We start from the raw sequence: 57,671 nt of genomic DNA on the forward strand, positions 1-57,671 counted from the left end.
GAAGAGGATGTCAACACCTTGTGACGCAAGCCACTCGGCTAGCTCCACCTGCCGTTCGGAAGGCTGCAGCTTATACTCATCGCCCCAATGGATAGAGACGACCGTCAGATCCGCTTCGGCTTTTAATTCCCGAATCTCCGCTTCCATTCGGTTTTTATCAATCAATGAAACCAAGTAGCCCTTCCCTTTTGGAATTGCCGCTCCGTTCAGACCGTATGCATAAGCTAAAACGCCGATACGCACACCTTTCACGTCAATTATCCGCTTCGTCCTACGATCTTCCGCTGACTCAAATGCACCGATATAAGGCATTCCGTATTCGTTCATATGCCCTATCGCCTTCAATAAGCCGCTTTCCTTTTGATCAAGCGCATGGTTATTAGCTATGGACAGCAGATCGACCCCATTCGCTTTTAAGTCCCTGATGATATGTTTCGGACTGTTGAACTCCGGATACCCGGACAATCCCAGCTCTACTCCCCCCGGCAATGATTCCTGGTTCGCGAGCAGGAGGTCGATGCTGGTCATTTGGTCTTTCACCGCACTGAACGGGATGTCGTAGCTATTATAAGTATAAAGCGGATAATGCAAGAGGATGTCCCCTACCATTCCGATTGTAAGTTCAGTTGTTTTTCCGTGAAGTTCCATCTCATACGGGTTGCTTTGAAGCACCGTAAAGTTGTCTGGACGGATGACTTCTTCTTCTTCAGTTTGAATGCACCCTGTCAATAAAAAGTTACAGATTATGGTTGCTATGGCGAAACGTTTCAAACTTCCATCCCCAGTTATAAAGTAGTAGTCTCTTTCTCACTATACTTCAACATTGAAAAATATGGAAGACGGAAAAAGCCTATGCTTCGCTAGCACGAATCATAGGTCTCCGTATTATTGTTCCCATTTACTATCCGTCGGCTCTTCTCTGCACCCAGTTGAATTCTTGAACTGCGCCATTTGCTTTTCCGCCTCTTGTTCAGGCTCTAAGTCAGGGAATTGCTTGGCATTCGGCATTCCTGTGAACGCTTTGCCTTTTTCATCATTTGGCTTTGTTTGAAAACGGTTATCCTTCATAATGAACAGCTCCTCCACGTTGATGTCTTACCTTTACGTTACCCTTAATCAGTTCTTTTAATCGGATAGCATCCAAAAAGAGCGGCCGTCAATTAATAAGCCGGCGATAATGAAAGAAACTCGCCCAGCTCAATTCTTACATTTATATTGGATATAACGTACACTTGTTTATCGTATAATTTGGAGACGTATGTCACGCTTATCTTTCATTCCAGACAACTACTAGAGCTAAAGGGGGGATATCACTTCATGAAAAAAGGGGTTCTGCTAAGCTTGCTCATCCTTCTATCGGCATGTTCGACGGCGTCAGAGGCGGCATCTCTGCCTGTAGACAAATTTCTGATCATTGCGCACCGCGGGGCTTCCGCCTACGCTCCGGAGCATTCCTTTCTGTCCTACGGATTGGCAGTGCAGATGAAGGCGGATTATATTGAATTGGATGTGCATATGACGAAAGACGGTGAACTCGTATCGATGCATGACCCTTTCGTTCATTTGCCGAATGGCATAAAACAGATCGCAGAAGTTGACTTTCATGAGTTGAAGAAAGTACACCGCGAGTCCAAATTCGACGGGAAGCTTGCGGTTTCATTGCCTGAAGGGATCGATCCGCTGCGCATCGTCACTACGGAAGAGATCTTTTCGTACTTCCAAGACGATGTTAATTACTATATCGAACTGAAATCGCCCGCCTCCTACCCAGGAATCGAGGACGCTTTGCTCGGACAGCTGAGGGCATTCGGGCTGCTGCCGCTAGCAGACACGGAACTGCCGAAAGTGATCCTGCAATCATTCGATGCCAGATCTCTAAAAAGCATCCATGAGCAGGAGCCGGCCATTCCGCTAATTCAACTGTATTCGATAAAAAATGAAACGACGCTGACGAAAATTCGGTTGGAGAAAGTCGCGGAGTATGCGTCTGGCATAGGTGTGGATAAGTCGGTTGTAACAGAGGAGTTGGTTGAGCTTGCACATGATGAGGATTTACATGTCCATCCGTTCACGGTCAATGAAGAGAAAGAAATCCGGCGCATGATTGAAATTGGTGCAGATGGCATCTTTACGGATGTGCCGGATGTGGCGGTCGAGATCGTTGAGGAGATGCGTGGTGAGTGAGGTTTTTCCAGCTGAATAAAGCGGGTCCAAAGTGCCGGAATGAGCACACCTCAACCCAACTCGAGCATAACTAGCCCACGCATAAGAAACCACCCTATTTCAGAGAAGAATAGGGTGGTTTCTGTCTATCAATAGACGAGTGTAGCCGTTGCTTCTTTAAAACGGTTGACAGCTTGCTCGATCGGCGCTTCGTAGCCCGCATCCTTCAATGCTTCACCGATCTTTTCGATTGCAGAAATCAACATTTGTTCTGTCGTGTTGCCCATATGGCCGAGGCGGAATGCTTTGCCGCCCAAATGTGCCAATGCGCCCGCGACGATAAGTCCTTCTTTCGCCAAAGCGGAACGGAATTCAGCGTCATCCAGGCCTTCCGGATACTGGAAGCAGCTCAATGTCGATGCCGCAACCGCTTCATCCGCCAACGGCTTCATGCCGTATTCCCGGAGTGCATCGCGGACGCCTCGTCCAAATGCCGTATGCCTTGCATATCGTTTTTCCAAACCTTCCTCCAGAACAAGTTTCATGCCTTCATCATATGCATAAATCAAGTTAACCGGAGGCGTCGCGAAGTATTTCGATGGATCATGCATGATTGGAATCCAGTTTTCGATATCGCAATAGTACGCCGGAATGTGCCCGAGCTGCTTGCGTGCTTCCAATGCAGTTTGATTGAACGCGACGATCGCAAGCCCAGGTGGAACGCCGATCGCCTTTTGAGAGCCCGTCAGCACGACGTCGATCTTAAAGCCCGCGCCGCCATATTCCTTGCTCATATCCTCTTCCATCGCAGCAGTTGCGCAAACTCCGTCCAATATGACGAGTGCGCCGTGTTTTTTCACGATCGGAACGAGTGCTTCCAAGTCGGCCGCAACACCTGTGGACGTATCGGCGTGCGTGATCGTCACCGCCTTGTATGTACGCTCCGATAATTTGCGCTCCACGTCTTCCGGTGCAACCTGTTGTCCCCATTCGGATTGAAGGACATCGATCTCGATTCCGAATGCCTTCCCTAGCTGGATGAAGCGGTCCCCGAAATACCCGTGGCTGATGATCAATAGACGCTCACCGGCACCGACCGTATTGACAAGAGCCATTTCCATGCCGATCGTCCCCGACCCCGCAATGACAAATACTTCTCCGTCGGTTTGGAACATCTCGCGCGTCCTCTCGATCGAACGCTTGTAAATCTCGACAAAGCGCGGATCTGTATGCCCTCTTGTCTCACTTGCCATGGCATCGTAAATCGAATCGACGACAGGCGTCGGTCCAGGAATTAATAACATCTCTTCATTTCGCAAAACGACATCCCCTTTACAGTAGATTTCTTCTTCTATTATAACCCATTCTCCGTCAGGGGTAAAAAATCCTCTTTATTCTAACTTGAAAAAGCAAAGACCCGTTTCCCTATTATGGGAAGACGGGCCATTTCTTTCAATCCTTATGCTTGCCGATACAGCGTTCGCATTCATAGAGCAGGGATTCAACTTTCTCTACAATTTCACAACCGCATTCCCGGCAGATCTTTTTCGACTTTTGCATTTCATTCGTCTTTTGCATAATGAACCTCCTCCTTTTCCTATGCTAGTTTTCTATAACCCGGCAGTGTCAGGAATTCCTCGAACTCATCGTGAAGCGTCAATTCGACGAACAGCTCAGCCGCCTCTTTGAATTTGCCGAAACGGTATTCCTTTTCGCCGAAGGTTTCATTCAATTTCTTCATCTCCTCGGCAAATACATTCATGAATAAATCAACGTCGATTTTCCTGCCATCCTCCAACTTGCCTTCCGGATGGCGGATCCATTGCCATACTTGCGAGCGGGAGATTTCCGCGGTAGCCGCATCTTCCATCAAATGATTGATCGGCGCGGCTCCATTCCCTTTCAACCACGAAGCGATGTACTGGACACCGACGCTGCAATTCATCCGAAGCCCTTCCTCCGTAATCGTCCCGGTCGGCACTTCCAGCAACTCAGCCGCCGTCACTTGCACGTCTTCCCGTTTCCTGTGAACTTGGTTTGGCGTTTCCATATGTGCATCGAATTCAGCCATCGCGACCGCGACAAGCCCCGGATGAGCAACCCATGTTCCGTCGTGTCCGTCCGTCACTTCCCGGCGTTTATCTTCGGCGACTTTCCGGAACGCTTCCTCATTCGCTTCCGGATTGTCGCGGATCGGAATCTGAGCCGCCATCCCGCCCATCGCAAACGCGTTCCGCTTGTGGCATGTCTGTATGCATAGCTGTGTGTAAGCCCGCATGAAAGGCGATGTCATCGTTACTTGCCCTCGGTCCGGCAAGATGACATCCGGTTGGCTGCGGAGGCGTTTGATAAAGCTGAATATATAATCCCAGCGGCCGCAGTTCAGTCCCGTAATATGGTCGCGCAGTTCATACAGAATTTCATCCATCTCGAATGCCGCAGGAAGTGTTTCAATTAACACCGTCGCACGTATCGTACCAGTCGGAATGCCCAGACTTTCCTGCGCGAAGACAAACACTTCATTCCACAATCGTGCTTCAAGATGGCTTTCGAGCTTCGGCAAATAGAAATATGGACCGGACCCCTTCTCCAGTAACTCCTTCGCATTATGGAAGAAATATAGCCCGAAATCGAAGAACCCCCCTGCCATCGGCTCACCGTCAATCAAGATATGCTTTTCTTCCAGATGAAGGCCTCGTGCCCTCACCATTAAAACGGCTGTCTCTTCATTCAAAGAATACTTCTTTCCATTGGAGGCCTGCTCGAATGAAATTGTCCCTCTAATGGCATCTTTGAGATTCAACTGACCGTCTATCATATTCGACCACGTCGGCGAAGTCGCATCTTCAAAATCAGCCATGAATGCTTTCGCTCCGGAATTAAGTGCATTAATAATCATCTTCCGATCGACAGGACCCGTTATTTCAACACGCCGATCCTGCAAATCATGAGGGATCTGCGCCACTGTCCAATCCCCTTCACGAATATGCTTCGTTTCCTCGAGGAAATCCAGCTTCTCGCCGGCATCGAATCGGCGCTGCCGCGTCTCCCTTGCTGCCAGCAATTCCTTTCGCCGGCCATTGAATTTTTCGTGCAGACCATAAAGGAATTCGAGCGCTTCCGGCGTTAGGATTTCCTCTGTGCCCGCCGTCATATCGCCGGTTACGTCTATATTGAAACGCGTCTTTTGAGTTGTCAGTTGAATCATCCTTTCGTTTATTCGTGAAATCGGCAGTTTCTTAGACGAATTGCGCCTCTTCCGTCGATCCTTTCATGGCCGTTGTAGAGGATGTACCTCCTGAAATGACCTGGGCGACTTCATCGAAATAGCCGGTTCCGACTTCGCGTTGGTGGCGAGTCGCTGTATACCCTTTCGATTCATTCGCAAATTCCGCTTCCTGCAGCTTCGAATAAGCCGCCATCCCGTCCGTCTTATAGCCATGCGCCAATTCAAACATGCTGTGGTTCAATGAATGGAAGCCCGCCAATGTGACGAATTGGAATTTATAGCCCATCTTGCCAAGCTCCCGCTGGAATTTACCGATCGTCTCGTCATCCAAGTTCGATTTCCAGTTGAACGAAGGCGAACAGTTATAGGCGAGCATTTTGCCCGGGAACTTTTCGTGGATCGCGTCCGCAAACCGTTTCGCTTCTTCAAGGTCCGGCGTAGACGTTTCACACCAGATAAGGTCGGCGTATGGCGCGTAGGCGAGACCTCGGGCTATCGCCTGCTCGATGCCTGCTTTTGTCTGGTAAAACCCTTCCGGCGTGCGCTCTCCGGTAATGAATGCATGGTCGCGTGGGTCGACGTCACTCGTGATCAGATCCGCCGCATCGGCATCCGTCCTTGCGATGATGATCGTCGGGACACCCGATACGTCAGCCGCGAGCCTTGCCGAAATCAAATTACGCACTGCATTCTGCGTTGGAAGAAGCACTTTCCCGCCAAGGTGGCCGCATTTCTTTTCTGAGGCAAGCTGATCTTCGAAATGGACGCCCGCCGCTCCTGCTTCAATCATCGCTTTCATCAATTCGAACACATTCAGCGGACCTCCGAATCCTGCTTCCGCGTCAGCGACAATTGGAGCGAACCAATCGAACTCGTCGAGCCTGCCCTCTGCACAATCAATCTGATCCGCACGCTGCAATGCCTGATTGATGCGTTTGACGACATTCGGCACGCTGTTCACTGGATACAGGCTTTGATCCGGATACATCTGGCCCGCCATATTCGCATCCGCAGCCACTTGCCAGCCGCTCAGATAGATTGCCTGAAGCCCTGCCTTCACTTGCTGGACGGCTTGATTCCCCGTGAGTGCGCCGAGCGCAGCGATAAAATCCTCTTCATGAAGCGATTTCCAGAGCCGCTCCGCCCCTCGTTTCGCCAATGTATGTTCAATTTGAACGGATCCCCGTAATTTGATGACATCCTCCGCACTGTATCCACGCTCGATTCCTGCCCATCGTTCATCCTGCCAGCTTTTCTCCATCTGCTCGACTTGTTCCTTCATTTCATTCCACACCTTTCATTTGATAGAGTAATTGATACTTTTCTACTGTTCCACAACAGGATAAGTTGTTATACATTACTATATAACAGAAGATTAAAACTGTCTGTGCTTTCTGACAAAACGACTGTTTTATAGGATGAATGGGGAAATAGCTCGATGAAATCGAAAAGGGGAAGATGTATCAATGGAGAAAAAGAGGTCGCGTGAAGAATTCTTTCAGCAATTTGCCAATCTAGATTGGATTCCCGTCAAACTTAACGGCGAGCCTGCTGCACTCGTCGTCAACCTTCCGCATGAGTATGAATTGGTTAAAATAAGCCCTCTCCGGTTACTCACAGGAAAGCTCGGCGATGAATGGTACCCGGTACCGATTGAACAGATCACCCATATCGAGAGCTTTCAAAAGAAGACGTTCTTCTATACGGAAGACGGGCAATTCAGCGTTTCGAGCACATTGAAGGAGCTGGAGAAGCGGCTGCCGGAGGTTTTTTTGCGCATTCACCGGTCGTATATCGTGAATACAGCCAAAATTTCGAGGATCTCGCGCGATTTCTCGTCGAATCTAGTCGTGACATTGGTGGATGGCACCGAACTGCCGGTGAGCCAGTCGTATGTGAATGATGTGAAGTGTGTGCTGGGGTTTTGAAGGGTTGGGGTTAGAAAATGCTTGGTCTTCTATTAATGGACTTGAGAATTGAACGTGGAAATGAGTTGGAGATTCATCGACAAAAAAAGACTGCAGATAGGATCTAACGTGAATCCATCTGCAGTCTCTATTCATCAAGCATGCTGTTTTTCATATGCGGCAATTTGCTCTTCATATTGGAACGTCAACGCGATTTCGTCCCATCCATTCAAGAGCATCTGCTTGTAATACGGGTCGATGTCAAAACCATATGTTTTCCCATCTTCACCTGTAACCGTCTGCTGTTCCAGGTTGATTTCCAATGTATAGGGGGCGGCGGACTCGCCTTTGGATAAAAGCTCTTCGACTTCCTCGACACGGAGCCGGATCGGCAGGATGCCGTTCTTGAAACAGTTATTATGGAAAATATCCGCAAACGATGGGGCGATAACGACTTCGAATCCGTAGTCCAGGATTGCCCACGGCGCATGCTCCCTTGAGGAACCGCAGCCGAAGTTGTCATGGGCGACAAGGACCTTGGAATCTTTGAACCTGGCATCATTCAGGACGAATTCTTTGTTTTCAGTGCCGTCCGAATGGAAACGCCAATGGTGGAAAAGGTATTTTCCGAAGCCGGTCCGTTCGATCCGCTTCAGGAATTCCTTCGATATGATCTGGTCCGTGTCAACATTTTTTCGATTCAAAGGCGTCATGACGCTGCGCACTTCATTGATCGGTTTCATGGAATCATCCTTTCTTCATCCAGCTACGGGCGCTAGCTACTCGGGTCATAAGTCGTTGCCGCAGGACGCGGCGTACTTAGACCGCGAACCTTTGCTGTGCAAGCGCCCTCCGCTTTTGTCTGTTAGACATGCGCCAATTTCATTTTACGTACATCTGTGAAATGTCCGGAAATCGCTGCGGCTGCCGCCATTGCTGGACTCATCAGATGGGTGCGGGAACCCGCCCCCTGCCTGCCCTCAAAGTTCCGGTTCGATGTCGATGCGCATCTTTCGCCAGCGGGCACGACATCATCGTTCATCGCGAGGCACATGCTGCAACCCGACTCGCGCCATTCAAATCCGGCTTCGAGGAATACATGATCTAAGCCTTCCTCTTCCGCCTGCCGTTTCACCGTGCGTGAACCTGGAACAACGATCGCTGTCACATTCGGATGCACTTTCTGCCCTGCAATCACTTCAGCAGCGGCCCGCAGATCGCTCAAGCGGGCGTTCGTACAGGAACCGATGAAGACGTGCTGGATTTCAATTTCAGTGAGCGGCGTCCCTTCTTCAAGCCCCATATAGGCGAGCGCTTTTTTCAACGCTTCCTTATCGGATTCATCCGCAAAGTCTTCCGAGGACGGCACATTTGCACTAATGCCGGAACCCATCGAAGGATTCGTTCCCCATGTGATGAAGGGCTCGATTTCATTTGCATCAATTTCGAGAACTGTGTCGTATACCGCTCCTTCATCTGTTGCCAAGGAGAGCCATTTTTCCGCAGCCTCTTCAAACGCTTCGCCTTCAGGGACATGACGGCGTCCTCTCAAGTACTCGATCGTCGTCTCATCAGGGCTGATCAAACCAGCTTTCGCCCCCGCTTCAATGGACATATTGCATATCGTCATCCGTTCTTCCATCGTCATGGAGCGGATTGCTTCGCCTGTATACTCAGCGATATGCCCCGTTCCGACGTCGATGCCGAATTTAGCGATGATGGCTAGGATGACGTCTTTCGCTGTAACGCCGAAGCCGAGCTTTCCATTGATCCGAATTTCCATCGTTTTCGGTTTTGATTGCCAAAGCGTCTGTGTCGACAGGACATGCTCAACTTCGCTCGTGCCGATACCGAACGCGATGGCGCCAAATGCACCATGCGTAGATGTATGGCTATCCCCGCAGACAATCGTTTTGCCGGGCTGTGTCAAACCGAGTTCAGGACCGATAATATGGACGATTCCCTGATCCGGATGCTCCATATCGGCAAGCTCAATGCCGAATTCCTCACAGTTTTTCTCCAATGTCGTAATCTGCTTTTTAGCGATCGGGTCGTTGATGATCGGCAAATTCCGAGTCGGGACGTTATGATCCATCGTCGCGAAGCAGAGGTCGGGGCGCCGCACTTTCCGCCCCGCCAGCCGCAAGCCTTCAAACGCTTGAGGTGAAGTCACTTCATGCAATAAATGAAGGTCGATATATAAGAGGTCCGGCTTCCCCTGTTCTTCGTACACAATATGCTGCTCCCAGATCTTTTCAATAATCGTTTTGGCCATTTGAGCTTCTCCTTCCTAAATCAATTACGCCTCGGCGTAATTGCGTCCAGATTTTTATCGAGCTTGCTCGATAAGCTCCCTTGAAAAATCTGTGACATCCGCCGGAGGCTTAATTTAATTCAGCCGGTTTTTGCTGAATTAAATTAAACATATGAAAACATGATGCTATTCGAGACGAACTGCAAATCCAGCTCACCGATCACTTTATCCGTCCATTCCATTGTCGAAAGGGCGCGATCCGATCCACCCGCAAGATCCGCAGTAAAATGGCCATCCTCAAATACGGTATCAACCGCTTTTTCAATTGCTGCCGCTTCCGTCTCCATTCCAAATGAATAGCGGAGCATCATCGCTGCCGATAAAATGGCTGCAGCCGGATTCGCGATGCCCATGCCAGCAACATCGGGCGCTGAGCCATGTACCGGTTCGTAAAGTCCGAATCCATCGGAACGAACGCTCGCGGATGGCATGAGGCCGAGTGAACCGGTGATAACGGATGCTTCGTCGCTTAAAATGTCGCCAAACATGTTTTCAGTGACGACAACATCAAAGGATTTCGGGTTCGTAATCAATTTCATCGCCGCAGAGTCGACGAGCTGATGCTCGACTTCGACATCCGGATAGCCTTTGCGCTTCTCCTCGACAACTTCCCGCCACAGCTTGCTCGACTCCAATACGTTCGCCTTATCGACGGATGTCACTTTTCCCCGTCTCATCCGTGCAAGCTCAAACGCTTTTTCAACGATGCGTTCGATTTCTTCACGCGTATAGACGAGTGTATCGACTGCTGATGTTTCGGTCTTGCGGCTCGGCTGCCCGAAGTAGATGCCGCCCGTCAGTTCACGGACGATCATCATATCGACTTCCCGGACAATTTCCTCCTTGAGAGGAGAAGCTTGAAGCAAGGAAGGGACTGCCTTGACCGGACGCAGGTTCGCGAATAAATCAAAGTGCTTCCTGATGGCGAGCAACCCTTTTTCAGGTCGCAGTTCTGATGGGTTCCGATCCCATTTTGGACCGCCGACAGCCCCTAAGAGCACTGCATCACTTGATTCACAGAGTTCAACTGTTTCTTTCGGGAGCGGGTTATTGAATGAATCGATTGCCGCCCCTCCGATTGAACCGTAATTGAAATGGAATGTGTGGTTGAATCGTCTTGCAACCACTTCAAGTACTCGCACAGCCGCTGACGTCACTTCCGGTCCAATTCCATCGCCCTGTAATACAGCTACTCTTTTTTCCATTGAACTTCTCCTCCTTGTTGTCTTCCTAATTTGCGTAATCTTCAGAACAGGAAACGTATAAATAATCCGGATTTCTGCTTCAGGCGGACGCTTTCCAATCGAACAACGAAGAGTTCGATTTGCCGTATTTCTGCGGTTTTTGCAGAAATTAGGGCAGCTACTTCCACATCCTGCTCCCTTAGGGTCGCAAAAGCCGTTCTTCGTGACGGCTTTCGTTGCGGGGTCTTCTGCTGACGCTTTTCCCACTGGAGTCGCCGCCTTCCGCTCCAATCCTAATAAAATCCATCTACCATATTACATATATATACGAAAAACGCATAAATTCGTTTATTCACGCATAACTCAAGAGATTCGCGCATAAATCATTAAATCTACGCATAATTTGCTACACTCACGCATAAACCGCTAAATTCACGCATAAATCAATTTAACTTCCCTGTTACTGACTAACTGTTTCCATCACTTTGACTTGTTCCTTCACTAACTTTCTATTGATAGCGTTCAAGTAGGCTTTGGCGGATGCTTCGAGGACGTCTTGTGAAATGTCGCGGCCAGTGAACGTTTCTCCGTTGAAGCGCAAGTTGACGACTGCTTCTCCTAGTGCATCGCGTCCTTTTCCGATTGATGTGACGCGGTAATCCAGGATATTGACCTGCCCTTTGACGAGGAGTTCGAGTGCATTGAAGATCGCTTCGACTGAACCTGCGCCTGTTGTGGCAACAACAACGTTCTCCCCTGAAGGGACATTCGCTGCGATTGTTGCCGTTGGAACATTGGACGTGCCGTATTGTACTTGCACATTCGTCAATTCATAAATCTCAGCATCTGCATACTCGATCTGTTTGCCTGTGAAGAGGACGAATAGATCGTCTTCCGTAATTTCCTTCTTGCGGTCTGCGAGCTTCTTGAACTCGACAAACGCTTCATTTAATTGCGCATCGCTTAGCTCGAAGCCCATCGTAACGGCACGGTCCTTGAATGCATGTCGGCCGGAATGCTTGCCGAGCGCCAGCGGAGCTGTCTTATCACCGATCAGTTCAGGTGTGATGATTTCATATGTCTCCCGATTTTTCAGCATGCCGTCCTGATGGATGCCCGATTCATGCGCGAATGCATTCTTCCCGACGACCGCCTTGTTCGGTTGGATGACGACGCCCGTCAACTGGCTGACCAATTGACTTGTTCGCTTAATTTCCTGTAAATTGATGCCCGTTTCAAAACCGTAGATGTCTTTTCGAACATGTAGGGCGACTGCGATTTCTTCGAGCGCTGCATTTCCAGCCCGTTCACCGATCCCGTTAATCGTGCCTTCGACTTGATCGGCACCATTTTCAATCGCTGCGATGGAGTTGGCGACTGCCATTCCTAAGTCGTTATGGCAATGCGCAGATAACTTCACACGCTCGATGCCCGTCACGTTCTCCTTCAAGAATTTGAATAAAGCGCCGTATTCCTGAGGCGTTGCATAGCCGACCGTGTCAGGGATATTAATTGTCGTCGCACCAGCTTTAATCACTTGGTTGATGATGCGGACGAGGAATGCAGGGTCGGAACGGAATGCGTCTTCTGCTGACCATTGAACGAGAGGAAAGAATTTTTTGGCGTATTTTACCGCTTCAACTGCAATGTCCACGACTTGGTCAGGCGTCTTCATCAATTTATGTTCCATATGAATCGGTGAAGTGGCCAAAAATACGTGGAGATGTGGCTGCTGTCCGCCTTTCAGCGCTTCCCATGATGTATCGATATCCCTTTTCATTGCACGTGCAAGTCCTGTGACAGTCGAGTTCTTCACTGTATTTGCAATTCGCTGCACTGCTTCGAAATCACCAGGTGAGGAAGCAGGGAACCCTGCTTCGATCACCGTAGCGCCAAAACGTTCCAGTTGGCGGGCAATTTCCATCTTTTCAGCCGTGTTCAGATTGATGCCGGCCGATTGTTCACCATCACGAAGTGTCGTGTCAAAGATGTCAATTTTTCGCACTACCCACCACTTCCTTCTGTTTTGTTTTCTTACCTTCATTTACAAACGGCATCATTGCACGAAGCTTTTCGCCAACGACTTCGATTTCGTGCTTAGCTTCCGATTCCTTGTACGCATTGTAGTCCGGGCGGTTGTTTTCGTTTTCTGCAATCCAGCCTTCCGCGAACTTGCCTTCTTGGATTTCCGTTAGGATGTCTTTCATGCGTGCTTTCGTATCCGCATCCACGACACGCGGTCCTGATACGTAATCGCCCCATTCAGCTGTGTCGGAAATTGAATAGCGCATTCCGGACATACCGCCTTCGTACATGAGGTCGACGATCAGTTTTAATTCATGCATCGTTTCGAAATAAGCGAGTTCTGGCTGATAACCAGCTTCCACCAATGTTTCGAAGCCAGCTTTGACGAGGGAAGTCAATCCGCCGCAAAGTACTGCCTGCTCACCGAATAGATCCGTTTCTGTCTCTTCCTTGAATGTAGTTTCAAGTACGCCTGCACGAGCGCCGCCGATTCCTTTTGCGTAAGCAAGAGCAACATCTTTCGCTTGGCCGGAAACGTCTTGGTATACCGCGAATAGTGCCGGTACCCCTGCGCCAGCTTCATACGTTCTGCGTACGAGGTGACCTGGTCCTTTTGGTGCAACGAGGAATACGTCTACGTCCGCTGGAGGTACAATTTGACCGAAGTGTACGTTGAATCCATGTGCGAATACGAGTGATTTGCCCGCTTTCAATGCCGGTTGGATTTCTTCGTCATACACTTTCTTTTGTCTTTCATCCGGAAGAAGGATCATGATGACGTCCGCTTCTTGAGCCGCTTCGCTTACAGATTTCACATCAAGGCCATCTTCTTTCGCTTGGTCGAAAGATTTCCCTGGGCGTACGCCGACGACTACATTGAATCCCGAGTCTTTCAAGTTTTGTGCGTGTGCGTGGCCTTGTGAGCCGTAACCTACGACCGCGATTGTTTTTCCTTGTAGAAGTCCTTCATTGATATCCTGGTTGTAATACATTTTAGCCATTGTTAGTTCCTCCTCGAATTTTAGGTTTTATTATTTATATTTATATTGTCGATTTCCGCTGCAGGCGGACGCTTTCCGCGGGCACGGCTTCAGCCAATCGAACAACGTAGAGTTCGATTTGCCGTATTTCTGCGCATTTTGCAGAAATTAAGGCAGCCTGCTCGCAACGCTATGCTTTTGCTCGCAAAAGCCGTTCTTCGTGACGGCTTTCACTGGAGTCGCCGCCTTTCGCTACAATCAACAAGCTTTACAAGATTGAAATCATTTATTTTAAAATGGATAACTGTGGTGAATTGACCTTTTGGATTTCACGGGTGAATGCCGTTGCTCCGGTTCTTGACAATTCTTTGATGCCATAAGGTTTCACGAGATCGATGAATGCCTCGATCTTCTCGGGGGCGCCGGTTACTTGGTACGTGACGACGTTTTTCCCGGAGTCGATGACCGTTGCACGGAACGGCTCGATGATGCTGTTTATTTCACTGCGCGCATGCGGCGGAGAGACGACTTTCACGAGCGCCAGTTCCCGCATGACGATTGCTTTGTCAGTGATGTCATTCACTTTGATGACGTCAATCTGCTTTTGGAGCTGCTTAAGCAGCTGTTCAATTTTCCGTTCATCCTCAACATTGACGATGAAAGTCATTTTCGACATGCCCGTCTGTTCGGAATGCCCGACTGTGATGCTCTCGATGTTGAATTGCCTTTTCATGAGCAATCCAGTCACCCGGTTCAATACGCCGCTTTGATTGATGACCGTCACTGTAATGACTCTTTTCATTTGCTCTTCACCCCGATCATTTCCTGTAGTCCTTTGCCTGGGGCAACCATTGGATAGACGTTTTCCAGCATTTTCACCCGGCAATCAATGAGTACGGGTTCATCCGACAGAAGAGCTTCCCGGAAAATTTGTTCAGCGTCTTCTTTTTTCGTGATGCGATACCCTTTCAAGTCATACGCTTCCGCAAGCTTGACGAAATCCGGCTGAACGGGAATCAATGACTGTGAGTAGCGTTCATCGTAGAACGTCTCCTGCCATTGGCGCACCATTCCAAGAGCTCCGTTGTTCAAGATGACGACTTTTACCGGAATCCTTAACTCTTGTAAAAGGGACAGCTCCTGGGCCGTCATTTGGAAACCGCCATCGCCGACGATCGCGACTACCCTTTCATCCGGCTTCGCGATTTGCGCCCCGATTGCAGCGGGGAACCCGAAGCCCATCGTTCCGAGCCCTCCCGACGTGACCCAGAAATCGGGATTGTTCAATGAATAATATTGGGCCGCCCACATCTGATGCTGTCCGACGTCCGTTGTGACGATTGCATCCCCCTCGGTAATGCGGTGAATCATCTGGATTGCTTCCTGCGGCAGGAATTCGTGCTCGTCGACGTTGTACCATAACGGCGCTTCTTCCTGCATACATCTCAAGTATGCGAGCCAATCTTCGGTGTCCGGTGCATTGAATTCCTGATTGAGCAATGCTTGCAATGCTTCCTTCGAGTCAGCCACGATCGGGATTTCTGTCGGAACGTTCTTCCCGATTTCCGCAGGGTCGATGTCAATATGAATGATTTTTGCATGCGGTGCGAAAGTTTGCAGATTTCCCGTCAGCCTGTCGTCAAATCGTGCACCAACGTTGATTAATAAGTCGCACTCGCTAATTGCCATGTTCGCCGTGTATGTCCCGTGCATGCCTGCCATTCCTAGGAACAGTTCATGGTTGCCGGCGATGCTTCCTAGTCCGAGCAATGTGTTCGTGACCGGAATCCGTTTTGTTTCTACCATTGTTTTCAGTTCATCCATCGCTTGCCCGTGCAATACGCCCGCGCCGGCCAGGATGAGCGGCTTCCGTGCAAAGCGGATCGCTTCCGCCGCCTTCTGTATTTGCAAGTAATTCGGAGTGGTTGTCGGCTGGTAGCCCGGCAGATTCACCTCAGCAGTGCGTTCCTCCTCCGTGACGAAGATTTCCGTAGCCACGTTTTTCGGAATATCAACGACAACCGGACCGCGTCTACCTGTTGAAGCGATATGGAATGCTTCTTTGATGATCCTCGGAAGATCCGCAACGTCTCGCACCTGATAGTTATGCTTTGTGATCGGCTGCGTAATTCCGATGATATCCGCCTCTTGGAATGCATCCGTCCCGATGACGGTGCTTGCCACCTGCCCCGTGAAAACGACGAGCGGCAATGAATCCATCATTGCGTCTGTAATCCCCGTTACCAGATTCGTCGCGCCCGGACCAGATGTCGCAATGACAACGCCCGGCTTGCCGGATACTCGCGCATAGCCTTCCGCTGCATGGATGGCTCCCTGTTCATGACGGGCAAGCACATGGGGAATCGGATCCTTGTATAATGCGTCATAAATTGGTAGGACAGCACCTCCAGGGTAACCGAAAATGACTTCGACACCTTGGTCTTTCAACCCTTGAATCAAGACCGCAGAACCATCCATCGGTTGATTATTCTGTTTTTCGTCTTGAGATTTCGGTGTCATTTCCATAACTGCCTGCTTCGTTTGAACTTCCGCACTCATATACGAACTCCTCCTTACTTTTCTATTGGTTAATTTTTATTAAAAAAGAAAAGCCTTTTCTCCCCACACAAAGAAACCTCGTTCTTCGTATAAGGGATGAAAAAGCTTTTCATGGTACCACCCTTGTTCGCGACATCTGCCGCCTCGTGAACGGACGTTATAGAACGACCATTCGCTGATAACGAGCCCGTCGTCTTGCACGAGCCCGGGATTGCCTACTCGGTTTCCCTTTCAGCAGTCCACTCCGGGGTGATATCGCGAATAGTTGCATTGCCGGCTTCCAGCACGACCGGCTCTCTGTGAATGCAAGGGTCTATTCCCTTTTGCCCCATCATCGAATTGTTATATTTTCATTACTCCGCCTGTACTAGCAGACGTGACAAGTTTTGAATATCTGGCTAAATAGCCTTTCTTGATTTTCGGTTCGAATGGCTGCAGCTTCGATCTACGCGCCGCCAATATTTCGTCTGACACTTGAAGCTCGATCGTCCTGTTTGTCAAATCAATGTCGATAATATCTCCATCTTCGACTAATGCAATCGGACCGCCTTCAGCTGCTTCCGGTGAAATGTGGCCGATCGAAATGCCTCGGGATGCTCCGGAGAACCGGCCATCAGTAATGAGCGCCACTTTTGTTCCTAGGCCTCTACCTTGAATGGCTGAGGTTGGCGCAAGCATTTCCGGCATTCCCGGACCGCCTTTTGGTCCTTCGTAGCGGATGACGACAACATGGCCTTCACGGACCGTGCCGTTATCGATGTTCTCCTGCGCAGCTTCCTGGGATTCGAAGACGATCGCTTCACCGGTGAACTGCTTGATGGAGGGATCGACCGCCCCGACTTTGATGACTCCTCCATCCGGGGCGATGTTGCCGAACAGGACGGACAAGCCGCCTACCGGGCTGTACGGATTATCTTTCGTCCGGATCACTTGGTCGTTTGTTATTTGATAGTCCTGGACATCTTCCCTCATCGTTTTCCCTGTGATGGTGATGCGATCCGGGTGGATGGCTCCAGGTATTTTTGTAAGTTCATTGATGATGGCACTGACGCCGCCTGCTTTGAAGATGTCATCCATCGAGATATCGGACGCCGGCATGATTTTCGCTAAATACGGAACCCGTTCGGCAACTGTGTTAATATCCTGGACGCTATATTCGATTTCCGCTTCGTGTGCAATCGCCAATGTATGTAGAACCGTATTGGTCGATCCGCCCATCGCCATATCGAGTGCAAATGCATCATCGATAGCTTCCTTCGTAATGATGTCACGCGGTTTGACATCCTCTTTCACCATTCGGATCAAGTTCTTAGCCGCTTCCTTGATCAGCCTGTGGCGTTCATCGGATGTTGCGACGATTGTTCCATTGCCCGGCAACGCCATTCCTAGCATTTCCATCAGACAGTTCATAGAGTTCGCTGTGAACATTCCTGAGCAAGAGCCGCATGTCGGACATGCATTGTTCTCGATGTCGAGGAGCTCTTCCGCCGTCATCTTGCCAGATTTGTAAGCACCGACCCCTTCGAATACAGATGTAAGGGATAGCGGTGAACCTGATGATGAGACACCCGCTTCCATCGGTCCGCCAGATACGAAGACGGAAGGGACATTCGTCCGGACCGCCGCCATGAGCATGCCTGGCGTGATCTTGTCACAGTTCGGAATGTAGAACACTCCGTCGAACCAGTGTGCATTGATGACCGTTTCAGCAGAGTCCGCAATCAGTTCGCGGCTAGGAAGCGAGTAACGCATTCCAATATGCCCCATCGCGATTCCATCATCAACACCAATCGTATTGAACTCGAATGGAACCCCGCCTGCTTCCCAAATTGCCTCTTTTACAATTTCAGCAAATTTATTTAAATGTTTGTGACCTGGAATAATATCAATATATGAATTACATACACCGATGAAAGGTTTCTCCAAATCTTTCGTTTTCACACCCGTTGCGTAAAGGAGACTCCTATGAGGCGCACGGTCAATCCCTTTTTTAATCATGTCACTTCTCATTGCTATCTCTCCTAATCAAATCTTCCAAGAACATTCCAACTAAATGAATTGCGTGAAATGAATCACATATCCAAATAGATTGTTGCTATCATATATCGTATTTTTACCTACGTCAACCGTCTTTTTATAATTATTGTTCAATTAAGAATTATAGTTTATATTGTATCCGCTTACATTCGCGATATATTGCATATCGTGAGAAATATGACAACTTGAAAATATTTTTATTTCATTGTTGTTGGTCGTGAGTAATGAGTGGAAGTTTGGCAAGTGGAAGGAATTGGTTCAGCAAGGCGGAGACTTTCAGTAAGATTTTGGAGGGAAATTTGAAAACGCTTTTGCTCGTTGGCAAAAGCGTTGATGGAGTCCTTGTTTAAATAAATGAGCCCTTGTGAGGTTAATTGAACCCTTGATCAAATAAATGAGCCCTTGTGAGATTAATTGAGCCCTTAATCAATTAAAAGAGGCCTTCCCCTCTATTCATTGAATTTGTCGATCCGCCAGCCTGATTTCTTCACGTATTTGTAGCTTACGATGATCGTCTCGGCAGTTCGGGTGTCGCCGATGGGGATGGTGAGTTCGAAAGTTTTCCTGCCTCTTTTCGATTTCAACTCTCTTGCTGTCGCAATCTCCCATTGGAGCAGCGAGCCCGGTGCCTCTTCAAGGACAGGCGAGGCTAACTTCCCTTTATGCTTCAGGATGCCATTCTCTTTCATGAATCGCTTCGCTTTTTTCTTCGTCACGAATTTGTGCAGTTCGGCTTTCATTTTCTTCTTGGAGTCCAAGTTGGCCGCCAAATAGCGGTATTCCAATCCTTTATGGGCGAATGTCTTGTACTCGCCTTCCTTATACATTCCGCCGGCCTGGATGATTCCGGCCGTTCCGGTCCATGCTGTTGCAAGTTCTACGGCTCCCTTAGGCGCAAGGTCGACATGGCCATTGCGTTTCCCGCTGCAAGCCGCTGTCGTGAGCAATAGTAAAATGACCGCAATTATAATCATTGTCCTCTTTATCAACGTGCAACCCCCTGACTAGCTGATACTTAAACGTATGAACTAGTAGGTGGCCGCATACACCAGGATGCTGATTTCTAGTAGAGGAATCCAGTCGAAAGTCCAATAATAATTCTTGTGAAATTCATCTTTCCATAAAATCTTTCGACAAATTTCGCATTTTTTCCTTCTGTGGATAACCTTGTCCACTTCATCCACCAGGCAACCATTGACTTATGCGGCTTACAAACAAGTTAACCACAACTTATCCACGTTCGGCTGTGGATATTGGAACGATTGTTCTCACAATTGAACTTTGGTAAAGTAAGAACAGCCAAACTTCAAGATATGCAACCGGAAACGAATTGATGACAAGGAGGAGAGACAAATTGTTAAGTATACCGGATGATTTTCTAATGGATTCGTATAAAAAAGCGGTCGCCCTGAACCTTTGCCCCCAATTCATCAAGCTTTTGGAGAATGAAATCAGAAGACGTTCCATGCATTCACCGAAGTACGGAAAAAAATCCGCTTATCATGAAAATGAGAGCCCATCCATTCATTGACGGACAAGCTCTCATTCCCTTCTATTTTACTTTCACGTCCAGGTAGATCCAACTCAATTGGACCGATTTACTTCCAAGTTAAAGCCAATCCATTTCCTTCGTCAAGTTGACCGTGAACCTCTTCATCGACTCTACACTTTCCAATTTAGGGAATCAATTCCCATGAATATCGCGAAAAAAACAGGTATGGTACAATTCACATATGAAAAAATTAATTGTGTTTTTACTAATTGTCGGAGTCCTATTTATATCTTCTTCACAGACATATGAAGAGCAATCATTGATTTCCACTCTCGAGAAATGGCTTCCCAACCAGCCAATGTACTTCTTGCTTGAGAAGATTGAAGTGCCTTATTGGGGCAGGACTATATCAATAGAGGAAAGGGGGTACTATTACTTTGTAGAGTTCCTGCTAAGAAAAAGCGCACATTTCCTTATTTTCGGTTGTCTAGCAGTAGTCATATACTTCCTGTTTTCAAATAAAATCAGATCAATCTACAGATTCTCCTTTTCCCTCTTACTTACAGGAGTTGTTGCAGCATTAGATGAATACCACCAATCCTTGACGGGTGGAAGGACTTCAACTATATACGATATTGCTCTCGACATTTCCGGGGCGTTCATCTTTCTGCTACTTGTGCAAGTAACTCTTCTCGTGAAAACCAAATTTTCCAGAAGTAAGCCCCACCGCATTTAAAGTAAGCCAGCCCCTGTCTTCAACAATCATGAAGACAGGGGCTTTGGTTTACAAAGTGGTATTTTCCTGTGACCTTAATGTATGTTTCAGTACTTTTCCCGAGGCATTCCTCGGAAGTTCATCCAGGAATTCGATTTCCACGGGTATTTTATATTTCGCGAGATTGCTTGAGCAATGGCTGATTACGTCGGCTTCGGTAAGGATCGCCCCTTCTTTCGCGACTACATATGCTTTCGGCACTTCTCCTAATACTTCGTGTGGAACGCCGACGACTGCCGCTTCAAACAGGCCCGGAATTTGATAAAGCACTTCTTCCACTTCAACCGGATAGACGTTTTCCCCTCCGCGGATGATCATGTCTTTCTTCCGGTCGACGATATAGAGCAGACCGTCTTCATCCATTCGGCCAAGGTCGCCTGTATAGAGCCAGCCGTTTTTGATTGCCCGTCTTGTCTCCTCTTCATCCTTCAAATAGCCTTTCATCACTTGCGGGCCGCGCATGACGATTTCACCGACTTGCCCGGTCGGCAGCGGTTCCCCGAATTCATCGACGACCCGGACTTCGGTCTGCGGCAACGCTTCTCCGACCGAACCGATTTTATCGAGGGCAAGATGATCTTTCAGTGTGGAGGCGGCCGGCGAGTTTTCCGTCTGTCCGTACAGATTTTGCACTTTCACATTTGGGAATGCCTCTTTCAGCTTCTTCAATATTTCATAGGGCATCGGCGCGGCTCCGTAACCGAACAAGCGAAGGGATGACAGCTCCAGTTTTTTTATTTCCGGCAGGTTCAAGATAATGGTGTACATGGCCGGTACGCCGAAAAACATTGTCGGTGCTGTTTTTTGCAATAAATCCAGCGTGCCCTTTGGAGAAAACGCCTCCTCGATGATGACCGTCCCGCCTTTATATGTGACAGGAATCATGAAAACATGGCAGGCGGCGCAATGGAATAACGGGGTGGAAATGAGCATCCTGTCTGCATCTGTGATTGACATCGCCTCCGACCAGATTTCCGCGGTCGATAGGAGATTCTGATGGGTCAGCATGACCCCTTTCGGCTTGCCTGTCGTTCCGGATGTATACATGACGACCGCCGTGTCTTCCCCTTTGAACTCCACAGGCTGGAATACATCCGCTCCACTTGCAGACAAGTCCTCCATATTTTCTTGAATCAACAATTTTTCTTTGAATGGATGCTTCGACTGTTGGACGATGTCTTCCAGTCTTTCATCATAAATTAATGCTTTCGCGTCCGAATGGTTGAAGATGTACTCCACTTCAGGCGGCGCCAATTTCGTATTGACCGGCATGACGGTCAAACCGCCCAATTGAATGCCGAAATAATAGACGAGGAAGAGATCAGAGTTCAACGAATAAAGGGCGATGATATCTCCTTTTTCATACCCTTCAGCTTGGAAATGCCCCGCCACCTTCATTGCTTTTTGATAAAACTCGCCATAGGTCCATTCCCTACCGTTGTATGAAGTGAATACTTTGTCCGGCCGATGTTTTGCATACTCTCCGAGCACTTCTATCATGAACATGGATACTCTCCCCTTCGCCTTGCGTTCTCAATCTATATTCTAGCAACCGATATTTCAGATTACAAGTTAAAATAATAAATATTCAGATAAATGAGCGTGTGTCTACTTCAATTATTTTCCGCGTAAACTGTTATAAGCATCATTATTTGATCTGAAAGACTGATGGGAGAGAAGAATGTTGGATGATAGGAAAAAAACGTATAGGAAACTGTTACTATGGACGGGAAGTTTAGTTTGCCTCCTATTGGTCAGCGTCATTTTCTACGTGCTGTTTTTTTTGAGTGAACTTACGGAAACGGCGAAAGAAATACATGAGCCGATGGTGCGCGTCTTCTCTGAAAAAAGGGATGACCCGATCACGTTTAAAGAGAAAGATCCCTTTTCCGTTCTTATTTTAGGTGTTGATGAACGGGAGGGTGATAAAGGTCGTTCCGATACGATGATTGTCCTGACAGTCAATTCGGAGCTTGAATCGACGAAAATGGTGAGCATTCCGCGGGATACGTACAGCAAGATTGTCGGAATGGAATTTGACGATAAATTAAATCATGCCTATGCCTATGGCGGGATCGAAATGTCGCTCGCCTCAGTGGAACATTTTCTCGACATACCGATAGACTATATCATTCAAGTGAATATGGAAAGCTTCCAGGGGATCATTGATGCTATCGGTGGTGTTTCCATTACAAATACCCTTGATTTTACTGTGGATGAACATTCATTTCCGAAAGGTGAACTGACGTTGAATGGAAAAGAAGCACTCGCATTTGTCCGGATGCGTATGGATGACCCGCGCGGAGATTTCGGTAGGCAAGATCGGCAGAAGCAAGTCATTCAAGGGATTTTGCAAAAGGGCGCAAAGCTTTCAAGCTTGATGAAATACAAAAGCATTTTTGAAGCGATCGGCAATAATGTTCGGACAAATATGACATTCAACGAAATGGTGGAAGTGCAAAAAAATTACCGGAACGCCGCAAAGTCCGTTGAACAAATCAGCTTTGAAAAAGGAGAAGGGACACGGATGGACGGGGTCTGGTATTATATGATGGATTCTGAAGAGCTAGAGGAAGTGAAGGCGGAATTGAAAGCACATTTGGGAATGGAATAGTTTACAATCCGCTTTCTCCTGTTAAATGATTCTCAAACAGGGAATATTCACAGTAGCACACTGTGAATAGGAGTTGGAAAACGAATGCAAATACCGGTGGATAAAGGTCTTGATCATACTTTTGATTTATTGACGGAAGGTTATCATTTCATGAAGAATCGGTTTGACGAACTTGGAACCGATATTTTTGAGACGCGGTTGATGGGTAAAAAGATGATATGTATGAAAGGCGCAGAGGCAGTAAAGCTTTTCTATGATACTTCCCGTTTCCAACGGTCAGGAGCTGTTCCGAAGCGTATTCAAAAGTCTCTTTTTGGAGAAGGCGGTGTGCAGACGCTTGATGGGACTGCTCACGAAGTCCGGAAGCTGATGTTTTTATCACTGATGACAGAGGCTGGGATCAGAAGAGTTCACCAATTGACATTGGAACAATGGAGGTTACAGGCAAAGAAATGGAGGAGCGGCCAGGAGGTCATTTTATTCGATCAGGCTGAGGAAGTTTTATGCCGGGTTGCGTGTTTATGGGCAGGTGTGCCGCTGAAAGAATCGGAAGTGTCACAACGGGCGTATGATTTAGGAGCGCTAATCGATGCATTTGGAGGAGTCGGGCCGAGATATCGCGAAGGACGTAAAGCTAGGGAACGGACTGAGGAATGGATCCGCGCCTTAATTGAGAAATACCGTTCGGGTGCTGTCGAAGGTGTCAATCATGCACTCGAGACTATCGCAACGCACCGCGATGAAAATGGACAGTTATTGGATGCACAAATTGCTGCAGTCGAATTGATCAGCGTCATTCGGCCAATTGTAGCAGTAGCCCGGTTCATTGTTTTCGGAGCACTCGCCCTTCATGACTTTCCACAACATCGCTTAGCATTGCGTGCCGATGATGAATTTTTGGAGGCGTTCTCTCAGGAAGTCCGCCGTTACTACCCGTTCACGCCATTCCTCGGCGCGATGGTCCGGCATGATTTTGAATGGAGAGGTTATCAATTCAGCAAAGGTGATACGGTTCTCGTTGACATATATGGCACGAATCACGATCCGAAGAGTTGGAATGGTCCAGAACAGTTCAATCCTAAACGTTTTCTGGAAGAGACAATTACGCCCTATAATTTTGTGCCACAAGGCGGCGGAGTTCCTGCGCGGGGACACCGCTGTCCAGGGGAAGATGTAACCGTCGCGATTATAAAGGCAAGTCTTTCCTTCCTTGTGAATGAACTTGACTATACAGTCGTCCAGGACCAGGATTTGTCGATTAACATGACACGCATGCCCACCTTGCCGACAAGTCGGATGGTCATCAAAATCACCTAATAATGTGGAGTTGTCAGAGTCCAATAAGTTGAAGTTATAATTAGTAGGTGACCGCCTGATAGTACGAAAAATATAAAAAGATGAAGGAGAATGTAATACTTTCCTTCATCTTTTGCTATCCACCAGTCTAAACGCCTCGTAAAAACTCCTATGATATCATTTTCCAGTAATTCCACGGGATATCATTTTTCTGAAATTTTTCTTCTTTAGTCACCCTTCAACTTCTCTATTCGATCTTCCGGTAGTGAAAATGGATTTGCTAAAAATATTGAAAATCCGCCTAACATATATAAAAAGACAGCGATCCCTACATTCGGATGCACTGATTGAAACCGTAAAACCGCCATGACCAGGATGCCAATAAGAACAATCCCCGCAAGCGCCGTAGGCCACATGACAAGCTGCTTTAGTTTACGCGGATTTACAAAGACTTCTCCAATTCTCTCCTTCAATAGATGTCCTAATAAGAAGAGTAGTACAGTGCCAATAAGAAGTGGCCAGAATACGACTGTTCCATAGCTTATTCTTACAAAAGGCAGTGTAGTATAAATCGAGAATCCGATAAGCATCCAATACGCTTGGATAGAATAGTAACGCTTTGTTTCGTATTTGTATCGATTCCACATCGTAAGGACACGGAAAACAAGTAAAGCCTCTACTCCAAGTGTAATTGCGAGCCAAAAGAAAAAACTGCCTTCCGGGAAGGAACTTGCTCCCACTAGTAAAAACAGATGCAAGGCAATCGTAAATCCGAGACGTTTCTCTGCTATCGGTTTGGTTACATTGTTTTGTGACATGATCCGTCAATCTCCTCTTTTTCACGATACTTACTCAAGCCTCTGCTATAACTTCCCGGTTGACTTTATATTGGATGTAAATACAATAGGCCGGCGTAGAAGAAGGATGGCTTCACCGCCGGTAATAGGTTCCTTCACATCAACCGTTCCTAGTCAGGAGTGTTTTGTAAATACTTTTCTTCAAGAGCTTGGATTGCTTCGCTGTATTGCATTTCATTCATATTCTCTAGATCAGCTTTTAGTTCATCGTATTGGGTTTGCACCCATCTATGATATTCTGTATTTTTCTCTACGAGATAATCATAGCTTTCAGACGACATGATTTTTTTCGTCTGATACAGATATTGTAAAGTGAAGCCCACTTGTTGTCGCTCATCTACAATTTTCGTGAATTGCTGACTATCAAAAACAAATATATCCAGATCCTTTTTTAATCGTTCATGGCTAAGACTTTGTGACTCGCGTTTTTTCCATTCAGCCCATTGCTTTGCAACTTCATTCGCCTGATCCAATTCTTTTTGGAGCGATGCAGCATCCTGAACATCTTGATACGTCCCTTCAACTGCCTTGGCAACTTCTTTCAATTGGCGTTGCCCATCATTATCGACATTGAAGCCGATGACATTGATGATTGGTGTGATATCGGAATCATATAGGGCTTTTGCGGCCGCAACAGGATCATCATCGCATGTCGATATGCCGTCACTGACGAGATAGACGATATTTGTGTTTTTTTCCCCATTAAAATTGGCTAAGTCCTTCTGCGCCTCCGTAATGGCAAGTTCAGTCGGCGTCCAACCTGCGGGCTTCACTTGATCGAGGGATTGTTTGAATGCATCTTTCTCATAAGGCTGTAAGGGATAGAGCAAGTCGCTGCTCGCGCAAGACATCGCCTTGTCCGCAGAACTACCAGTCCCTTTATGCCCGTAGACGCGTAGACCGACATTCGCTTCCTTCGGCAAGTTTCCGACGAACTTGACGATCGCCTTTTTCGCCGCTTCCATTTGCGTTTGCCCGCCAATTTTTTTCCCCATACTGCCTGAGCCGTCTAAAATGACGAGGACATTCATATTCTCCTTGAATTGCATCCGTGGGTTATCAATATCCGGGCTGCCGATCGATTGGAATTTCAATTTGGCTATCAGTTCATCAGGCCCTTTGAAATCTTGCTGGAAGACTGCTAATAAACCATTGTAATAATGATCCAATTCGTTTCCGGAACGTTCACCTGAAATGTCAGGTAAATGCGCCGTCAACTCATCGATTTTCTTCTGTCCGTTTTCATCAAGGATAGAAATAAACCCCGTATATCCGGCAGGCAACTCTTCAAGTTCCGCCAATGATTGAGGAAGCGGATCCGCAGCCACTTCCTCAACTGTGTTCTCCTTGGCTTCCTCATCTGCTGAATTTCCGTCGCCTTCTCCATCATCTGCGCTTGCCTCTGATGTTGTCGGCTCATCTGCTTCTACTTTTTCGTTTTCATTCTTCTGATCACTACATGCAGCTGCCAGTAATAGGAGCATAAGCATGAGGATGAATGTAACATATCTTTTACGATTCATAGCTTCTCCTCTCAAAATCCTTTGTATTACTCTTTGCCTCTAATATCTAATTCCTCTTTCACACTATAGAAACGAAACATCCTGCTCTCTATCATTTGATAGATTCCTATGTTCATTAGTAATATCATTATGTCGATTGTATGTCAAATTGGTGACAGACGCGTTCGAAACGTGCTGAATCATTGGTCTTTGGACAAGAAGGTAAAGGATAGGATTGAAGATGATAATAAAAGACCAAAGGAATGTTGATCCTTTGGTCTCGACTTTATTAAGATGCTTTCCTCAAATCATTTGTACCGGCTTTTTTCCAGATCGACTTCACCCATTCAGGATGGTCGATGAATGGGTTGCGGTTGCCTTGCAACTGTTCGATAACGTTGTTTCGGTTCATTTCAAACGCATCAACCGGGTCCATTTCATGCCACTCCAATAGGACGGAGAGCTTTCCATGGTACGGGTTGCTGCCATTGTTCAGCAGTTCATTCAACTCAAGGTCCACACGGTCTCCTGCTTCGTAGCGTGTTGCCATATAGAACAGCATCCTTGCTACGTCGCCTTTGACGCGATCAGGCGGTTCCCATGAATTGGCCGTTTTGAAGCAGCCGTCACAGCCTTTCACAGCACTTCCGCCATAATCAAAGTCCAAGTTGCCGCGAGCGCTGTTCACTTGGACGTCAGTCGGACGCAGATGGTGGATGTCCGTTCCGGGACCTATGCTCGTGCCGAAGTTGCCGTGCGATTTTGCCCAAACATGCTCCCGATTCCAGTCGCCTACATTCCCGCCGTTCCGATCTTTGGAGCGGGATTCACCGGAATAGAACAGGATGACATTGTTCGGATTGTCCGGATCTTTATCCGTCTCCTTCAAAGCGTCCCATACTTGCGCATAGGACAGCTTTCGGTGTTCGGAAATAATGTCGTGAAGTGCCGCTTTCAGTGCTTGCCCTTCCTTGCCAATTGCATTTTTGTAATAGCCATCCGCCGGCACCTCCGCTTTTGCGACAGTTACCGAGAAGCTCACTGTTACGGATTTGTCGCCGTCCGTTGCGGTCACTCCGACGATATGGCTGCCTTCTTCCAACTGCAGGGTCAGGACGTTCTTAGTCAGATCGACAGTCCCTTTCGTTGCGGAATATGTCAGCTTATCCCCGTCCGGGTCGCTGAAATGTCCGGAGAGGACGATTGAAATCGTCTCCCCGGCTTTTACTTCCTGATTTGGAATCGGCTTCGTGACGACCGGCGCATTATTCACCGTGGGCACGCCAATCCGCTTTCCTTTCGAATTGTAGAAGATGACTTTTGAAGCGTCTGCTCCTTTGACAAAGTCGATTCGCTTAATGTTTTCAGCGCCTCTGATTTCGAGCGGATGGGAGCCTTCGACGATGACACGGCCCATTTCCGCGCCCTTCATATCAACGATCAAACCTTTTTTCTTCGGCTGCAGGATGACGGTATTCGTTTTGAATCCTTCACCTGTCAGTTCGGCATAGTCCCCTTTCAAGTACATGCCGTCCTTCAATGACGATTGCGCGTCCATATAAACAGAGACGCTCGGTTCCGCAATCATTACTTGCTTTTTATGTTCATTAATAAGGTTATATTCTTTCATGATCGGAACAGGCTCCCAGACGACCGGCGCTTTGAAGCCGATTTGCACCATGACCGGGTCATGGTCGCTTGCACGTCCCGCCATATCCGTGAAGTCTGCGTTGATGTGCAAAATATCAATTTCTGTTTGATCTGCCAAGTTATTCGACACGAGAATATGGTCGAGCACTTGGGAATTGCCTTGATGCACGTATGAATAACGGTCAGCCTTAACGACACGGTTGATCATATTCGTCATCAGGTCGCCCTCGTGGATCTTCAAAGCAGCCGCAAATTGGAAGTCATTGAAGTCTCCGAGGGAAACGATGTTTGCATCCGGATTATCCGTCTTAATTTCGGAAATGAAATTATAGACGAGCTGTGCAATCTGTTTCCGCTGCGCTTCACTGCCATAGACCGGCGGCTGTTTGGAGCCGAATAATGGCGTATCTCCCGTTTTTGAATTCCAATGATTGACGATTGCGATGACCGACTCGCCTTGGAAATCGAATTGCGCAGCGAGTGGCTTCCGGCTGCTGTTGAATGCCGGGTCGTTCGGAGCGATCCGTCCAGGATTATGCGTCAGTTTGCCGTTCTCGTAATGAGCGGCAGTCGTCGCATCCCCTTTTGGCATGCCTTCCGTCAATGAAACGCGTGCAGGATTATAGAGGAATCCAACACGGATATTCGCGTTCGGTTGGCCGCCATCTTCGTTATTCACAGGATCGATATTGACGTATTCGTACTTCACTCCGCCTGCATCGACAATCGCTTGGATGAGGCGCTCGTAGCTTTGATTCGCACGGGAATCGCCAGCATCCGGTCCGTTATTGTCCTGTACTTCCGTCACACCGATAATGTCAGGGTTTTGCATATCCTGTACAAATGCCCTTGCCAGTTTCTTCGCTTTGTCATTCGTAGTCGTTTTTGTATTGTTCGAGAAGTTCTCCAAGTTGTAAGAAGCGATTGTCAGCTTGTCCGCATCCTTCACAATTGTCGTCTTCTCCGGCACTGCGTCGCCTTTTGAATGCGCTTGTTGCATGCCACTCAAAGACGTAAAGATCTTATAGTTTTGGAATGAATAACCGACAACCCCCGTGATCGGTCCCGCGAAACGGTCGCCCGTCGCGACTTCGAAATCACGTGCCGGCCCGTTCGGCTCCAATCGGAATTGGACCCGCTCCGCATTCTGGTCGTCTTCTTTCAACAGGATGCCGCCATTCAATGTTTCCGTTTCCGCATTTTCGAATACTGTAACAAGATCGCCGTGTTCCTGAGGTCCGACCGCTTTCACATTGCCGACTTGCACTAGCATCGCTTCTCGGCTTTCCCAGAAATCCGCGGCATATTTCGCCGGGTCGAATTCAGCGAACTGATGACTAGCGATTTTCTCTCCCGGCAAGTTTCCTTCATTAATAGTGAATGGCGTCGGCAGCGGAACATTGCGTTTGAGAATGTTCACTTTGCCGCCTTGATCATTACGGACGTTGATCTGTGTCGTCTTTAAATCCGTCTCCTGGCGGTCCGCATATCCGTCAATCGCATATTCGCTCACTTTTCCCGTGACAGAAACAAGATCTCCAACAGAAAGATTCCAAGCATCCCTTCCACTGTAAAGAACGATCGCTTCGGACGTGTTCAAATTGCCGTCGCGCTTGTCGTCCGGGGATTGGATATGATAGTACGTCGAGCCATTCAGCTCATATTTATACGTAACAATCCCTTCGACACCCTCTACGGTTTGTCCATCAAAAGGAGATGTGTGACCGTCCCCTTGGATGTCGTGAATTTTCAAGCTTTCTGTAATCGTATACTTTATTGTAGATACGTCGCCGAAACGACCGTCATCCGTTTTCACGACTGCCTTCACTGTCGTATCTTTTTGGATATCGATTGGCGTTGCGTATGTCGAGCCGTTTTCGATCGGACTTGTACCGTCCAATGTGTACAGGATTTTCGCTCCAGGCGTGCCTGTCTTCAATGAAACCTTTACACCGCCAACGAACGTGCCGCCTCCCGGACTAGCGACGACCGGCTGGATAACTGAACTGTCAACAACAATATCGACCGTTGAACGTGGGATGATTTGATAATCATTGTCGAACTGTTGGACAATCCCTGTGACTGAATCATAGGCTGTCCCGACAGTGAGCCCTAACGAAGCCGTCTCATCACGCACGATGAAATTACCTGTCCCGTCGGTTGCTATATAGTTGGCCCAGCCACTGCCAGCTTGTACATCGGATAGTATTGCGTTATGCACGGTGACGAGCTGTGATTCAACCTCTTCACCGACTTCCGATCCCGTAATGACGATTGGTTGCGGAACTCCTGCATCTTTCGTCACTTCGACGATGGCAGCTTTGTCCAATTGCAACAGACCCCGGTAATCGGCAAGTTCACCTGTCAATGTCACTTTGTCGCCGACTTGAACGTTCAAGCTTGTCGGTCTGACAGCGATTCCGCCCGTTCCGTCCTGGACTGAAATCGTATTTTTCAACTTGGCTGCAACCGTTCCTTGGATTGTCACCGCTTGCCCAAGTGACATGGAGCGTACATCATCGATAGTGGAAATATTGCCCGGATCATCCGGATTTCCTGGCTCTCCCGGGTCCGTCGGTGTCCCATCCATTTCATGCGACCCTAAATAATTGAATGTGTCCTTCGGATAAGAAATCCATTCGTCACCGCTGGTAAATGCATCTCCAGGATTCGAATCTCCTCTTGCAACGGATGGCTTCCGGACGAGCGTAACATCCGTCCCATAATTGGCACGGGTTCCAACTTGTCCGAATGAATCTACGGTTGTGCTGCCTTTCTTTAGGACGAGTGCATCATCTCCGTTGAAATTGATGACGCTTACATTCACAAGATCACTTTTATTTATTAACTCATCCGCAGCATCGCGATGAACTAAGACAAACGTCTCACCATGTCCTAACGTGCCGGACAATGACAATCTTGCGGTCGACGCTGTTGCACCGTTCGCATACAACTCCAACGTGTAATTGCTCAAATTAACAGCTTGTCCAGTTCCGTTGTAAAGCTCGATTGCTTTATTGAAGCTACTACCTTCAACATACTCGGAAATGAACAGATCTGCAGCAACCGATTCAGCTTTCACAACTGCCGGAATCGATGGCACAACCATCGTTACTGCTAACCCAGCCGCCAAAAAGCCGTTCAAACGCTTCTTCCATCTCTTACTCCGCATGTAACCATTCTCCCTTCAAATTTGAAAAATACATGGTGCATTGCGTGAAGATCGTCCGTAACCGCTCCCTTTCCATATTAGTGTGATAGACTAATAGACTTCATTTCCATCGTACCACTGCATGTATCGCCTGACCATGCGACTTTTTGCAATATTTTGCTATTAATTTGTAAATCTTTCGACATGTATTTTAGAAGGGATTGGGTGAGAATAGTTGGAGAAAGTCGAGATTATCTTTTTCAGCGGTGAGGTATTTTATTTCACAAAAAACTCCCTAGCCCAATCGGACTAAGGAGTTTTTGACTTATTACACGATGATTACTAGCTCTTTCACTTCTTTGACACCTTTTCCATCGACGATTTCCTGCACTTCCGAGCCGTCCAATGTCTCCTTTTGGAATAAAACATTGACCAACTCCTCGAACTGTGCGGCATTTTCACGAAGTAACGATTCCGTGTTTTTCAATGCCTCGCCGAAAATCGCTTGCATTTTCAACTCTTTTTCGCCTTTATTGAACGTCAGCATGAAACTGTCTTGCAGCAACCCTGTATCGACCATCCGCTCGATGATGTCTTTCGCCTGCTGGACATCACCGCTGACACCGATGCTATGCTCACCGAGATATAGCCTCTCCGCCACGCCGCCTGCAAGAATCATGCTTACTTGATCAAGCAATTCACTCGCCGTCTGTAAATGAAGTTCCTTCTGGATCGGCGCGACGTAGCCGAGCGCTTGTCCCCTCGGAATGATTGTCGCTTTACGGACGGAGCCCGGTTTTGTTATCGCTGCGATTAATGCATGACCTGCTTCATGGATTGCAACCCTTCTTTTCGTATCAGGGTCGTTCAGCGTACGCGATGTGCTGCCTAGGATAGTCCGGTCGATTGCAAAATCGAGATCACTTTTGCCGATCTGTTCGCGGCCGTCACGTATTGCCCGTTTGCTCGCCGTCTCGAATAAAGAGCTGAGCTCGGCACCGGAAAATCCGGATGTGCTTTCCGCCAATACATCCAGCGATGCATACACTTCCTCCGCCAATAGCCGGCCTTTCGTATGGATATCGATAATTTCACGACGACCATGCGTGTCAGGCAGCGGTACATTGAACGTATAATCGATGCGTCCCGGACGGAGAAATGCTTCATCGAGCATATCTTTCCGGTTCGTCGCTGCGATGAAAAGGATTCCTTCATTATCATTGCCGCCGTCCAACTGAACGAGCAGCTCCGTCAATGTCTTCTCGGATTCTTCGCCGCCATGTTCCTTCCGTTTCCCCGCAAGCGCGTCGACTTCATCAATGAAAATGACGGCTGGCCGTTGCTTGCGGGCGTTTTGGAATAATGTACGTACACGAGATGCACCGACACCGACAAACAGCTCCGTAAATGCGGAACCGCTGGATGAATAGAAAGTGGCGCCGATTTCACGGGCAATTGCTTGCGCCAGCAATGTTTTCCCGGTTCCGGGAGGTCCGTACAGAAGAATTCCTTTCGGCGCTTGAATTCCGACTTGCGTAGCACGCTTCGGATCTTTGATGATCGACAGCGTTTGGTGGATCTCTTCCTTCATCTCTTCCGGAAGCCCACCAATGTCGTTAAGTGTAATTTCCGGAAGTGGAGTCGCTTTCGATGCCCCATTCTTCATCGAAGAAACGCCGACCCCGAGCTTCCCTTTCTTATGAAGGATCATCAATGTCAAAAACGATGCGAGTATGAAACCGCCGATGAACAGGCCATTGTATTGGCTTGCATCAGCAAATGTATAGGAAATATTATATTTTTCAACCAATTGTTCTGCGAGTTGGCTTTGCGGACGGACCTGGGTTACATAGAGCCCATCTTGCGTTTTTAATTGCAAAGTGCCATCTGCCTTCTCCTTTAGGGATAGATGCTTTCCTTCTTGAGCCTGGATCGTCTTTTCAAATTCAGAAAACGACACATTCATACCTTTATTTGCACCCGACACGACATACCATCCGACACTTGCTGCTATTCCAATGACTAAAATGACAAGGACGACAATCTTCGTTGCAAATGTAGACTTAGGCTTCAAGCCATCCCCAACTCCCTTATTAAAGATACTATTAGTATATAAGAAATAGGGACGATTGAACAAGAAGAAAGATATAGAAATAGTGACAATATTATTACGTTAACTGGCTTGCTTGCGGTCTTTATCCGGCTAGCTTATGATCATCCATAATAAAAATATCATTTTCACCGACTAGGTTTTTCCATCCTCTCGTAAGTAAATGGATCATGTAAACTTTGCGTCATGATAAAACAAATTTACTCTTGCCATCCAGCCCCATCCGTGCTATACTAAATCAGTTAACGCCATAGTAACTTTTAATTTGACATGGCATTCTACGTACTGTTTTTGAGGACACTTATTCACACTGGCGCGGCTAAAGGGTCGCAAGGACGCAAGAGATGGTAGGGCTTGCGTTGCTTAAGGATAGAAGACACCCAGTGGAAAATGACCGCGGCATTGATCATTTTCAATAGAATCCGGATCACGGATCTTTAGATGGACATAAACTTCAACAATAAAAGTTACTATACAAAAATAAGGGTTGCTTCTCATTCGTGAGAGCAACCCTTTTCCAATTCAACCGATTCAATATACTTTACTCCATCCGTTCTTCCCTTTCTGCTTCGATCATGTGCAAAGCAACTTGTTATCTTCCAACTAGTAATTTCCCTCTACATTTGGAAAGAACAACCTCTGTTCCTATATATGTACGAATATTAACGGCCTGTAATATGGTTGTAATACTTCTGTAACATTGTTGCCTCTGTCTTGTAACATTAGGTCTCTACAATTGGAACAGTGATCAACAAGACATTAGTAAAATCTAAAACCATAAAGATAATGGTAGATAGGGGTATAGTGTGAAGAAAGTTGCTTTATCGTTATTCGTAGCAGGTTCATTGGCATTTGGATTTACGGCAGCAGATGCGGAGGCAAGTACTCCTTCAGCACAAACCGTATCGGCACATACAGGGACATATTCCACAGCTTATAATGTAAATATCCGTTCCGGAGCAGGAACAAACCATAAAATTGTTTTATTAGCGAAAAAAGGTACAAAAGTCACGTACGTCAGCGAAAAGAAAGTCGGCAAAGAAGTATGGTATCAAGTGAAAGTGAATGGCAAAACAGGCTGGGCGCTCAACACTTTATTGTCAAAGCAATCAGTGACAATAGCGAAAAGCAATACGAATGCCTCCCTTTCAAACGATGTTGTACAACGTGCAACTAGAATGACAGGCATTCCTTATCGTTTTGGCGGAACAACGACAAAAGGGTTCGACTGCAGCGGATTCGTCCAATACGTCTATAAGCAATCCGGCAAATCGGTCGCCCGTGATACATTAGGGCAATTCGCGCAATCTAAAAAAGTGAGCAAGCCTCAACCGGGAGATTTGGTATTCTTCCAAAACACGTATCGTAAAGGGATTTCCCATGTCGGGATTTACGTCGGCAACAACAAGTTCGTCCATGCGGGCGGAAAGCAATCCCAAGTCATCAGCTTGAACAATAGCTACTGGAAATCGAAATTCCATAGTTTCAAGAGATTATAATATAAGCATAACCGCTTGCACACTTATGTGCAGGCGGTTTTTTGCTTAGACAATCATCCTGAATTTCCGAGTTCCTTCCATTGAATGCGACCAGGTTTTCAAAAACTCATCCGTGCGTGACCGTCCGATTGCCATCAACGCATCCTTCTGTTCATCTTCCATATCGAACTGGGTCGCGCTGTATTGATCGACCGGTATAAAGATGATGTCCTTTTCATGCTTCCGGGAAATATAACGCTCGTCGTGTGCGTTCTTCATCGTGGAAAACAATGCCTCGAACAAGTTGAGAGCATTGTTGATTTCCTTGCCGCCCACCTGATCCTTCCGATGGCTCAGTTTCATGCCGATCAATGGACGCTCACGCCTGCCTTCCGCATCATCGAAAACCCACATCGGGAAATTGCTTAGCACCCCGCCGTCGACGACGATCGTTTCTCCGGTCGGCGCCTTAAAACGGACGGGCTCAAAGAAGAATGGAATCGTACAACTCATCCGAAGCGCGCGTGCGATTGAAAACATTCCCGGCTCGATGCCATAGTGGACAAGATCGTCGGGCAGTACAATCATTTTTCCGTGTGTCAGATCAGACGCCACCAGTTTAAGCGATCCTTCCGGCAAATCCGCGAAATTGTAAACCCCTTTTGCCGACAGCTTTTCGAAAAACCAGTCCTCGAGGGCATTCCCTTGGTAAAGACCCATGCGCCAATAGAGCAGCAGCCATTTCATGAATGGTATTGGAAGAATCATCTTCCGGGGATCGAGCAATAATTTCAAATCCTCTTCCTGCATCATCTGCTCGATTTCCTTGCCCGTATAGCCTGCGGCAATGAAGCACGCGAGGATTGCCCCCGCACTCGTCCCCGCCACTCGTTTGAAGCGATACCCCTTCTCCTCCAATGCCTGGTACGCACCGACCAATGCAAACCCCTTCAATCCGCCACCTGCAAATACCCCATCAATTAACACAGCATCCCTCCCATGGCGTTGTTACACTATAATCCTTGGCGACGGAATGTAGAACTTGAAAGGTAAATCTGGTGTTCTTTGAGCGCGGCAACTGCATTCTTGAGCACGACAACTACATTCTTGAGCGCGAAACTGTATTCTTGAGCGCGGAAACTTCATTCTTGAGCGCGGCAACTGCATTTTTGAGCGCGAAACTGCATTCTTGAGCACGAAACTGCATTCTTGAGCGCGACAACTACATTCTTGAGCGCGGAACTGCATTCTTGAGCGCGAAACTACATTCTTGAGCGCGGCAACTGCATTCTTGAGCGCGAAACTGCATTCTTGAGCGCGAAACTGCACTCTTGAGCGCGACTTCCTAGTAGTTCTTTCATTCAAGGAAGTTTCCATCCTGTGAGATTGGGTATTTAAAAGACTGTACCATCAATCATAGAGAAGGAGAGATATAACATGAATGATAAAAAATTTATCGGTATGTATCACAACGACTCGGAATTGATGACGAAAATAGACGACTTGAAAGCTCAAGGAATCGATGGAGAAAATATTTATGTCATTGCGCAAGATGATTCAGATGTAACGATGTTCCAAGGAATGAAATATGGGGATGTGCAGACGGCCCCTGAATCATGGTTTGACCGTTTCATGAATTTCTTGACGGGTGAAAACCATGTCCGGAGCATGCTGCATGAAGCAGGCGTCGCTGATGGCGATATGGACAATTATTATAATGAAATCCAAAATGGCGGGAAGCTGCTGTATGTAGATGAAGGCGAAGTGAATCGACTTCATGCGAATAGCAACGGACGCTTCGGCATTGTTGATGCGGGCGTCGATCCAAACTTAGGTGCAAACCGTGTCTCCGAGTTTGAGGAAAATGAATTGAATCGATCGCAATACGATGCAACGTCTGCGGCATTCCAAGATTCCAATCTGTATGATGGAACAAACGAGACGATCGGACGAGTCGGTGGCGAAGCGCTGCGCAGCCAGTCTGACTATGAAACACCTCCGAACAGCGGATATGGGTATACGAACAACTTGAATGATACCAATCAATTCGATCGAAATATGCAAGAAGAAAAAATGCGCTTGCGTGAGGAAAGACTCCGCGTGGATAAAGAAGAGGTCGAAAGAGGCGAAGTCACGCTCCATAAGGATGTCGTTGAAGAAGAACAGTCCTTCGATGTCCCTGTCATGCGTGAAGAAGTTTACGTCGAACGCCGCCCAGTCAATGAGTACGACTCGGATGTGGATGAATTCAAAATGATGCAGGATGAGGAAACGATCCGCGTGCCGATCACTGAGGAACGCTTGGAAGTGACAAAGAAACCGTATGTCACTGAGGAGATCGTTGTTGGAAAACGACAAGTCGTCGATACTGAATCAGTGAATGAAACCGTTAGACGCGAAGAAGCTCATTTAGAGCAATCAGGTGAAGTCGATGTACAAGATGAATTCGTCGATGAGCCTACGATGCGCAATAAATGGGATGACGAGCGCTTTTGAGTAAGCAGAATACGATAAAGACCCGCAGAGCTGGAGAGTGCTCTGCGGGCTTTTCTGTGTTAAAAGTGCCTATAGTTGGGGTGAGACACTTTTTCGAGTTGAGATGATGCATTGTTAAGGCGTTTTTGACCGCTTGAAGATGGGATTACTTGGCAAGGATGCTGTCTCTGCCCGATGCTCTCTATTCATTTTTACCAGATGTGTAACGAATGGCTTGTTCACCTCCTTGATGTGAAGAAATCCCATCTGTTTTTCAAGGGTCCTTATACTGTATTACTGTTATTTCATTACATATAGGACGTCTGCTTGGTTGTCCATAATTAATTATCAAAATCGGGACAAATGGAGGGAAAGAACGACAAAAAAGTTCAATCCGGGAGACGCTTCACCCATCGCCCGGATTGAACTTTCGATTTGCGAGCATCTTCTCCTGATTGGCATTGAGCCTGTCGAGCATGACCAGCACATCATGCAGATCATCATATTGGTGGACCGTGAATTCGCGCATCGACATCCGATGGTTCTGAAAGCTCTTGCGCAGGCGGAAAACGGCTTGCCCCTGTTTCCCAAGCTCTTCCCGTATGGCCTCCTGCCTGATTGACTCTGACCTCAATCGTTCATGCACTTCCCAAATCCTATCCCGCAAATGAAGATAGCGGTTCCGTTGTGCATGCTGTTGGCTGGAAACAATGTCTACAATTTCACAGCAGACTTTTTCCAACTTTTCGACCGCAGTCAACAGCTGCGCATTGACTGCACTTTGCTCTTTGATGAATTCCAAATGCGGATTCCAGACAAATCGATCTTGATTCGCCGGAAAACCGGTCGGCTTATCACGATGATGAATTCTTGAACTCTCCAAATTGCAAGCTCCTCCACCGAGTCTTTCTTCTATACTATGTCTTCAGGACTGCCTATTGTTCCCATTTTAAATTGAATAGATGATGATATTTGTTTCCTTTTCCCCCAACAAGGGTATTTTCCGAAGACAAAGACGGTTGAGGAGGTACACTATGAAGAAAACATTTATCGGATCATTTCCGAACAGCGAACGATTGATGTCTAAAATCTTGGAACTGAAGCATGAAGGCGTGAAGGAAGAGGATTTGTATATCGTCATGAAGGATGATTTGGCGATTGATGAATTGCGGAGCAGTGCGCTCCAAGAAGGTGAGGACTCCCCATATAACCTTTTCAATCATTTCATGGGATTTCTTGCCGGTGAACATAACGTACGCCGCTTGCTGAAGGACGCCGGCTTCTCCGACCAGGAAGCAAAACGGTATTTCGATGCTGTTCAGGAAGGCGCTTTGCTACTTTATATGAATGGGAAACTGAAGAAAGAACACAACAATGAACCGATAGCAGTTGAAAGGCAATATGAAGGCTACAAACCAATTCCGTTCGATGAAACCGAGGCAAGTTCTGATTATTGACGCAAAAATGGGGCGCCCTGGAAAGTCCGTACAAACCGACTTCCTGGGCCGCCCCTTATTCTATTTGCGAACTAGTTCATCAAACTACTAGAAGCGCTTTATCACTCGTTAATTTTTCACCGCGAATGCGTTGGAATTCAGCCATCAGTTTATCAATTGTGAGTCCCTTCTTTTCTTCTGCTCCCACTTCCAATATGATCTGGCCTTTGTCCATCATAATCAGTCTGTTTCCGAGGTCCAGTGCCTGTTGCATATTATGTGTAATCATGAGCGTTGTCAATTGATCTTTTTCTACAAGCTCTTTTGTTAAATTTGTAATCAATTCCGCACGGGACGGGTCGAGAGCTGCTGTATGCTCATCTAGCAGCAAAATTGACGGTTGGGTAAATGTCGCCATTAGCAAAGATAGCGCCTGGCGCTCTCCGCCCGATAACATGCCGACTTTTGCATTCAACCTATTTTCCAAATTCAAATGTAACGTTTCCAGCGAGCTGCGGAAAAATTCCCGGCGTTTTTTATCAACGCCTCTCCGCAACATTCGTTTTTTATCCCGTGAATAGGCCATTGCCAAGTTTTCCTCGATCGTCATCGAAGGGGCGGTACCTGCCATCGGATCTTGGAATACCCTTCCGATCAATCGTGAACGTACATACTCCGGTAACTTTGTTACATCGTTGCCCGCAATTTCAATTCTTCCAAAGTCAGGCGTCAGGGCACCGGAAATCATGTTTAACATCGTCGATTTTCCAGCTCCATTGCTTCCAATCACGGTCACGAAGTCACCGGATGACAACTCTAGATTGATTTCATCCAATGCAATCTTTTCATCAGGCGTTGCTTCATTAAATACTTTATTTATCTGTTCGAGCTTCAACAAGTGCCGTCCCCTCCTTGTTGAGAGAATAATTGCGTTCGGCCGAACGTTCCATATGACGCCTAGCCTTTCTTGCTTTTTCACGTCTCTTTTCAAAATACTGCGGTAAAATCAATGCACTGATGACAATAACCGCGGTGATCAACTTCATATCCCCTGTATCGAGGAAATCGACTCGCAGCGCAAGCGCTAGAACAATCCGGTAAATGATTGCCCCTGCAATAACCGCAAAAGTCGTCCGTACAATCGTTTTTGTTCCAAAGATCGCTTCGCCGATAATGACCGAGGCTAAACCGATGATGATCATTCCGATTCCCATGCCGATATCAGCGGACTTTGCGTATTGTGCGAATAACGCTCCCGAAAAGGCTACGAGCGCATTCGAGAAACCGAGACCGATGATGACGAGTGTATCCGTGTTCGCCGATAGACTCCTAATCATTTTTTTATTGTCTCCTGTTGCCCGGATTGCAAGCCCTACTTCAGTTTTCAAGAACCAATCCACAATAAATTTAATGAGCAATACGATGATCGCCATGATGAAGACAGTTCCCCATGTAGAGGGCAAGTAGCGGACACCAAGCATACTGAAAAATTGATTGAATGCATTATCAATGCCAAGGGGGGCGAAAAACGCTTGAAATTTACTAAACAACGTCTCCGCATTTAATAAAGGAATATTAGGGCGACCAATTGAATTTTCAGATGTCAGGCCCATAATGCGCAAATTGATGGAATACAATGCAATCATCATTAATATTCCAGAGAGCAGCGGATTGATCTTTCCTTTCGTATGTAAAAGACCAGTTACACAGCCTGCCAAGAAGCCGATGATAAGTGCTACTGCCGTTGCGATGGCTGGATGATAGCCGAATAGTATCATAGTAGCTGCAACTGCAGCACCCGATACAAAGCTCCCATCCACCGTCAGATCCGGGAAATCCAGCACTCGGAATGATAAATACACTCCGAGCGCCATGATTGCAAAGATGATCCCTTGTTCAACAGAGCTGAAAATTGCTGAAAACATAAAGAATCATCTCCTATTCATTCACTAAATTCAGCTTTCCATTCGTCTTTAATGGAGAGCCCAATTGTTGCTGCCGTATCTTCGTTCATGATGAGTTTCAAGTTTTGCGGAACTTGGACAGGTAAATCAGAAGGTTTGCTTTCACCTTTTAAAATCTTCACAGCCATTTCACCAGCTTCATAGCCGATATCATAATACTCAAATCCATATGCTGCCAAACCGCCTCGTTTGACAGAGTCGAATTCCCCGACCATCATCGGCAGTTTTTGTTCATTCGCAACTTGAACCACCGATTCCAGTGCTGATACAACTGTGTTATCCGTAATGATGTACAAGGAATCCACTTTGCCGATCAATGATTCTGTCGCTTGCTTCACATCTGCGGACGTAGCAACAGAAACTTCCACAACCGTCATATCCATGTCTTTCAGAATTTTTTTCACTGCATCCACTTGCGCACGGGAGTTTGCTTCTCCAGAGTTGAATACCATGCCGACCTTCTTCGCGCCTAATTCCTCTTTCAGGAACTTCATTGTATTCGGAATCGCATCTGGATGATTATCAATCGTACCCGTAACATTTCCGCCCGGGTTTTCCAGTGATTCAACGAGTTCAGCACTGACAGCATCCGTAACAGAAGTGAAAACGATCGGAATATCCTTCGTTGCACCTGCAACAGCTTGCGCGCTCGGCGTCGAGTTTGCAAAGATCAGGTCGACTCCTGAACTAACGAGATTCGTTGCAATCGTCGTATTTGCACTGTTATCCCCCTGAGCAATCTGAGGATCATATTCAGCTTTGATTCCCGCATCTTCCAGAGCCTGCTTAAAGCCGTCAAATGCTGCATTCAAGGATGGGTGTTCGACAATTTGCGTCACACCGATTTTATAGGTCTTTTCCTTTTCATCAGTGGTCGCACTTCCTCCTGACGATGTGCCGCACGCTGATAGGAGCAGTGCAGCCCCGACAATCGCTACCATTGCTTTTCTCCAATTAGTCCTCATTTTGTATCCCCCTGTTTGTCAGTTCTATTTCTCTACTGCTGGACAAGTTTGCAAATTCTACACAATATTTTAACTTGTACAGCAACGTTGTAGATATATTACATGTAATATCCCGACATTACAAGACTATAAATAGTATTGCGAATTACCAATTAATATCTATTGACAAAATCCACGCAAAAAAACAGCCAATCGACGGTACAATACCGACAATTGGCTGCTCTCCATTTTGTTGATTATTCTGCTAAGTACTTCTCACGCCACTCCGTCAACTCATTTTCCATGATCTGATTTTCGAGCGTTTCGTCCCACTCGCCCGTCAGCGTATTCCATACGCGCGCATAAAGCCGGCCGTCTGCGGTTTGATGCAGTCTGAACTCGATGCAGGGGAAGGATTGCCGTTCCAGTTCTTTAACGGACGTAATCGCATGGACGACGAGTTGCACATCGCCTGCCTGGTAGGTCACGTCCAACAGGTCGAGCGCTTCCCGCCACTCGTCATCAGTGAACTCCTTCAACTTGCGGAATTCCTTTGCAAGCCGGTACGCCTCTCCAGCGCCGCCATCCTTCGGCTCAACCGTTAGGAATCGGCCATGCGTTGGGCTGTAATGGACGGTTGATTCGTCCTTCTCCGGCGGCTGTATATAGATGCCCGATTCGAGCTGCTGCCTTCCCGTTTGCGTCAATGAATAAGCGCCGCCGCTTTTTGCAATCATTCCCGCCCGGTCCATCCGATCGATGACGTCCTGAATGAAAAGCGGTTCGACAATCAGCATGTCGCTCAATTCTTTCACTGAAGTGAACTGAGATGTGCGGAAAGCGACCAACAGCATTTTCATTAAAATATCCATCTTCGTACGCTTCACCGTTTCATACTCGATATCCATCACTTGGACCGGCACTGACCATCTCGCCGTCTCGAGCAATTTCACGTTCAGGTCCCGCAGCAATTCATCGCGGAGCCGCTTTTCCAATGCGTCCATTCATCCATTCCTTTCCGAGCCTGCAAGGGATAGTTCCTTGAAGCCGCCCTGCAGTTTCACCTGTTCGACAAGCCGGGCGTACATCGCCTTCGTCTCCGCTCTCCTCGGTCGCTTCGTGAACATTTCCGAGCTGCCGACGATAATGAGCAATTCCCTCGCCCTTGATAATGCGACATTCAAGCGGCGATAGTCTTCGGCGAAGCCGATTGTGCCGCTCGGCTGCTGATGATTCCGCACGAAACTCAAAATGATGATGTCCATTTCCATCCCTTGGAATTTATCGACAGAACCCGTCCGGCAATGCAAATGCTTCGGCATGATTTCCTGTTCAATGAGCCGGTCGATGCGCTTCACTTGTTCCCCGTAGAAGCTAATGACGCCGACGCTTTTCTTCTCGTCGGGCTTCATCCGGCCTTCCCGCTTCGCCAGCATCGTTGCTTCTTCGATATCCACTAGCAATTCCCGAATCCTATTCAGCTCAGCTTCATTGTATAGACTCGTACCGCCTTTCACTTGTGCTTCGAAAAACGCAGGTTCATTCGGCATATCAAACCATAGAAGATGATCATCCCGTTTAATGTATTTCGACGTCAGCAAATGATCGCGGGCTGCATCCGAATCGGACAGGCCGCACTGCAGACGGTACTGGCCATCGACATAAAACGGCGCAATCGTCTCCATGATCTCCTCATGCATCCGGTATTGGATGCCGAGCATCGTCTTATTCTGCTTCGGCAATGTCCTGAACAGACGCTCGAACAGCGATTCCTTCAGCATGCCGCTCAGTTCTTCCTTTTCGGCCTCGTCCTTGATCTCCTCGATGAACTCCTCCATCGTCTCCCTGCCGACAAGCGGCGGGAGCTGATGATGATCTCCGACGAGGACGATCTTCTTCCCTTTCAGCATCGGCAGCAATAATTCAGGCGGTGTCGCTTTTGACACTTCGTCGATGATGACGACATCGAATTCCGGATAATCCTCCATGAAATCACGTCTCGCGGAAGCGACACAAGTTGTCCCGATGACGTTCGCATGCTTCACATACAGCTTGCGGATCTCATCCAAGTCAAACTCTCCCGCCCCGGCAAGCATGCCGCTCCATTCATCTTGCAGCATCCGTGCAACCGGCATCCGGTCAAGCTCCTGCTGCAAATCGAGGACTTTTGCAGATTTCCCGGCAATGTCCTCAGTCAATTCCTTCTTCCGCTTTTCCGGTTCGGAAAGGATGATTTCCTCGAGGGCGTGAATCTGCTCCTCAAGTTGTATCACCCGGTCTTCTGACTCCGCTTTTTCCAGCCGCATTGCTTCTGAGTCACGTTGCAAAGCTGCAAGCTGTTCGGATGTCCGGATCGACTTCGACGCATTCTCTTCGAATGCAAGTTCAATTCGTTGGAATAAACCTTTCCGCTCCTCAAAGCCGGCAAGCGCTTTGTCGAGCTCTTCAATCTTGTTCTCGACGTCCTGCCGATACACTTGCTCGTCAACATGTACAGCGAGCTCCGAGCTTTCTTCCTTCAATTGCAGAAGCTGTTCTTCGTGCTCTTTGACTGTCCGTTCGGCGGCTCCCACCTGCTCTTCAATCTCTTGAATATGAGCAGTCATTTCATCCCTGATCTCATTTTTCAAAGCGGTGAATCGGCCCGCCGCCTCTCGATCGGATGATGATTTGATCGACGCAGAAATTTTCCGTACGTCTTCCGCTTTGCCGTATAAATAAGCGAGATTTTCGGTAAGCCGGTGCAAAAGTGTCGCCTTTTCGGCAGTTGCCGGCGCGGCCAAAATCCGTTTTGTCGCAGGGTTCACAAAGAATCGGCCGATTTTATCAAGCATGTCATGCATCTCTTCAGCCGTTTTGTATGTATCGTCCTGTTTGCTTCGGACCTGTTCGACCGCGAAATGATGCTTCCGAAGCAGATTTTCCGCATGACTGATCCCATTCGTCAGACGCTCCTCCACTTCCTTCCATTCGAGAAGCGCATACGGATAGGTGCCATTTTGAATATCACCGCGTAAACGGCGGAGCGTATTCATTTCAAGGCTTGTCGGAAGCGATGGTTTGATAGTATGCGCCGCGAAGAGCCCTTCCAGCTCCTGCAGCTTCCGCACGTCCGATAATTCTTCGATGAAACGCGGCATCGATCCTACCTTCAAACTGTTCGCTGCCGCTTCTTCCGTCAATCTCCGGATTTCCATTTCCGCGTAGTCAATCGCTTCGATCGTTTGGAAATAGCGCAGCTTTTTGCGATTCACAGCCAATTCCAGCTCTGCCTCAGCCATCTTTTCTTGCAATTCCGGGCTAATTGAAGCATCTTCCTTTTCCTGTTGCAACCTGTCCTTTTCAATTGTCAGCTTTTCAAGTATCCCGGCTAATTCATCCAGTTGCTGTTCAATCGAATCCTGTCTTTCGTCAAGCTTCGACTGCAACTTTTTCAAGGAATCCAACTGACCATGCAAGTCTTTGCTTTCCGTCTCGGCGGCTTGTTTCTCAGCTATACGCCGGTCCATCTCTTCCCGTTCCGCCCTCAGACGTTGCTTTTCTTCTTCGAGACTTTTAATCTCCTCAGCGATCTCCTTCTCCCGAGTTGCTCGCTTTTCCCGTTGTTCATTGACCGCTGCCAACGTTTCGTCCCGCCAGTAGGAAGCGACATTCTCTTCGATGAATCGCTTCCCTTCCTCTTCGATGCTCTCCGTCCGTCCATAGCGCAAAATGCGGATGCCCGGATCGGACAGCAGCCTGCCGAGCGCATTGTCGACCGCCAAATTCGACTGCGAAGCGACGAGCGTCCGTTGCCCCGCCAACATGAGCTGGTGGCAAAGCTCCGAGATGACTGTCGTTTTCCCAGTCCCTGGAGGTCCCTGGATTACATACAGATCATGCGCAGACATCGCGCCGGTGACCGCTTCACGCTGGAACTCATTCAACGGATGATGGAACTCGAGCTCCTGCCGCTTATTCGTAATTTGGACGACAGGCCGTTCCTCGAACAGCACTTTCTCCAAATTGGCATTTGCCGCAAATCCGTCTTGCAGATCCTTGAATCCTTTCCGTAGCCGGCGAATTTGGCTCAGCTCGGCGAAATTGCTGAAGACGATTTCACGGGCGCCATTCGGCAATAAAGAGCCGCGCCTTGCAACCGCTTGGTATTTCCGGTTCAGCTCGATCTTCACGGAACGTCTTCCTCGATTTACATCGATAACCGTTCCGAGATCATCGCTTGAACCTTTCAGTTTTGCGCTAAATCCGTTGATCGAACCCCAATCTTTCGCTTCCAATCCGCTGCAAACGATCGTCAGCTGACTGAACGATTCATTGATGATAGGTTGTGAAAAATGGGCGGTCACATCCGCGACATCCGCATTTTTCTCCTCGATCCTCAAATATCCTTCCCAGCTCTTAATCCGTTTTTCCACATATGCTGAACGCTCTTGCGCAATCGGAAGCTCCCGGAGGCTCGTATAGAGTTCGATCGGCATTGGACTGCCTGTACGCCGGTTGACGGCGAATGCCAAGCGGACGCCAAGTCGGCGATTCGTCCGGACAGGCTCTTTCCGCCCTTTCACTCTGAAGCTTATCGCAAGGAAGCCTTCATTTTTATAGACGCACTCCAAGACGGCAACGCGTTCGTTCAAGTGGTTGGCGAGCTGCGGATTTTCCTCTGGGCCGAAGTAGAAGGAGAATGTCATGTTGTCTTGTTTTGCGGGAAGTTTTTCGATGTAGACAGAGAAATTTGCCTGCATGGAAAAGAGCTCGTTTTCGTCGATCGCCCAGTTTCCAATTTCCTTGCGCGCCCGCTGCGTCATATCGAGCCGGCAGTTCATCACTTCACTTTTTTTCATCATGACATCCTCCTTTCTGGTCCTTATCCAATATAATTCCGAAATAAAACCGTACGTTCTATCATACAACAAAAATGGTTCCTGATTCATTAGAAATCCTGAAATAGAATTTGTTGCAATCGTTTCCCGCTTCAGAAATCCGGGTATTGCATGGATAGATTGTTCCTGTTAGCGAAAAATAAAAGGAGTGAGTGGTATGAACCAAAAAACCTTTGTCGGTTTATACGATACAGAAACAGCATTGCTTGTCGCCATCGAGGAGTTGGATGAAAAAGGAATCGACCCAGAAAACATGTATGTCATTGCGCGAAATGAAGAGGAAGTCGATATGCTTCGGCGCAGGACTGCAGAGGAGATCCAGTCGGCGCCTTCGAATTGGCTGGACCGTTTTATCGGTTATATTTCAGGGGAGGATCCTGTGCGCAGCATGCTTGTGGAAGTCGGTTTCGATGAGGCGGACTTGAGGCGGTATGAAGCGGAAATCAAGCAAGGCAAGTGGCTCCTCTATGTCGATGGAGAACTGAAGAAGACGGCATATGAGCTGAATGCGGAACGGCATAAGGTGGAAACGAACCCGTTTGCCCGGCCGATTTCGGAAGCTGAACGTTTGAACAGGCAGGGCGAGGAGTCGCCCGTCGGCATCGGGGAAGATGGATTGCCGAAAAATGATTACCGGGATAGCCTCGCAAAGGACGCCTATGAGGGCGGCAGTGGAGTGTCACGAGAAGACCTTCTGTTCGGCAGGGCAGGTGCGGAAGTTTTATTCGACACGTCTGAATATGAACCGAATCCGCCGAACCTTTCCTCTCCTTCCCAAAAACGCGGCACGCCGTCCGGAGAGCGCGGCCATTTGCATCGAGTATCGCGGAGGAACGTAGATTGGGGCGGGATAGATCAAGAAAGCCAGAACGTCATCCCCGACCCGCAAAACTTCGCTGAAAGTCAGATGGATCGACAGGATGCATTGGCGCAAGCGAAAGAGTTTGCGGATCTGTTGGAAGGCCGTAATCCGAATGGACTCAAATCCGAAAATGCCGCCAAACCGATAAAGCCGATTGTCATCGACTTGCGGAATGTCGAAGTGGATGAAGAAGCCGAATCTTGGCTACTGAAGAAAGAAAATCAGGATAAATGATGGATGACCATGCACCTTTCGGGTGTGTGGTCTTTTTATCATGAAATTTCACTTTCTTATTAACTTAATTCTCTCGTCCTTTATAAACTTTTCTGCTATAATACTAGAGTATTTTAGTAAAGGATTACGCCGAACTGAATTACAAAAATATAATAGATGACTTACTTGGAGACGACGTGTTTCCAAAGCGTGGAGGAATGGATTTGAAAGTTTCATTAAGAGTTTTGGTTGGATTGTTGTTCGTGGGATTACTCTCGCTTGCAGGATGTACCGATAGTTCCGGCGACTTCGAGCTGAATGAAAAAGCGACGACGGAGCAGGTCAAAACTGACCAACAGGACACCCATGAAGAGAAAGCACCAGAAGAAGACACTTCAACTGTTGAAGAGGAAGAAATTGAAAAAGAAAAAGCCGTTAAGGATGAAAATAAATCGGATGCTGCGAAAACCAATCCGGCTATCGTCGCTCCTTCGAGTGAAAAGAATCCTGCTGCAACTGCGAAACCGGCACCGGTGAAAAAGACTGAGACGTCCGGTACAACAGCGCAAGTTCCCGTTAAATTAGTTAAGACAATTGACGGCGATACGATTAAAGTATTGTATAACGGCAAAGAGATCAATGTCCGCTATTTATTGGTCGATACGCCAGAAACGAATCATCCCCGCCTTGGGAAGCAGCCGTTCGGCGACAAGGCGAAGGAGCGCAACCGACAATTGGTCAATAGCGGTGCCCTCACGCTCGAATTTGATATCGGGGAGCGCTACGACAAGTACGACCGATTACTTGCCTATGTCTATGTCGACGGGAAAAGCGTCCAAGAGACGTTGCTTGCGGAAGGACTTGCCCGCGTTGCATACGTTTATCCGCCAAACACGCGTCATTTGACACCGTTTGAGGAAGCGCAAGCGTCAGCAAAGAAAAAAGCACTAGGCATCTGGTCGATCGAAAATTACACGACTGATTCCGGATTCAACAGCGATGCGGCACCTGCGAAAAGTTCCGGCAGTACAGCTGTAAAGCCGAAAGCACCTAGTGTTCCTGCAACTAAACCGGCACCAGCGCCAAGTACGACTGTTTCCGGAGGTCAGGAATGGTTCCAAAACTGCACGGAGCTCCGTAAGAAATATCCGAACGGCGTTCCTCAAGGCCATGCCGCCTACCAGGCGAAAATGGACCGTGACAAAGACGGCTTTGCATGTGAAAGATGATTGTTTGAACCGGAAGAGGGCTCCCCTCTTCCGGGTTTTTTTTGGACGCGCGGCGGCTTGCTTTGGGCGCGGGAGGCGGCGCTTTGGGCGCGGGAGGCCTCGCTTTGGGCGCGGGAGGCGGCGTTTTGGGCGCGGAATGCTGGGCTTTGGGCGCGGGAGGCGGCGTTTTGGGCGCGGAATGCTTTGCTTTGGGCGCGGGAGGCGGCGCTTTGGGCGCGGAATGCGGCACTTTGGGCGCGGAATGCTGCGCTTTGGACGCGCAGCTACACGCTTCGGACGCGATTAAATAAAAAGCGCTTTTAAATCCTAAATAAAAAAAGCGGATTGCCATTTCCATTAGGCAATCCGCTTTGCTATTCACCCTTCTTCTTCCACAATTACCGCTTTGCCTTTCATTTTCAACAATAGCGGAATGATCAGCCATGCTGCGGCTGCAATGAGGAATACGAGAGACAGGGGCTGTGTGAAGAAAATGCTGAATTCGCCGTTTGAAATCGTAAGGGCGCGGCGCATATTGTTTTCGATCATCGGCCCGAGCACGAGTGCGAGGACGAGAGGAGCGACCGGGTAATCGTTTTTCGATAATAAATACCCGACCACGCCGCATCCGAGCAATAAGTACAAATCGAATGTCGTATATTGCACGGCATACACACCGAAAAATGAAATTGCCACGATAATTGGCAACAAATATTTCTTTGGCGTTTGAATGACCTTTGCGAATACACGGACGAGCGGCATATTCAGCACCAACAACATCAAGTTGCCGATGAACATACTTGCGATAAGCCCCCACGCCACTTCGGGATGCTCGTCGAAAAGAAGCGGGCCTGGCTGGATATTGTACATGATTAACGCACCCATCAGGATAGCAGTCGTTCCGGAACCCGGGATCCCGAGCGTCAGCAAAGGAATCATGGCGCCTCCGGAAGCTGCGTTGTTCGCAGATTCAGGACCGGCGACCCCTGCAATATTTCCATGTCCGAATGTTTCAGGACGTTTGCTGAATTTCTTCTCTGTCATATATGAGAAGAAGGAAGCGAGCGTCGCGCCTGCGCCCGGAAGCACTCCGATGAAGAATCCGAGCAATGAACCGCGGACGATCGGCACTGTGCTGTCTTTCATATCCTGCTTCGTCGGGAGGATCCGGTTGATTTTTGCAATCGCCCCATCTTCCTCGTCCCTTTCCAGAACAGTTTTGAACACTTCACCGAGCGCGAAAAGCCCGACTGCAATCGTCAAAAATTCGAGGCCTGAGAAGAGGATCGGTTGGTTGTATGTAAAACGGGCAATCCCCGAGACCGCATCGATGCCGATTGTTCCGAGCAGCAGTCCGAAGACCGTCATTATCAACGCTTTCGTCATCGACTTCCCGGCGAGTCCGCTTACTGCTGCCAAACCTAACAGCATCAATGAGAAATATTGCGCCGGCCCGAAGTTGATAGCGACATTGGACAATGGTTCAGCCAGCAAAACGAGGCCAATCAAGGAGATGATGCCCGCACAGAACGATCCGATGGCGGAAATCGCCAATGCAGCCCCTGCCCGGCCTTGTCTTGCCATTTGATAACCGTCAAGCGTCGTGACGACGGAAGATGATTCTCCTGGGGTGTTCAATAATATGGATGTTGTTGATCCTCCATACATCGCCCCGTAGTAGACGCCGGCCAGCAAAATGATGGAACTTGCGGCAGCTGCACTTGTCGGCATGCCGGACGTGATCGTTGCCGTGACCGGAATAAGGAGTGCCACCCCGCTCATCGGGCCGATGCCCGGAAGCACGCCGACAGCTGTTCCGATGACGACGCCGATGAACGCAAATAATAGATTATGCCATTGGAAGGCGATCGCAAAACCATCACCCAGAAATTGTAATGTGCTCATGCTGTGACTCCTTTCTTCTCTCAATCAATTTCGCCTTGGCGTAATTGAGTCCGGATTTTTATCGAGCTTGAGGCCAACAGGATGTTGGTCATGCAACCGTTGCCGCAGGACGCGGCGAACCTAGGTTGCCTACCTTTTCTCCCTTTAAAATCCGTGACATCCGCCGGAGGCAGCTATAACTTCATCCAGCAGGGTCTTTGCTGGATGAAGTTATAGTGGAAAGCCGGGCAAAGATCCGCCAAGGAATTCCGCAAAGAAATAATAGATGCCTAACGAGAAAACCGCTGCGATAATGACTGTCGGAATAATTCTTCCTCGCTCCATTGTCTGAAATGTGACGAGCAAAAAGAGGAATGTCGAGATGACGTACCCGATCTTCTCCAGCAAGAATGCATACAGCGCTGCACTCACGAGAATGATGAAGAACTTTTTATATTGCAGCTTTTCCTTGGATGCCGATTCTGATTTGTATGTAAACGTTTCGTACAGCAGCCGCAAACTCAAAAGAATCAATATGACGCCAAGCCATAATGGAAAGATTTTAGGTCCTACCGTTGAACCGTATGCGCTGCTTGCAATCTTCGTACTTTCGATGACAAATAAAAGACCGATCAGTAAAAAAGCGATGCTTGCATATCGATCGAATGTTTTACTCATAGTCTTTAACACCTCCCTATAAAAAAAGCGAATGGTGCCTGCATAGAGGCGAAAGGCAAAGCCGTAACGAAGAACGGCTTTTGCGAGTAAAAGCGAAGCGTTAGGAGCAATAATTTTTGCCACAGAACAGCTTTGTCTTATGACCCCGAGCTTTTGGCGCCAGTAGCTGGATTGAAAAGGCGGCCGCTTAAGCCGCCATAAAAATGTGTTATTTTTGCATGCCAAGTGCTGTCAGAAGCTCAACGATGACTTTGTCTTGATCTTCCAAGTACTTCGTGAAATCTTCAGATCCGCGGTATTCGCTTTGCCAGCCGTTTCTTTCGAGTTCAGCTTTCCACTCGTCCGTCTCGGTCATTGCTTTGAGCTTTTCTGTCCAATAGTCAACTGCAGCATCGGACATTTCCTTTGGTCCGAACAGACCGCGCCAAATTGTGAACTCTGCATCAATGCCTTCTTCTTTGAACGTCGGAACTTCAGACAATTCGCCGCCAAGACGTTCTGACGAGCTGACAGCAAGGACACGGACATCTCCTGATTTCACGTATTGTCCGATTGTCGATGCATCCGTTGCGATGACGTCAGCATTACCACCGAGCAACGCTGCAACTGCTTCTCCTCCGCCGTCATACGACACGTATTTCACTGTCTTCGGATCAATTCCATATTCGAAAGCTGGCAGGACGCCAACTAGATGGTCCATCGAGCCTGGTGCAGATCCGCCGGCAAGCGTGACTGATTTTGCATCTTTCTTAATTGCTTCCAATACGTCCTTCAGCGTCTTGAAGTCTGAATCGGCTTTAACGACAATCGCGCCGTAATCGCGTGTCAGCTGCGCCAATGGAGTAGTATCCTTGTAACCGTAAGGGCTGTTCCCTTCAGCCTTATTGTTATTGATTAAAAGAGGTGGAGATTTTACGAGCAACGCGTAATCATTTTTGACTTCCTTCGTTGCAAACTCCGCCATGTAAACGGCACCGCCGCCACCTGGTTTATTCTCAACCGTAATCGGTTTTTCAATGAGCTTCGTGTCATTCATCGTTTTAGCAATTGCACGGGCGGTCAAATCCCATCCGCCGCCTGCTCCGGATGGTGCAACAATCGTCAAGTTCTTCTCCGGATATTTCGAAGAGCTCCCCTCTGCTCCGTCATCCTTTGCACACGCTGCGAGGCTGAGTGCCATAACACTTGCCATAGCGACAATCTTAAACTTCTTCCATTTCATCCTGCATCCCCCTTTTGAATAAAAAAAATGATGGTAGCGCTTTCAACCGCTATCATCAATTTATCAGAAGGTTGGTTATTTTCAATGTTTCCGGTCATAAGTTCAATAATGGGTGTAAACGTCATTTTGTTCATATTGTTCATCGGTATTGGATGAAGTATCTTCGTTCAGGGCGGCCGACCGAACCGTAGATCAGCTCGGTGTACGCTCGTTTTTCCGAAACGAGATGCTCCAAATAGCGCCTTGCGGTCGAGCGGCTGACGCCGATGTCCACGCCAAGCGTTTCAGCGGTGATTCCTCCTTCGACCTGTTTCATATGGCTGATGACTTTCTCTTTCGTTATCGGGTCGATTCCTTTCGGAGGAAGATTTTCTGTGATTTCTACAGTGGTATTTGTTTTATTCCACAAGAAGTCGATTGAATCCTCTTTCATGGTCCCCTCGCCAGCAAGCTTCTCCCTTTTCGCCCTGTAGGAAAGGAGGCTTTCCCTGAACCGATCGAATGTGAGAGGCTTCAGGATATAATCAGCTACGCCGCGGCGGTACGCCTTTTTGACGATGTCGACTTCCGCGGCAGCGGTTATGAAAATGATGTCAGTGTCAGGACTGTTCTCATGGATAAAACCCATGATCTCCGTACCGAGAGCATCGGGTAAATAGACATCGAGCAGCACAAGATCCGGCGTCAGCGCCTGCACCCAATCCTTCGCCTCTTCGCCGGTATGCGCGGAGCCGACGACCGTGAAGCCTTCCAATTTCTCAATGAACCGCTTATGGATGTCTGCAATCCGCTTATCGTCTTCAATGATTAAAATTTCAATTGGAGCCTGCATGTTGGTACCCCCTTTTCGGGATGGAGATGATGAACAGTGCACCACCTAAATCCCCTTTTTCCACTGTAATGGAGCCGCCCAAGTCTTCGACGTTCTCCGCCACTTTCAAGAGCCCGTACCCTCTGTCTTCCCTATCTTTTGTCGAAACTTTTTCAAGGAATAAAGCATCCAGGACTTCATTCGCAATTCCCTTGCCCGAGTCTTCCACTTCGAAAAGAATTTCTTCTCCGTTATCGAAAACGAATAGGCGGACAAGCCGTTTCGCTTCAGGATTCATATCAACCGCTTCAAATGCATTTGTCATTAAATTGCCGATGATGGAGACGAAATGGGTCTTCTCCAATTGGGCCGGCAACTCCTTCAAAAAGCTGTCTTCATCGAGAAGGAAACGGATATTCAGCTCCCTTGCCCGATTGAAAAAGCCGATGACGATTCCGCCGAGGAAAGGATCCTGTAAGCGCTTCGTCACAAACTGGATGAGTGATTGGTGTTCGGCCGTTTCATTATGGATCAAGCTGAGCGCTTCGTCGTATGAATGAAGCTGGATAAGCCCTGAAATCGTGTAGAGGAAATTATTGTATTCATGGGTCTGCGCCCGAAGCGCTTCGGTATACCGCTTCACTTGCGATAATTCCATTGCAAGCTGGTCGATTTCCGATTGAAGGCGGAATGTGGAAACAGCCCCGATGATTTGGTCATCCGCCCGGATCGGGATTCGGTTGACGATGACTTTACGACCGTGGATTTCCATCGGCCGGTCGAGGTGCCGCTCCCCTGTTTCCAACACTTTCAGCAGCAAGGTGTTCGGCAGCACTTCCTGAATTGTCCTGCCGATCAGTTCCGTTTGGCCGGGAATGGAAAGTGTGTCATAAGCCGCTGCATTCACCGTTGTAATGACCCCTTTCGCGTCGACCATGATGATGCCTTCGCGAACAGACTCGATAAGCGCGTTCCGTTCGGTGAATAGATTGGCGATTTCCGCAGGCTCCAGATTGAACAGCTCCTTCTTAATGTTCCGTGAGAGGAAGCCTGAGCCGATAATGCCGAGAGCGATGGCGATCAATACGATGTATGAAATATTATCGATGTACTGAAAGAATATGGAGGATATGTCATCGTTCAGATAACCGACCGAAATGACCCCGATAATATCGCCTTCATCATTGAAGACAGGCGTTTTCCCGCGCAGTGCGGGGCCGAGTGTGCCGGTCGCCTTTGAGACATACGATTCTCCTAAATGAAGTGCGCGTTCATTGTCATCCCCGACCATCTTTTGTCCGATCCGTTCGGTGACAGGATGGGCATACCGGATGCCTTCCCTGTTCCCGATGACGACATATTCGGCGCCGGTTTGATGGCGGACGGCTTCGGCGATCGGCTGCAGCAGCCTGGATGGGTCTTCCTGTTCAAAAGCCGCGCGGACATCCGGCCTGGCAGCCGTCGTTTTCGCAATGCTCAGCGCCCGGATGCCAATCTGCTTTTCAATCCCTTGCGACATTGTGAAGTAGAATGAAACGCCGATTATGATCGCTACAAGCGAAACGAACAAGGCGCCATATGAAAATATACGTGATTGCAAGGATCTCGATTTCATGCCGATCATCTCTCTATCTGGAAGTATAGGTGGTAGTTGGATGCGGATTTCAACGGGAAATCCATTTCTCTCTATGTTACACTATTGGCAATTGTGAGGGAATAGGTTGAATGAATTTGAGTGGATGCGGGTACGATATCATTGACGGAAGGGAGCGTGGCGCGATTTGAAGGAATTCAAAATCACTTATTTCTTCGACGAAGAACATTACATACGGAGGTTCATTCACACCGACTCGATGGAGAGCGCCGAACAGCTCGTCGAATTGGAACGCGACCAATACATCTCGTTCCGCGACAGCCGTGGAATCTACCATGAGCTTCATACCGGCAAAGTGAGGGTCGTTCAAGTTTCGGAGTATTTCCGGGAGGATAAGGAGAAAAGGCAGTCCCGTTGAATAGTGCGGGACTGCCTTTTTTTGAGTGAAGAAGCTTACTTGCAAACAATGGATCTTATTATGACTGCAAATATCGGGAATATATGACAAAGGATAAGAAATGTGCCGAATTATTTCCCGGGAAGTATTTGTCGCCCTATAACGCGGAGCAAAAGAATTTCCATCTGCACCATGGCGCGATTCAACAAAAAAAGACCTTACGCAGCCTTTTCTTCTTAACTCGTGATGCAAATCCTGTTTTTACCGCCTTCTTTTGCCTGGTACAGCGCAACGTCTGCTTGGTGGAACAGTTCGGTGAAGGTTTGAATGGTGCCGTTTGCGTTGTCGGCGATGCCGACGCTTGCGGTTAAGGAAATGTAGATGCCGTCTTTTTCGATTTTGATTGAACGGACGGCTTCGAGCAGGTTTTCCGCTTTCTGTTGGGCTGCTTCAAGGGTAAGGTTCCTAAGGATGATGGCGAATTCGTCGCCGCCGAATCGGCCCATCAAGTCATCGCTTCTGATTTGCCTGGCGCATTGTTGGCCGATTTCCTTGATGATTTTGTCGCCGAATATGTGGCCGTAGGTGTCATTCAAGCTTTTCAGATTGTCGAGATCAAAAGCGATACAGACGATGCTTTCGCCAGTGTGAGCCGCTTCGGCAAGCCATTTGTTCGTCGTTGTTTCCGTGTAGCTCCGGTTGTACAGTCCGGTGAGGAAATCGGTGTTGGCCCGTCGTTCGATCGTCGAATACCGATGCTTCACGCCAATTTTGACTGCCGCCATGGCAACTTCATACTGGCGGAGATCGCTTAGCAAATTGATATATTCTTGCTGGGCTTTGTAACCCCGTTGCACGTCGTCCATTAGATCACAAAGCTTGCATCTTTTTTCCAAAATGCCTTTCAGCAAATTTCTGTCGTTATAGCTTTCCGCAAGCTCTTTTGCTGTGTCGTAGGCTTGCAATGCTTCCCGATACTTCTTTTTCTTCAGTAAAAAACGTCCGTACAAATCATGCACTTGCGTTTTTTCCCGAATGAAGGATTCTAGAAGGGGGTCATTGATCATTTCGGTTACGAGCTGTTCTGCGTCTTTAAGTTCTTCCAAACCAATTAACGCATTTGCAATGTTCAGCTTCACCCGGAATTCCAATATCGGGGTCCTCGGTTCATGTAGCTTGGCCATTTCGAGCCCTGTTTTCGCCATGGAAAGGGCGCTTTCAAAATTGTTTTCATCTGCTAGAAGGTCACTATAATTGCTGTACGCGTTGCTGACAATATTGAAATGCCCAAGATTCTTGCCCAATTCAATCGCTTTTTCCAGCGTTCCCTTTGCTTTCTCGTAGTCTTTCGTATATTCGTGGAGCAGAAAAAGGACGTTGTATCCATTCAAACGATCCGCATCATCGCCATTGTCTGTACTATAGTCAAGATGCGCATCGATGCTGTGGAATGCCTCTTCAATCGCACCGATGGAGTAAAAAGATGCGGCATTGTTTATATGGGCAGTCAAGATGGATTTTGGATCGTTCGCTGCTAAACCTGCCTCTAACAATTGAAAGCAAGCTTCAATCGTCTCTTCATATTTACCTTCCACCCTCAACTTTAGGACATTTTGCTGCAATGAAATCAGATTTTCCTTCTCCATGCCCACAACTCCTATCTACGTTTCTTAGTTCTATATAACCGCTCGACTCAAATGCTACTCACTACTATAGTAACACTAATTGAATTATTGCGGAACTTATTTTCGAATAAATATGTATGGAGCTGTATCAATCA

46 protein-coding genes (1 of these 46 cut by a window edge) are annotated in these 57,671 nt (G+C 47.9%); 13 read left to right on the top strand and 33 right to left on the bottom strand.

Going from position 1 to position 57,671, the window contains the following annotated elements; translation table 11 throughout:
* Both M3193_RS07285 and M3193_RS07290 read right to left on the bottom strand, forming a co-directional pair.
* On the bottom strand, positions 1–771 hold the 5' portion of the coding sequence (locus tag M3193_RS07285) for a CapA family protein (RefSeq protein WP_251625596.1). Its footprint begins 309 nt before the window's first position; only the first 771 of its 1,080 coding nucleotides appear in the window; its start codon is at positions 769–771; its stop codon lies beyond the left edge, outside the window.
* Positions 772–885: 114 nt separating this feature from the next.
* The gene (locus M3193_RS07290) at positions 886–1,068 is read right to left on the bottom strand and encodes a hypothetical protein (protein WP_251625598.1); all 183 of its coding nucleotides are present in this window, start codon (positions 1,066–1,068) and stop codon (positions 886–888) included.
* A 249-nt stretch (positions 1,069–1,317) separates the two neighbouring features.
* On the opposite strand from M3193_RS07290, the gene M3193_RS07295 reads away from it, so the two are divergent.
* On the top strand, positions 1,318–2,184 hold the full coding sequence (locus M3193_RS07295; protein WP_251625600.1) for a glycerophosphodiester phosphodiesterase family protein: 867 nt from the start codon (positions 1,318–1,320) through the stop codon (positions 2,182–2,184).
* A gap of 128 nt (positions 2,185–2,312) precedes the next feature.
* Here M3193_RS07295 and M3193_RS07300 read toward each other — a convergent pair whose 3' ends face one another.
* From M3193_RS07300 to aceA, 4 genes are all read right to left on the bottom strand, one after another.
* Positions 2,313–3,482 (bottom strand): pyridoxal-phosphate-dependent aminotransferase family protein, encoded by a 1,170-nt coding sequence (locus M3193_RS07300; RefSeq protein WP_251625602.1) that lies wholly within the window; start codon positions 3,480–3,482, stop codon positions 2,313–2,315.
* A 133-nt stretch (positions 3,483–3,615) separates the two neighbouring features.
* Positions 3,616–3,741, bottom strand: a complete 126-nt coding sequence (locus tag M3193_RS07305) for a YhfH family protein (protein ID WP_251625604.1) — start codon at positions 3,739–3,741, stop codon at positions 3,616–3,618.
* A gap of 19 nt (positions 3,742–3,760) precedes the next feature.
* Positions 3,761–5,371, bottom strand: coding sequence for a malate synthase A (aceB, locus tag M3193_RS07310; protein ID WP_251625606.1), 1,611 nt, complete (start codon positions 5,369–5,371; stop codon positions 3,761–3,763).
* A 31-nt stretch (positions 5,372–5,402) separates the two neighbouring features.
* On the bottom strand, positions 5,403–6,674 hold the full coding sequence (gene aceA, locus M3193_RS07315; RefSeq protein WP_251625608.1) for an isocitrate lyase: 1,272 nt from the start codon (positions 6,672–6,674) through the stop codon (positions 5,403–5,405).
* A 184-nt stretch (positions 6,675–6,858) separates the two neighbouring features.
* Here aceA and M3193_RS07320 point away from each other — a divergent pair, with 184 nt between their 5' ends.
* Complete coding sequence (locus tag M3193_RS07320) at positions 6,859–7,320, top strand: LytR/AlgR family response regulator transcription factor (RefSeq protein ID WP_251625610.1); 462 nt, start codon at positions 6,859–6,861, stop codon at positions 7,318–7,320.
* 134 nt (positions 7,321–7,454) lie between these two features.
* Here M3193_RS07320 and leuD read toward each other — a convergent pair whose 3' ends face one another.
* The 9 genes from leuD to M3193_RS07365 all read right to left on the bottom strand — a co-directional run bounded on the left by leuD (position 7,455) and on the right by M3193_RS07365 (position 19,387).
* Positions 7,455–8,042: a 3-isopropylmalate dehydratase small subunit gene (leuD, locus tag M3193_RS07325; protein WP_251625612.1), complete on the bottom strand. Its 588-nt coding sequence runs from the start codon at positions 8,040–8,042 to the stop codon at positions 7,455–7,457.
* A 122-nt stretch (positions 8,043–8,164) separates the two neighbouring features.
* Positions 8,165–9,574 carry a 3-isopropylmalate dehydratase large subunit gene (gene leuC, locus M3193_RS07330; RefSeq protein WP_251625614.1) on the bottom strand — a complete coding sequence of 470 codons (1,410 nt, stop codon included), beginning with the start codon at positions 9,572–9,574 and terminating at the stop codon, positions 8,165–8,167.
* 143 nt (positions 9,575–9,717) lie between these two features.
* Positions 9,718–10,818 (bottom strand): 3-isopropylmalate dehydrogenase, encoded by a 1,101-nt coding sequence (gene leuB / locus M3193_RS07335; RefSeq protein WP_251625616.1) that lies wholly within the window; start codon positions 10,816–10,818, stop codon positions 9,718–9,720.
* 439 nt (positions 10,819–11,257) lie between these two features.
* Complete coding sequence (locus M3193_RS07340; RefSeq protein WP_251625618.1) at positions 11,258–12,802, bottom strand: 2-isopropylmalate synthase; 1,545 nt, start codon at positions 12,800–12,802, stop codon at positions 11,258–11,260.
* Positions 12,789–13,823: a ketol-acid reductoisomerase gene (gene ilvC / locus M3193_RS07345; protein WP_251625620.1), complete on the bottom strand. Its 1,035-nt coding sequence runs from the start codon at positions 13,821–13,823 to the stop codon at positions 12,789–12,791. Before ilvC ends, M3193_RS07340 begins: the two co-directional genes overlap by 14 nt.
* Positions 13,824–14,088: 265 nt before the next feature.
* A complete protein-coding gene (gene ilvN, locus M3193_RS07350; protein ID WP_251625622.1) occupies positions 14,089–14,604 on the bottom strand; it encodes an acetolactate synthase small subunit in 516 nt (171 codons plus the stop codon).
* The gene (gene ilvB / locus M3193_RS07355; protein WP_251627246.1) at positions 14,601–16,328 is read right to left on the bottom strand and encodes an acetolactate synthase large subunit; all 1,728 of its coding nucleotides are present in this window, start codon (positions 16,326–16,328) and stop codon (positions 14,601–14,603) included. Before ilvB ends, ilvN begins: the two co-directional genes overlap by 4 nt.
* Positions 16,329–16,703: 375 nt before the next feature.
* Positions 16,704–18,371 (bottom strand): dihydroxy-acid dehydratase, encoded by a 1,668-nt coding sequence (gene ilvD, locus M3193_RS07360; protein WP_251625624.1) that lies wholly within the window; start codon positions 18,369–18,371, stop codon positions 16,704–16,706.
* A 476-nt stretch (positions 18,372–18,847) separates the two neighbouring features.
* Positions 18,848–19,387 carry an IseA DL-endopeptidase inhibitor family protein gene (locus M3193_RS07365; RefSeq protein ID WP_251625626.1) on the bottom strand — a complete coding sequence of 180 codons (540 nt, stop codon included), beginning with the start codon at positions 19,385–19,387 and terminating at the stop codon, positions 18,848–18,850.
* Between the two features lie 365 nt (positions 19,388–19,752).
* Between M3193_RS07365 and M3193_RS07370 the strand changes: the two genes are divergently transcribed.
* Positions 19,753–19,929, top strand: a complete 177-nt coding sequence (locus tag M3193_RS07370) for a sporulation histidine kinase inhibitor Sda (protein ID WP_285851853.1) — start codon at positions 19,753–19,755, stop codon at positions 19,927–19,929.
* Positions 19,930–20,131: 202 nt separating this feature from the next.
* Positions 20,132–20,626, top strand: a complete 495-nt coding sequence (locus M3193_RS07375) for a VanZ family protein (RefSeq protein WP_251625630.1) — start codon at positions 20,132–20,134, stop codon at positions 20,624–20,626.
* Between the two features lie 48 nt (positions 20,627–20,674).
* Here the strand turns inward: M3193_RS07375 and M3193_RS07380 are convergent, their stop codons facing one another.
* A complete protein-coding gene (locus tag M3193_RS07380; RefSeq protein ID WP_251625632.1) occupies positions 20,675–22,171 on the bottom strand; it encodes a class I adenylate-forming enzyme family protein in 1,497 nt (498 codons plus the stop codon).
* Positions 22,172–22,346: 175 nt separating this feature from the next.
* On the opposite strand from M3193_RS07380, the gene M3193_RS07385 reads away from it, so the two are divergent.
* Together M3193_RS07385 and M3193_RS07390 are read left to right on the top strand one after the other, a co-directional pair.
* On the top strand, positions 22,347–23,279 hold the full coding sequence (locus tag M3193_RS07385; RefSeq protein ID WP_435372018.1) for an LCP family glycopolymer transferase: 933 nt from the start codon (positions 22,347–22,349) through the stop codon (positions 23,277–23,279).
* An 84-nt stretch (positions 23,280–23,363) separates the two neighbouring features.
* Complete coding sequence (locus tag M3193_RS07390) at positions 23,364–24,596, top strand: cytochrome P450 (RefSeq protein ID WP_251625636.1); 1,233 nt, start codon at positions 23,364–23,366, stop codon at positions 24,594–24,596.
* 206 nt (positions 24,597–24,802) lie between these two features.
* On the opposite strand, the gene M3193_RS07395 is transcribed toward M3193_RS07390, so the two are convergent.
* The 4 genes from M3193_RS07395 to M3193_RS07410 all read right to left on the bottom strand — a co-directional run bounded on the left by M3193_RS07395 (position 24,803) and on the right by M3193_RS07410 (position 33,809).
* A complete protein-coding gene (locus tag M3193_RS07395; RefSeq protein ID WP_251625639.1) occupies positions 24,803–25,393 on the bottom strand; it encodes a hypothetical protein in 591 nt (196 codons plus the stop codon).
* A gap of 149 nt (positions 25,394–25,542) precedes the next feature.
* Positions 25,543–26,955, bottom strand: coding sequence for a vWA domain-containing protein (locus M3193_RS07400; RefSeq protein ID WP_251625641.1), 1,413 nt, complete (start codon positions 26,953–26,955; stop codon positions 25,543–25,545).
* A 268-nt stretch (positions 26,956–27,223) separates the two neighbouring features.
* Complete coding sequence (locus M3193_RS07405; RefSeq protein ID WP_251625643.1) at positions 27,224–31,756, bottom strand: endonuclease; 4,533 nt, start codon at positions 31,754–31,756, stop codon at positions 27,224–27,226.
* A 307-nt stretch (positions 31,757–32,063) separates the two neighbouring features.
* Positions 32,064–33,809, bottom strand: a complete 1,746-nt coding sequence (locus tag M3193_RS07410; RefSeq protein ID WP_251625645.1) for an AAA family ATPase — start codon at positions 33,807–33,809, stop codon at positions 32,064–32,066.
* 842 nt (positions 33,810–34,651) lie between these two features.
* Between M3193_RS07410 and M3193_RS07415 the strand changes: the two genes are divergently transcribed.
* Positions 34,652–35,344 (top strand): C40 family peptidase, encoded by a 693-nt coding sequence (locus M3193_RS07415; protein WP_251625647.1) that lies wholly within the window; start codon positions 34,652–34,654, stop codon positions 35,342–35,344.
* A gap of 45 nt (positions 35,345–35,389) precedes the next feature.
* Here the strand turns inward: M3193_RS07415 and M3193_RS07420 are convergent, their stop codons facing one another.
* Positions 35,390–36,310 (bottom strand): patatin-like phospholipase family protein, encoded by a 921-nt coding sequence (locus tag M3193_RS07420; RefSeq protein ID WP_251625649.1) that lies wholly within the window; start codon positions 36,308–36,310, stop codon positions 35,390–35,392.
* 450 nt (positions 36,311–36,760) lie between these two features.
* On the opposite strand from M3193_RS07420, the gene M3193_RS07425 reads away from it, so the two are divergent.
* A complete protein-coding gene (locus M3193_RS07425; RefSeq protein WP_251625651.1) occupies positions 36,761–37,819 on the top strand; it encodes a YsnF/AvaK domain-containing protein in 1,059 nt (352 codons plus the stop codon).
* Positions 37,820–38,204: 385 nt separating this feature from the next.
* Here M3193_RS07425 and M3193_RS07430 read toward each other — a convergent pair whose 3' ends face one another.
* A complete protein-coding gene (locus M3193_RS07430; RefSeq protein ID WP_251625653.1) occupies positions 38,205–38,681 on the bottom strand; it encodes a hypothetical protein in 477 nt (158 codons plus the stop codon).
* 151 nt (positions 38,682–38,832) lie between these two features.
* Here M3193_RS07430 and M3193_RS07435 point away from each other — a divergent pair, with 151 nt between their 5' ends.
* Positions 38,833–39,255, top strand: coding sequence for a general stress protein (locus tag M3193_RS07435; RefSeq protein ID WP_251625655.1), 423 nt, complete (start codon positions 38,833–38,835; stop codon positions 39,253–39,255).
* Positions 39,256–39,334: 79 nt separating this feature from the next.
* Here M3193_RS07435 and M3193_RS07440 read toward each other — a convergent pair whose 3' ends face one another.
* The 5 genes from M3193_RS07440 to M3193_RS07460 form a co-directional block, all read right to left on the bottom strand.
* Positions 39,335–40,132, bottom strand: coding sequence for an ABC transporter ATP-binding protein (locus M3193_RS07440; protein WP_251625658.1), 798 nt, complete (start codon positions 40,130–40,132; stop codon positions 39,335–39,337).
* Positions 40,107–41,159: an ABC transporter permease gene (locus M3193_RS07445; protein ID WP_251625660.1), complete on the bottom strand. Its 1,053-nt coding sequence runs from the start codon at positions 41,157–41,159 to the stop codon at positions 40,107–40,109. The genes M3193_RS07440 and M3193_RS07445 overlap by 26 nt, the downstream gene beginning before the upstream one ends.
* Positions 41,160–41,176: 17 nt before the next feature.
* A complete protein-coding gene (locus M3193_RS07450; protein WP_251625662.1) occupies positions 41,177–42,163 on the bottom strand; it encodes an ABC transporter substrate-binding protein in 987 nt (328 codons plus the stop codon).
* A 236-nt stretch (positions 42,164–42,399) separates the two neighbouring features.
* Positions 42,400–43,146 (bottom strand): hypothetical protein, encoded by a 747-nt coding sequence (locus tag M3193_RS07455; RefSeq protein ID WP_251625664.1) that lies wholly within the window; start codon positions 43,144–43,146, stop codon positions 42,400–42,402.
* Positions 43,147–46,983, bottom strand: a complete 3,837-nt coding sequence (locus M3193_RS07460; RefSeq protein WP_251625666.1) for an AAA domain-containing protein — start codon at positions 46,981–46,983, stop codon at positions 43,147–43,149.
* Between the two features lie 196 nt (positions 46,984–47,179).
* Between M3193_RS07460 and M3193_RS07465 the strand changes: the two genes are divergently transcribed.
* The 3 genes from M3193_RS07465 (at position 47,180) to M3193_RS07475 (ending at position 49,616) form a co-directional block, all read left to right on the top strand.
* On the top strand, positions 47,180–48,118 hold the full coding sequence (locus tag M3193_RS07465; protein ID WP_251625668.1) for a general stress protein: 939 nt from the start codon (positions 47,180–47,182) through the stop codon (positions 48,116–48,118).
* A 197-nt stretch (positions 48,119–48,315) separates the two neighbouring features.
* The gene (locus M3193_RS07470; protein ID WP_435372019.1) at positions 48,316–49,326 is read left to right on the top strand and encodes a thermonuclease family protein; all 1,011 of its coding nucleotides are present in this window, start codon (positions 48,316–48,318) and stop codon (positions 49,324–49,326) included.
* Between the two features lie 83 nt (positions 49,327–49,409).
* A complete protein-coding gene (locus M3193_RS07475) occupies positions 49,410–49,616 on the top strand; it encodes a hypothetical protein (protein WP_251625672.1) in 207 nt (68 codons plus the stop codon).
* 67 nt (positions 49,617–49,683) lie between these two features.
* Here M3193_RS07475 and M3193_RS07480 read toward each other — a convergent pair whose 3' ends face one another.
* The 5 genes from M3193_RS07480 to M3193_RS07500 all read right to left on the bottom strand — a co-directional run bounded on the left by M3193_RS07480 (position 49,684) and on the right by M3193_RS07500 (position 55,515).
* Entirely contained in the window at positions 49,684–51,210 is a 1,527-nt protein-coding gene (locus M3193_RS07480; protein WP_251625674.1) for a tripartite tricarboxylate transporter permease, read from the bottom strand.
* A gap of 210 nt (positions 51,211–51,420) precedes the next feature.
* Positions 51,421–51,867 (bottom strand): tripartite tricarboxylate transporter TctB family protein, encoded by a 447-nt coding sequence (locus M3193_RS07485; protein ID WP_251625677.1) that lies wholly within the window; start codon positions 51,865–51,867, stop codon positions 51,421–51,423.
* Between the two features lie 208 nt (positions 51,868–52,075).
* A complete protein-coding gene (locus M3193_RS07490; RefSeq protein ID WP_251625680.1) occupies positions 52,076–53,089 on the bottom strand; it encodes a Bug family tripartite tricarboxylate transporter substrate binding protein in 1,014 nt (337 codons plus the stop codon).
* A 139-nt stretch (positions 53,090–53,228) separates the two neighbouring features.
* A complete protein-coding gene (locus M3193_RS07495; protein WP_251625683.1) occupies positions 53,229–53,921 on the bottom strand; it encodes a response regulator in 693 nt (230 codons plus the stop codon).
* Positions 53,905–55,515 (bottom strand): ATP-binding protein, encoded by a 1,611-nt coding sequence (locus tag M3193_RS07500; protein ID WP_251625685.1) that lies wholly within the window; start codon positions 55,513–55,515, stop codon positions 53,905–53,907. Before M3193_RS07500 ends, M3193_RS07495 begins: the two co-directional genes overlap by 17 nt.
* A 166-nt stretch (positions 55,516–55,681) precedes the next feature.
* On the opposite strand from M3193_RS07500, the gene M3193_RS07505 reads away from it, so the two are divergent.
* Positions 55,682–55,912: a hypothetical protein gene (locus M3193_RS07505; protein ID WP_251625687.1), complete on the top strand. Its 231-nt coding sequence runs from the start codon at positions 55,682–55,684 to the stop codon at positions 55,910–55,912.
* 215 nt (positions 55,913–56,127) lie between these two features.
* Here M3193_RS07505 and M3193_RS07510 read toward each other — a convergent pair whose 3' ends face one another.
* A complete protein-coding gene (locus tag M3193_RS07510) occupies positions 56,128–57,537 on the bottom strand; it encodes a tetratricopeptide repeat-containing diguanylate cyclase (RefSeq protein WP_251625691.1) in 1,410 nt (469 codons plus the stop codon).
* Positions 57,538–57,671: the final 134 nt, after the last annotated feature.

Source organism: Sporosarcina luteola (genome assembly GCF_023715585.1).
In the GTDB taxonomy this organism is placed as follows: Bacteria; Bacillota; Bacilli; order Bacillales_A; family Planococcaceae; genus Sporosarcina; species Sporosarcina luteola_D.

Excerpts from the sequence above, each read along its gene's own strand:
- M3193_RS07290 (WP_251625598.1), bottom strand. The coding sequence starts at position 1,068 with ATGAAGGATAACCGTTTTCAAACAAAGCCAAATGATGAAAAAGGCAAA.
- M3193_RS07295 (WP_251625600.1), top strand. The coding sequence starts at position 1,318 with ATGAAAAAAGGGGTTCTGCTAAGCTTGCTCATCCTTCTATCGGCATGT.
- M3193_RS07305 (WP_251625604.1), bottom strand. The coding sequence starts at position 3,741 with ATGCAAAAGACGAATGAAATGCAAAAGTCGAAAAAGATCTGCCGGGAA.
- aceB (WP_251625606.1), bottom strand. The coding sequence starts at position 5,371 with ATGATTCAACTGACAACTCAAAAGACGCGTTTCAATATAGACGTAACC.
- aceA (WP_251625608.1), bottom strand. The coding sequence starts at position 6,674 with ATGAAGGAACAAGTCGAGCAGATGGAGAAAAGCTGGCAGGATGAACGA.
- M3193_RS07320 (WP_251625610.1), top strand. The coding sequence starts at position 6,859 with ATGGAGAAAAAGAGGTCGCGTGAAGAATTCTTTCAGCAATTTGCCAAT.
- leuD (WP_251625612.1), bottom strand. The coding sequence starts at position 8,042 with ATGAAACCGATCAATGAAGTGCGCAGCGTCATGACGCCTTTGAATCGA.
- leuC (WP_251625614.1), bottom strand. The coding sequence starts at position 9,574 with ATGGCCAAAACGATTATTGAAAAGATCTGGGAGCAGCATATTGTGTAC.
- leuB (WP_251625616.1), bottom strand. The coding sequence starts at position 10,818 with ATGGAAAAAAGAGTAGCTGTATTACAGGGCGATGGAATTGGACCGGAA.
- ilvC (WP_251625620.1), bottom strand. The coding sequence starts at position 13,823 with ATGGCTAAAATGTATTACAACCAGGATATCAATGAAGGACTTCTACAA.
- ilvN (WP_251625622.1), bottom strand. The coding sequence starts at position 14,604 with ATGAAAAGAGTCATTACAGTGACGGTCATCAATCAAAGCGGCGTATTG.
- ilvB (WP_251627246.1), bottom strand. The coding sequence starts at position 16,328 with ATGGAAATGACACCGAAATCTCAAGACGAAAAACAGAATAATCAACCG.
- ilvD (WP_251625624.1), bottom strand. The coding sequence starts at position 18,371 with ATGAGAAGTGACATGATTAAAAAAGGGATTGACCGTGCGCCTCATAGG.
- M3193_RS07375 (WP_251625630.1), top strand. The coding sequence starts at position 20,132 with ATGAAAAAATTAATTGTGTTTTTACTAATTGTCGGAGTCCTATTTATA.
- M3193_RS07380 (WP_251625632.1), bottom strand. The coding sequence starts at position 22,171 with ATGTTCATGATAGAAGTGCTCGGAGAGTATGCAAAACATCGGCCGGAC.
- M3193_RS07385 (WP_435372018.1), top strand. The coding sequence starts at position 22,347 with ATGTTGGATGATAGGAAAAAAACGTATAGGAAACTGTTACTATGGACG.
- M3193_RS07390 (WP_251625636.1), top strand. The coding sequence starts at position 23,364 with ATGCAAATACCGGTGGATAAAGGTCTTGATCATACTTTTGATTTATTG.
- M3193_RS07395 (WP_251625639.1), bottom strand. The coding sequence starts at position 25,393 with ATGTCACAAAACAATGTAACCAAACCGATAGCAGAGAAACGTCTCGGA.
- M3193_RS07400 (WP_251625641.1), bottom strand. The coding sequence starts at position 26,955 with ATGAATCGTAAAAGATATGTTACATTCATCCTCATGCTTATGCTCCTA.
- M3193_RS07405 (WP_251625643.1), bottom strand. The coding sequence starts at position 31,756 with ATGCGGAGTAAGAGATGGAAGAAGCGTTTGAACGGCTTTTTGGCGGCT.
- M3193_RS07425 (WP_251625651.1), top strand. The coding sequence starts at position 36,761 with ATGAATGATAAAAAATTTATCGGTATGTATCACAACGACTCGGAATTG.
- M3193_RS07435 (WP_251625655.1), top strand. The coding sequence starts at position 38,833 with ATGAAGAAAACATTTATCGGATCATTTCCGAACAGCGAACGATTGATG.
- M3193_RS07445 (WP_251625660.1), bottom strand. The coding sequence starts at position 41,159 with ATGTTTTCAGCAATTTTCAGCTCTGTTGAACAAGGGATCATCTTTGCA.
- M3193_RS07450 (WP_251625662.1), bottom strand. The coding sequence starts at position 42,163 with ATGAGGACTAATTGGAGAAAAGCAATGGTAGCGATTGTCGGGGCTGCA.
- M3193_RS07455 (WP_251625664.1), bottom strand. The coding sequence starts at position 43,146 with ATGGACGCATTGGAAAAGCGGCTCCGCGATGAATTGCTGCGGGACCTG.
- M3193_RS07460 (WP_251625666.1), bottom strand. The coding sequence starts at position 46,983 with ATGAAAAAAAGTGAAGTGATGAACTGCCGGCTCGATATGACGCAGCGG.
- M3193_RS07465 (WP_251625668.1), top strand. The coding sequence starts at position 47,180 with ATGAACCAAAAAACCTTTGTCGGTTTATACGATACAGAAACAGCATTG.
- M3193_RS07470 (WP_435372019.1), top strand. The coding sequence starts at position 48,316 with ATGGATTTGAAAGTTTCATTAAGAGTTTTGGTTGGATTGTTGTTCGTG.
- M3193_RS07480 (WP_251625674.1), bottom strand. The coding sequence starts at position 51,210 with ATGAGCACATTACAATTTCTGGGTGATGGTTTTGCGATCGCCTTCCAA.
- M3193_RS07485 (WP_251625677.1), bottom strand. The coding sequence starts at position 51,867 with ATGAGTAAAACATTCGATCGATATGCAAGCATCGCTTTTTTACTGATC.
- M3193_RS07490 (WP_251625680.1), bottom strand. The coding sequence starts at position 53,089 with ATGAAATGGAAGAAGTTTAAGATTGTCGCTATGGCAAGTGTTATGGCA.
- M3193_RS07495 (WP_251625683.1), bottom strand. The coding sequence starts at position 53,921 with ATGCAGGCTCCAATTGAAATTTTAATCATTGAAGACGATAAGCGGATT.
- M3193_RS07500 (WP_251625685.1), bottom strand. The coding sequence starts at position 55,515 with ATGAAATCGAGATCCTTGCAATCACGTATATTTTCATATGGCGCCTTG.
- M3193_RS07510 (WP_251625691.1), bottom strand. The coding sequence starts at position 57,537 with ATGGAGAAGGAAAATCTGATTTCATTGCAGCAAAATGTCCTAAAGTTG.